Raw genomic sequence first — 55539 nt, 5'->3', positions numbered from 1 at the left:
GCGCAAGCGCGTGGGCGACGACGATGTGAAGGGCGCCGCGAGCACACCGACGGAATCGGACCGCCGCGCCTGGGCCCGCGTGCTCTCCACCGACCTCGACATCCAGCAGGGCGGCACCGTCTCGCCCACCAGCAAGGGCCGCCTCACCGGCTTCCAGGCGGGCACCGACCTGCTCGCCACGCCGAACTGGCGCGCCGGCCTGTACGTCGGCCAGCTCGACGGCGATGCCCGCGTGAGCGGCTTTGCCAGCGGCATCCGCCACCTCGCGGTGGGCCGCAACGACCTGCGCAGCCAGTACGTTGGCGTGTACGGCACCTACACCGCCGACAGCGGCTTCTATGCCGATGCCGTGGTGCAGTCGGGCCGTCACCGCTACACGGTCGAGCCGATGCTCGGTGCGGGCGTGGGCGGCAAGGGGAACAGCCTGCTGGGCTCGATCGAAGTGGGGCAGGCGTTCGCGATCGGCGGCAGTGGCTGGCGCATCGAGCCGCAGCTGCAGCTGATCCACCACCACATGGACCTGGGCAACTCGGCCATCGCCGGAGCCATCGCGCAGCCCCAAGCCGACAGCGGCTGGATCGCCCGCGCGGGCGTGCGGGTCAAGGGCCAGATCGACACCGGCCTGGGCGTGCTGCAGCCCTACGGCCGCGTCAACATCTACAAGACCTCGAGCGGCACCGACATTGCACGCTTCGTGAACGGCGCGACCACGACCGACATCGTGGCACCGACCGGCGGCACCAGCACCGAACTCGCAGGCGGCTTCACGCTGGCGTTGAGCCAGACGACCAGCCTGTACGGCGAAGTCGGCAAGCTGTGGTCGTCGGGTGGCGATGCCAAGGTGAAGAGCTCGATCAACGGCTCGCTCGGCGTGCGGGTCAAGTGGTAGGCGGGTAGCTTCAGGCCTCGGGGTCGGGTCCAGGCCGTCGCCGGTACGACCCCGGCGCCCCACCGGTCCAGGTCTTGAACGCGCGCTGGAATGCCGCGCTGTCCGAAAAGCCCAGCTCCTCGGCCAGCGCCGCCAGCGGCACGGTGCTGGTGTTCAGGCGCACGATGGCCACGTCGCGCCGCAGCTGGTCCTTGAGCGACTGGAACGAGGTGCCCTCGGTGGCCAGGTGGCGCTGCAGCGTGCTCACCGACATGTGCAGGCTGCGCGCGGCCGTGGCCAGGTCGGCCCAGGCCGGGCGGTGCTGTTGCAGCACGGTGCGCACGCGCGCGCTCACGGCCAGTTCGCCCAGCGGCGGCAGGATCACGTGGGCCGGCGCGGCCGCCAGGAAGTCGCGCATGGCCCGCGCGTCGCGGCGGATCGGCGTGGCCAGCGCGCTGGCGTCGAACCACACGGCCGACAGCGGCTGGCCGAACTGCAGCGGCGCGGGAAACACCTTGTTGTAGCGCGCCGCGTAGGGCGGCTGCTCGAAGCCGAAGTCGAAGCGACGCGCCGTCAGCCGGCCGCCGTGCAGCCAGGCAAAGAGCCGCCAGTACACGCGCAGCATCAGCTCATGCAGGAAGTTCAGCGGCGCGCTCGGCATGCCCTGCACCCGCAGGCCGAAGCCCGCGAGCGGCCCTTCGTGCAGCAGCACCATCTCGAGGTCGTCCTGCAGCAGGCTGAAGGTGCGGGCCACGCGCCGCAGCGCCACTTCGAGCGTGGGGGCGCCCATCGTGGCGCGGGTCATGAGCGCGAAGCTGCCGCAGCGCAGGCGGCGCGACAGGAAACACAAGGCTTCGTCGTCCAGCCGCTCCATCAGCAGCGCGAACAGCGCCACGTACTGCTCGGCCGTGACGCGCGCGCCCGGCGCATCGAGCAGGGCGGGGGCGATGCCGGCATCCTGCAGCGCGGTGTCGATGCAGATGGGGGCGTTGTCGCCGCGCGCGCGCACGCCCGAGAGCATGCCCTGGACGAACACGATCGGGATGGTGACGGGCGGTTGCAGCATGCGTGAGCGGATCAGACCCGGTGGCGGCGCGGGTGTCGATTGAGGTTTTCTGCCATGCGGGCGATGCGATGCGCAATCGCCGCGGCACGGCGCGGTTTCTACCATGCGCCTACACAAGAACCGAACGGAGACAACCGCCATGTACCTGACCCAGTCGCTGCACCGCAGCGTGCAGCAGCACCCCGACCGGATCGCCGTGCGCGCCGCCGGCCGCACCCTGAGCTTTCGCGCCTATGCCGAGCGGGTCGCGCGTTTGGCGGGCGCCCTGCAGGGGCTCGGCATGCAGCCGGGTGACCGCGTCGCCATGCTGGCGCTCAACTCGGCGCGCTACCTCGAGTACCAGATGGCCGTGCCCTGGGGCGGCGGCGTGCTCAACCCCTGCAACATCCGCTGGTCGGCCGCTGAAATTTTGTATTCGCTCGAAGACTCGGGCTCCTCGCTGCTGCTGGTGGACGACACCTTCCGCGCGGTGGTCGAGCAGATGCGCGGGCAGGCGAGCAGCCTGCGCGAGGTGATCTACTGCGGCGACGGCCCGACGCCGCCCGGCATGCTCGGCTACGAGGCGCTGCTGGAAGCCGCCGCGCCCGTGCCCGACGCGGGCCGCTGCGACGACGACCTGGCCGGCATCTTCTACACCGGCGGCACCACCGGCTTTCCCAAGGGCGTGATGCTGAGCCACACCAACATGGGCAGCTCGGGCCTGGCCCTGCATGCCGAAGGCCTGGCTGCGCCCGACGGCTGCTACCTGCATGCCGCGCCGATGTTCCACCTGGCCGACATGGGCCTGGCCGCGCCGCACTGGCTGGAGGGCAACACGCACGCGATCATTCCGGCCTTCAGCCCTGAAGCGGTGCTGAACGCCATCGAGCAAGACCGCGTCACGCACGCGCTGCTGGTGCCCACCATGATCCAGATGCTGGTCGACCATCCGGCAATGCGCGAGCCGCGCGACCTGGGCAGCCTGAAGTGCATCACCTACGGCGCCTCGCCGATCTCGGAGGCGGTGCTGACCCGCGCGATGGCGGCTTTCCCGGGCGTGGACTTCGTGCAGGCCTACGGCATGACCGAGCTGTCGCCGCTGGCCACCGTCAACCCCGCGCGCAACCACACGGCCGAGGGCCAGCGCCGGGGCAAGTTGCGCTCGGCCGGCCGCGCCAGCTACTGCACCGAGGTGCGCATCGTCGACGCCGAGGGCCTCGAGGTGCCGCGCGGCACGGTGGGCGAGGTCGCGGTGCGTGGGCCCAACGTGATGCAGGGCTACTGGAACCAGCCCGCGCAGACCGCCGCGGCCGTGCGCGGCGGCTGGATGCACACCGGCGACGGCGCGTACATGGACGACGACGGCTACATCTTCGTGGTCGACCGCCTGAAGGACATGATCATCAGCGGCGGCGAGAACATCTATTCGGCCGAGGTGGAGAACGCCATCAACCAGCATCCGGCCGTGGCGGCCTGCGCGGTCATCGGCATCCCCAGCGAGGAGTGGGGCGAGGCCGTGCATGCGGTGCTCGTGCTCAAGCCGGGCCAGCAGCTGGCGGCCGACGTGCTCATCGCGCACTGCAAGGCGCTGATCGCGAATTACAAATGCCCGCGCAGCGTGGCGGTGGTCGAGGCACTGCCGCTGTCGGGTGCCGGCAAGGTGCTCAAGACCCGGTTGCGCGAACCGTTTTGGCAAGGGCGCCAACGAAGCGTAGCCTGACGGTTTTCGAACTCTCTCTTACTTTCCATTCATTCATTTCAGGAGCCCCCCATGAGCCAGGATGTCCACGTCGTCGGTGTCGGCATGATCCCCTTCACCAAGCCGGGCGCGAACCAGCCCTACCCGCAGATGGCCGCGCACGCGACCAACGCGGCCTTGAAAGACGCCGGCATCGGCTACGAGCTGGTGCAGCAGGCCTACGTCGGCTACGTGTACGGCGATTCGACCGCCGGCCAGCGCGCGCTGTACGAAGTCGGCATGACCGGCATTCCGGTCGTCAACGTCAACAACAACTGCTCCACCGGCTCGACCGCGCTGTTCCTGGCGCGCCAGGCCGTGGCCAGCGGCGCGGCCGACTGCGTGCTGGCACTGGGCTTCGAGCACATGAGCCCCGGCGCGCTGGGTGCGGTGTTCAACGACCGCCCGAGTCCGTTCGATCACTTCGAATCGATCACCGACGAGCTGGTCGGCAACGAGCAGGTGCCGCTGGCGCTGCGCTATTTCGGCGGCGCCGGCCTGGCGCACATGCAGCAGTACGGCACGCAGATGTCGACCTTCGCGAAGATCCGCGCCAAGGCCAGCCGCCATGCGTCGAACAACCCGGTGGCGCTGTTTCGCACCGTCGTCACCGAAGACGAGGTGATGGCCGCGCCCGTGATGTGGCCCGGCGTGATGACGCGACTCATGGCCTGCCCGCCCACCTGCGGCGCCGCAGCCGCCATCGTCTGCTCGCCGCGCTTCGCCGAGCGCCACGGGCTGGACCGCAGCGTGCGCATCAAGGCCCAGGCCATGACGACCGACCGCGCCATCACCTTCGAGGCGCGCGACATGCGCGAGGTGGTGGGCTTCAGCATGGCGCAGGAAGCCGCGCAGAAGGTCTACGACGCGGCCGGTGTCGGCCCGCAGGACATCGACGTGGTCGAGCTGCACGACTGCTTTGCGCACAACGAGCTCATCAGCTACGAAGCGCTCGGCCTGTGCCCGGTGGGCGGCGCGGAGAAGTTCGTGGTCGATGGCGACAACACCTACGGCGGCAAGGTCGTCACCAACCCGTCCGGCGGGCTGCTGTCGAAGGGCCACCCGCTCGGCGCGACGGGGCTCGCGCAATGCACGGAGCTGGTCCAGCAGCTGCGCGGCACGGCCGAGAAGCGCCAGGTCGAAGGCGCGCGGATGGCGCTGCAGCACAACCTCGGGTTGGGCGGCGCCTGCGTGGTCACGCTGTACGAACGCGTCTGAGGGCAGGGCCACCCATGATCGACAAGAAATGGATCGGCCACGAGCTGCCCGCCTCGGTGCTGCCCATCGAGCGCAGCCGGCTGCAGTTCTTCGCCAAGGCCATCGGCGAGACCGACCCGGTCTACACCGACGCCGCTGCGGCGCGCGACGCCGGCTACCCCGACCTGCCCGCACCGCCGACCTTCCTGTTCGCCGCCGAGCTGGACTCGGGCGCTTCGGACCAGTTGCTGACTGACCTGCAGATCCCGTTGTCGAAGCTGCTGCACGGCGAGCAGAGCTTCAGCTACCACCGCCCCGCCTGCGTGGGCGACACGGTGACGGTGCGCTCCACCATCAGCGACATCTACGACAAGAAGAACGGCGCGCTCGAGTTCGTCGTGAAGACCTCGCGCGCCACCAACCAGCGCGACGAACTCGTGGCCGAGCTGCGCACGGTGATCGTCTGCCGCCACTGAAGAAAGAACCTGCGATGACCCTCCGCTACGACACCGTCCAGGTCGGCGACGAACTTCCCGCGCTGCAACTCCCGCCGGTGAACCGCACGACGCTCGCGCTCTTCGCGGGCGCCTCGGGCGACCACAACCCGATCCACATCGACACCGACTTCGCGCGCAAGGCCGGCATGCCCGACGTGTTCGCGCAGGGCATGCTGGGCATGGCCTGGCTCGGCCGGCTGCTCACGCAGTGGGTGCCGCAGGCGCAGCTGCGCCGCTTCGACGTGCGCTTCCAGGGCATCACGCACCTGGGCCATGCCGTGCGCTGCACCGGCCGCGTGGTCGAGAAGCTGGAACACAACGGCGAGCGCTGCGTGCGCGTGGAAGTGCTCAGCGCCAACCAGCACGGCCAGACGCGCATTGCGGGCGAGGCGCTCGTGGCGCTGCGCTGACCCCTTGAACGAACGAAAGAAAGAAGAGAGAAGAGACATGACACCCAAACTCGAAGGCAAGGTCGCCCTCATCACCGGCTCGGGCCGCGGCATCGGGCGCGCGATCGCGCTCAAGCTCGCCAGCGAAGGCGCACGCGTCGTCGTCAACGACCTCGACGCCGAACCGGCCGAGGAGACCGTGCAGGCCATCCGCGCCGCGGGCGGGCAGGCCGTGGCCTGCGTCGGCAGCGTGTCGGCGACGGACTTCGCCGAGCGCTTCGTCGGCACGGCGGTGAACGAGTTCAAGGGCCTGGACATCATCGTCAACAACGCCGGCTACACCTGGGACAGCGTGGTGCAGAAGATGACCGACGAGCAGTGGTACGCCATGATCGACGTGCACCTGACGGCACCGTTTCGCATCCTGCGCGCCGCGCAGCCCGTGATCCGCGCGCTGGCGAAAACCGAGGGCGAAGCGGGCCGGCGCGTGGTGCGCAAAGTGGTCAACATCTCGTCGGTGGCCGGGCTCTTCGGCAATGCGGGGCAGGCCAACTACTCGACCGCCAAGGCCGGCATCGTCGGCATGACGCAGACGCTGGCCAAGGAGTGGGGCCGCATGAACGTCACGGTGAACTGCGTGGCCTTCGGCTTCATCCAGACGCGGCTCACGGCCAGCACGGCCGAGGCCACCACGGCGAACATCGAGGGGCGCGAGATCAAGGTCGGCGTCAACCCCGGCCTGCTGGCGATGATGGAACAGTCGATCCCGCTGGGCCGCGGCGGCACGCCCGAAGAGGCGGCCGGCGCGGTGTACCTGCTGTGCGCGCCCGAGTCGGATTACGTGAGCGGCCAGACGCTCATGTGCACCGGCGGGCTCACGGGGATCTGAGATGCAGTTCGAAGAAGGCATTGCCTGGGGCGTGCAGGACGGCATCGGCCGCATCGTGCTGAAGCGGCCCGAACGCGCGAACTCGGTGTCGCTGGCGAGCAGCCATGCGCTGGCGCGCGCCATCGACGAGGTGCTCGAAGCGGCGCCGCGCGCCATCCTGCTGACCGGCGAGGGGCGCGTGTTCTGCGCGGGCGGCGACATCGAGAGCTTCGTGGCGGCGGGCGACAAGCTGCCCGAGCTGGTCGACGCCATCCTCGACCGGCTGCATCCCGCGCTGCTGCGGCTGGCCCAGAACCCAGCGCCGCTGGTGGTGGCGGTGAACGGCACGGTCGGCGGCGCCGGCGTGGGGCTGGCGCTGTGCGGCGACTTCGTGCTCGCCACCGAGTCGATGAAGCTGCGCACGGGCTACGCGGCCATCGGGCTCTCGCCGGACGCGGGGAGTTCGTATTTCCTGTCGCGCCGCATCGGGCCGGTGCGCGCGCAGCAGTGGCTGATGCTGAGCGACGCGATCGACAGCGCGCGCTGCCTGGCGGCGGGTGCGGTCGATGCGCTGTACCCGGACGCCGAACTGGCGGCGGCCGCCGAAGCGCTGGTGACGCGGCTGGCGAACGGTGCCACCGCATCGTTCGCGGGCATCAAGGCGCTGTGCGGGGGGGCCACCGAGCGCCCGATCGAAGAACACTTCGAGATGGAGCACCGCCTGCTGCGCCGACGCGCGGGCAGCGCGGATGGGCGCGAAGGCGTGAAGGCCTTCACCGAAAAGCGCGCACCGCGCTTCTCGGGCCGCTGAGCGCGGCGGGCTGCTGCAGGCTCAGCTCTTCTTCTTGAAGAGCTTCGTGAGGCCCCACAGCGCCGCGCCGCCCGCCACCACGGCGACCTTCGCGAACTTGGCCAGGAAGGCGAGGGCGACCGCGAACAGGCCCAGCTTCTTCGCGGCCGCGCCGGCCACCAGCGCGGCCAGGCCGTAGGCGGCGACCTTGTCGGTGGACGCATTGAAGTCCGCGTACTTCTTGCCGTCGTCGTACTGCAGCGCGCCGAGCAGCTTGGTGGCGTCGGGCTTGTACTTCTCGAGGTCGTTCGCGTTGGTGATGAGGTTCAGGCTCAGGTAGCCCTCGCGGCCCAGCGCGTAGGTGTTGTAGTTGACGCCGGGGTTGCCGCCGTCGCTGCCCTTCTTCTTCGACAGGGCCGACCACACCAGCCGGTGCGTCGCGGCGTCGTACTGCGGCTTCTGCGCCCAGCCGGTGACCTCGATGCCCGGGATGCCGCGCTTGGCGCGTTCCTCGTTCGCGGCCTCGGTGCCTTCCTTCAGGCTGGTGAGCAACTCGTCGGCGTTCCAGTCCTTGGCGTCGTCGTCCTTGATGTAGCCCTCTTTCACGAACTTCACGACCGCCATCCAGTCGCCGTCGTCGGCGGGGAAGATCGCGCCGATGAAGGTGTCGTCGGTGCGGTTGCCCATACTGCGCATGAGCTGCGCGGCGGCGGGTGTGGGCACCCAGACGTAGCCGGCGGGCAGCTTCAGGTGGGCCTGGTCGCGCAGCGTGATGTCGGCGGGGCCGGCTTTCTGCACGGCCTTGGCGGCCTTGAAGGCGGCTTCCTGCTCGGCTTCGAGCGAGCTCGCGGTCGAGGCGGTGGAAGCGGTGGTGGGGGATGCGGCGTTGCTGATGTGGGTGGCCGTCAGGGCGCACGCGAACAGCAAGCCGGCCGTCAGGCGGGCAGTATGAATACGCAAGTTCTCTCTCCTCGGTTGTTGTCGTTTCTGGTGAGACGCGAGGAGTTTATCGGCGCGCGAAGCCGCGCCGGCCGTGGGTTTCAGGGCCAGGGCGTGGGCGGCGGAATTTCACACACCGGCTCGACGTCGATGCTCTTGAAGTCGGCCGGCGAGACGATCTCCAGGTACTCCATGTCGGGCGAGTAGTCGAAGAGAAAGTGGCGGATGCCGGGGCGCTGGTGCACCACGTCGCCGGCCTCGACGCGCGTCTCCTTGTCCTCGTACATGAAGCGCGCCCAGCCCTTGAGCATGATGACGATCTGGAAGTCCGCCTCGTGGCGGTGCCAGCCGGTGCCCGCTTCCGGTGCCATGTTGGCCTTGACCAGGTGCGCGATCACCTTGCCGTGGGTGGCGGCCGCAATGCCGAGGTCGCGGTACAGGAAGAAGTCTCGCAACCCGCCCGAGACGTAGTCGGTGTCACCGGGCTTGACGTGGGAGAACTGGGTGGCGGTTCGGTCCAGCATGGGCGCTCCTTCGCGGGGGATGATGCTGCGATGCAGCATGCATAAACCGTTCCTGCGCACGGCCCATTGCTTGACGGCCCGCAGGCCGCTCCAGATACTCAACCGCATGGTTCACTCAGATGCCCTGGACGCCGTGTTTGCGGCCCTGTCCGACCCGACCCGCCGCAGCGTGCTCGAAGCGCTGGGTGAGGGTGAGGGCGGCCTCAGCGTGACCGAACTCGCCGAACCGCACGGCATGTCGCTGACCGGCTTCATGAAGCACCTGCGCGTGCTCGAAGGTGCCGGCCTCATCTCGCGCACGAAGGCGGGCCGCGTCGTGCGCTGCGAGCTGTCGCCGGGCCCGATGCAGGAGGCTGCCGTGTGGCTCTCGCGCTACGAGAAGTTCTGGACCGGCCGCCTCGATGCTCTGGCGCGCTTTCTCTACCACCAGGAGGACACCGAATGGCGAAACCTTCCCCCGGCCCCACCGCCGGCCCCGGCACCGATCGCCCCTCGCTCACGCTCCGCCGGCACTTCCGCGTCAACCCCGCCAAAGTCTGGCGCGCGTGGACCGACCCGCAAGCGCTGAAGCACTGGTTCGGCCCCGCGGAAATCGTCGATGTGCCGCTGGCCGAGGTCGACCTGCGCGTGGGCGGGCGCTTTCGCGTGACCATGTTGGCGGCCGACGGTGAGACGCACGACGTGAGCGGCACGTACCTCGAGGTCGTGCCCGAGCGCCGGCTGGTCTTCAGCTGGGCCTGGCGCAGCACGCCCGAGCGCGAGTCACGCGTCACGGTGCAGCTCGAGCCCGACGCGGGCGGTTGCGAGCTCGTGCTCATGCACCAGCAGTTCTTCGACGAAGCGGCGCGCGACGGCCACAACCACGGCTGGACCGGCTCGCTCGTCAAGCTCGAGCGTTGGCTGGCCGGCGGCGACACCGGGTGACGGAACAACCGACGGCGATCGCCGACACGCTCGACGCGATCTACCGCAGCGAGTCGCGCCGCATCTTCGCCACGCTGGTGCGGTTGCTGGGCGATTTCGACTTGGCCGAAGAAGCCCTGCACGACGCCTTTCGCGCCGCGCTCGAACAATGGCCGCGCGAAGGCGTGCCCGCCAACCCGCGCGCCTGGCTGGTGTCGGCGGGGCGCTTCAAGTCCATCGACGGCCTCCGCCGGCAGGCGCGCTTCACCGCGTGGGACGAGGCCACCGCCCACACCGACACGCTGGCCGACCCCGCGCCCGCCTGGCACGAGGCCGACCCCGATGCCGATGCGCTCGAGGACGACCGCCTGCGCCTGGTCTTCACCTGCTGCCACCCCGCGCTCGCGCCCGACGCCCAGGTGGCGCTCACGCTGCGCGAGGTCTGCGGGCTGGCGACCGAGGAGATCGCGCGCGCCTTTCTCGTGCCCGCGCCCACCATCGCGCAGCGCATCGTGCGGGCCAAGGCGCGCATCCGCGATGCGGGCATTCCGTACCAGGTGCCGGGCCTGGCCGAACTGCCCGAACGGCTCGATGCCGTGCTGCGCGTGGTGTACCTCGTGTTCAACGAAGGCTATGCGGCCTCGTCGGGCCAGAGCGTGACGCGCGCCGACCTCTCGGCCGAGGCGATCCGGCTCGGGCGCTTGGTGGCTGAACTGCTGCCCGACCCCGAGGCGCTGGGCCTGCTCGCGCTGATGTTGCTGCACGACGCGCGCCGTGCCGCGCGCACCTCGGCGCAGGGCGAACTCGTGCTGCTCGACGCGCAGGACCGCAGCCTGTGGCACCGCGGGCAGATCGGGGAGGGCGCGGCGCTGGTCGAGCGCGCGCTGCTGTCGCGTCGCTTCGGCCCGTACACCTTGCAGGCCGCCATTGCCGCGGTGCACGCCGAAGCGGCCGAGGCCGCCGCCACCGACTGGCCGCAGATCGTCGGCCTGTACGACGTGCTGCTGCGGCTCGACCCTTCGCCCGTGGCCGAACTCAACCGCGCGGCGGCCGTGGCGATGCGTGACGGGCCGGTGGCCGGGCTGGCACTGATCGACGCGCTGCTCGCGCGCGGCGAGCTGGCCCGCTACCACCTGGCGCATGGCGCGCGTGCCGAACTGTGCCGGCGGCTGGGTCGCACCGACGATGCGAGAGCCGCCTACCTGCAGGCGCTGTCGCTGGTGCGGCAGCAGCCCGAGCGGCAGTTCCTGGAGCGGCAGCTGGCGTCCTTGTCGGACACGAAAAATATTTGATGCCCCTTGTCGATTCCGGCCGTCGCCGTTCGACCAGTGATGTCCTCACTCAAATTTGCAAGGAGATTCCGTATGAAATACCTCTGCCTCGTTCACTGCGACGAAGCGGTGCTTCGCGCGCTGCCGCCCGACGAGCGCCGTGCGCTCAATGCCGATTCGATGGCCTACGACCGCCTGCTCGAAGCCGCCGGCCACTTCATCGCCGCCGAGGCGCTGAGCCCGGTGCGCGCCGCCAAGGTCGTGCAGGTGCGCCAGGGCCAGCGCTCGCACGTCGACGGCCCCTACGCCGAAGCCCGCGAGCAGCTGTGCGGCTTCATCCTGGTCGAGGCGCGTGACCTGAACGCCGCGATCCAGCTGGCGGGCCGCATTCCGATGGCGCGCTACGGCGCCATCGAGGTGCGTCCCATCGAGGTCATGGAAATGATCGAAAACCCCGAGGGGAATGCCGCATGAGATACCTTTGCCTGATCTACGGAACCGACGCGCAGACGAGCCACTTCTCGGCGCAGGACATGGACCACTACATCAACGAACACATCGACTACGACGCCCATCTGCAGGCGCTCGGCAAGCTCGTCGTGGCCGAGGCCTTGCAGCCGGCCGGCACGGCGGTCACGGTGCGCATGCGCAACGACAAACTCTCGGTCACCGACGGGCCGTTCGCCGAAACCAGCGAGCAGCTGGGCGGCTTCTACCTGGTCGAGGCCGACAGCGAGGAGGAGGCGTTGCAGCTCGCGGCCGGCATTCCCTCGGCGCGCTTGAGCAGCATCGAGGTGCGCAAGGCCTGGTCGGCAAGCGACAGCGGAGCCGGCCCATGAGCGGCGCACCCGACCGGGCGGCGCCCGCCCGCGCCACGGCGCGCGAATGGACGGGGCTGGCCGTCATCGCGCTGCCCTGCATGCTCTATTCGATGGACCTCACGGTGCTGAACCTGGCGATCCCGTCGATCAGCGAAGACCTCAAGCCCACCGCCTCGCAGCTGCTGTGGATCGTCGACATCTACGGCTTCTTCGTGGCCGGCCTGCTGGTCACCATGGGCACGCTGGGCGACCGCATCGGGCGGCGCCGGCTGCTGCTGATCGGCGCGGTGGCGTTCGGCGTGGCCTCGGTGCTCGCGGCCTTCTCGACCAGCGCCAACATGCTGATCGCCACGCGCGCGCTGCTGGGCGTGGCGGGGGCGACGCTGGCGCCGTCCACGCTCTCGCTCATCCGCAACATGTTCCTCGACCCGGCGCAGCGCACCGTGGCCATCGGCGTGTGGATTTCGAGCTACTCGGCCGGCGCGGTCATCGGCCCGGTGCTGGGCGGCGTGCTGCTGCAGTTCTTTCCGTGGGGCTCGGTGTTCCTCATCGGCGTGCCGGTGATGGTGCTGCTGCTCGCGCTCGGGCCGTGGCTCTTGCCCGAGTACCGCGACCCCGACGCGGGCGCGCTCGACCTGGCCAGCGTGGCGCTCTCGCTGGGCGCGGTGCTGGCCGCCATCTACGGCATCAAGCAGGTGGCCGAGCACGGGCCCGACGCGGTGTCGCTGCTGGCCATCGCGGCCGGTGCGCTGCTGGGCTGGCTGTTCGCGCGCCGGCAGGGGCGGCTGGCCAACCCGATGATCGACCTGCGCCTGTTCCGGCTGCCGGCCTTCAGCGTCTCGCTGGGGGCCTACATGCTGGCCTGCTTCGTGATGTTCGGGCTCTTTCTGTACAACGCGCAGTACCTGCAGCTGGTGCTCGGCCTGCCGCCGCTGGAAGCGGGCCTGTGGAGCATGCCGGGCGCCGGCGCCTTCATCGTCGGCTCGATGATCGTGCCCGCGCTCACGCGACGCCTGTGCCCGGCCTACGTGATGGGCGGCGGGCTGGTCGTGGCGGCGCTGGGCTTCGGCATGCTGGTGCTGCTGCCGGCGCAGGGCGGGCTGGCCTGGATGGTGACGAGCGCGGTCATCTCTTCGCTCGGCCTGGCGCCGGTGTTCACGCTGGCCACCGACCTGGTCGTGGGCAGCGCGCCGCCCGAGCGCGCGGGCGTGGCCTCGGCCATCTCGGAGACCAGCTCCGAGTTCGGCGGGGCGCTGGGCATCGCCATCCTCGGCAGCGTCGGCGCGGCGATCTACCGCGCGGCCATGGCCGACGCCGTACCGGCCGGGCTGGCCGGTGCGGCCGCGGTCGAAGCCGCCCGCAGCACGCTCGGCGGAGCGGTCGCGCTGGCCGGGGAACTGCCCGGTACCACCGGCGCCGCGCTGCTCGATGTGGGGCGCGACGCGCTGCTGCGCGCCTTGCGGTTGGTGGCCGGCCTGTGCGCCGTGGTGCTGCTGTTCGTCGGCGTGCTGGTGGCGGTGCGCCTGCGCAGCGTGGGCGCGTCGCATGCGCAAGAGGGCGCCGTACCCCCGGGCGGCGCCGCATTGCCGGAGCGTTGACGAGCCTCCATACTGGGGCTTCCACGACGCACCCCACGACCGAACGGAGGCCCCATGAGCAACGAACTGCGCAAGAAGCTGCATGACCTGGCGGAACTGTCCGACAGCACCTCCGACCCGCAGACCAAGGCCATCGTCGAGGCGATCCGGCTGCAGACGGCGGTGCTGAACGAGCGGCTGTTCAGCATCGAGCTGCAGCTCGGCGCGCTCGCCAAGCGCATGGAAAACACCACCGACTGAGTCGGCTGCTGCTTTGTGGGGATAATCCCCGGCATGAGCGGCAACACCTTCGGAACTCTCTTCGCGGTCACCAATTTCGGCGAGTCGCACGGCCCGGCCATCGGCTGCGTGATCGACGGCTGCCCCCCGGGCATGGCCCTGAGCGAGGCCGACATCCAGGGCGACCTCGACCGCCGGCGCCCCGGCACCAGCCGCCACGTCACCCAGCGCAACGAGCCCGACGCGGTGCAGATCCTGTCCGGCGTGTACGAGGGCAAGACCACCGGCACGCCCATTGCGCTGCTGATCCAGAACACCGACCAGCGCAGCAAGGACTACGGGCAGATCGCCCAGCAGTTCCGCCCCGGCCACGCCGACTTCACCTACTGGAAGAAGTACGGCATCCGCGATCCGCGCGGTGGCGGGCGTTCTTCGGCACGGCTCACGGCGCCCATGGTCGCGGCCGGCGCGGTCGCCAAGAAGTGGCTGGCCGAAAAATACGGGATGGTGTTCCGCGGCTGCATGACGCAGATCGGCGAGATCGCCATTCCCTTCGAGAGCTGGGACCACGTCCCGAACAACCCCTTCTTCGCCCCCATCGCCGACGTGAGCGCGCTGGAGGACTACATGGACCGCCTGCGCAAGGCCGGTGATTCGTGCGGCGCGCGCATCCGCGTCACCGCCACCAACGTCCCCGTGGGCCTGGGCGAGCCGCTCTTTGACAAGCTCGACGCCGAGATCGCCTACGCCATGATGGGCATCAACGCGGTGAAGGCCGTGGAAATCGGCGCCGGCTTCGACAGCGTCACGCAGCGCGGCACCACGCACGGCGACTCGATCACGCCGACCGGCTTCCTCAGCAACAACGCGGGCGGCATCCTGGGCGGCATCAGCTCGGGGCAAGACCTCGAGGTGAGCATCGCGATCAAGCCCACCAGCTCGATCATCAGCCCGCGCCAGTCGATCGACATCCACAACAACCCCGTCGAAGTCATCACCAAGGGCCGCCACGACCCGTGCGTGGGCATCCGCGCCACGCCCATTGCCGAAGCCATGCTCGCGCTGGTGGTGATGGAACACGTGCTGCGCAACCGCGCGCAGTGCGGCGACGTGAACCCGCCCGTCGAGAAGAGCGAAGCTGCGTCGCCGCAGTCGTCCTTCCTGTAGTGTCGACGCCGCCACCTGTGGCCGCCGGGCGCGGCCACCTGTTGGCATTCGCTGGCCTGTCGGCCAGCTACTTCGCGCACATCGGTTTCTTCAACCCTTACCTGCCGCTGTGGCTCAAGGACCTGGGCCTGCCGATCTTCACGATCAGCCTGCTGGCCTCGGTGCAATCGATCACGCGCGTCTTCGCGCCCTATGCCTGGGGCGCGCTCAGCGACCACACCGGCCAGCGCGTGAAGCTGCTGCGCTTCAGCGCCGCGGTGGCGCTGGCCAGCTCCTTCGGGCTGTGGTGGCACGGCGGCGCCTGGTGGCTCGCGCTGGTGCTGCTCGTGATGTTCACGCACACCAGCTCGATGATGTCGCTCACCGAAGCGGCCATGGCGCAGATCGTCGCGGGCGACTGGGGCCGCTACGGGCGCATCCGCCTGTGCGGCTCGGCCGGTTTCCTGGTCACCGTGTTCGTCGCGGGCGAGTGGTTCGAGCGCTTCGGCATGAAGCACTTTCCGTACTGGGCCGCCGGCACGCTGGCCGTGGTGTTGCTCGCGACGATGAAGCTGCCCGACCTGCGCGAACCGCCGGCTGCGCACGACGCCGTGAAGGAGCCCATCGGCCCCGTGCTGCGCATCCCTGCCGTGCGATGGTTCTTTGCGTCGCTGTTCTTCCAGGTGATGTCGCACTTCTCGGTGTACGCGTTCTTCTCGCTGTACCTCGATTCGATCGGCTACGGCAAGAGCACCATCGGCCTCTTGTGGGCGCTGTCGGTGGTGGCCGAGATCGTCTGGTTCTTCCTGCAGGGCCGGCTCATCGGCCTGCTGCCGATGCCGCGCTGGATGCTGGTGTGCGGCATTGCCGGCGTGGCACGGCTCGGCCTCACGGCCGGGCTGGGCGGCTTCATCGCGGCGCTGGTCATCGCGCAGTGGCTGCATGCGCTGAGCTTCGCGGCGCACCACACGGCCTGCATCGCCGTGGTGTCGCGCCGCTTCCCCGGCCACCTGCGCGGACGCGGGCAGGCGCTGTTCACGGTGATCGGCTACGGCTTCGGCGGCGTGCTGGGCGTGTTGCTCGGCGGGGCGGTGGCACAGGAGCTGGGCTATCGCACGATGTTCGCGCTGGCGGCGTTGCTGGCGGTGGCGGGCACGTTGTGCGCGTGGCGGATGGTGATGCACGAACCGTCGGGGCGCGCGGCCAAGGCCTGAACCGGATTCAGGGGAGGGCGCTTCGGGGGTGAGGTGTCATGGGCCGTACATGACCGAGTCATGGCCGCGACCTACGCTGGGTGCTTCCCAACGTTTTCTCTTGTCATGTCCGATTCCGTCGATCCGCGCGGCGCACGCGCGCTTGCGCTTTCCCCGTCTTCTTCTTCCCCCTCCGCTCCCGACACCGAACGCGTCCCGCAACGTCGGCAGATGCTCAAGCTCGGCGCCTCCCTGCTCACCGTCGGCGGCAGCAGCGCCCTCATCGCCGCCTGCGGCGGTGGTGGTGGCGGTGGCGCCGGCTTCGGCCCGCTGCCGGCCCCCGCACCGGCGCCCAACCCGCCCGCGCCGGAACCCGTCGTGAGCAAGCGTTCGAGCTTCGCGCTGGCCGTGATGCCCGACACCCAGTTCTACGCGCGCTACGCCACCGCCGCCGAGAGCGACCAGTACGACAAGCGCTTCGGCAGTGCGCCCTTCGCGGCGCAGACGAAGTGGATCGCCGCCAACGCCAAGGCGCTGCACATTCCCTTCACCATCCACCTCGGCGACGTGGTCGACCAGGTCGGCAAGCCTGACCAGTGGAAGGTGGCCGATGCCGCCATGAAGGTGCTCGAGGACGCGAAGCTGCCCTACAGCGTGCTGGCCGGCAACCACGACGTGCTGAACGATGTCGACTACGGCGTCGACCCCGTCAACGGCACCGACGCCGCCCGCAACCTGGCCGCCGAGCCCTACCTGCAGTGGTTCGGCACCGAGCGCGCGAAGAAGCAGGCCACCTTCGGCGCGCGCGACACCAGCGGCTTCCACGAGTACCACGTGTTCGAGGCGCAGGGCCAGAAGTTCATGGTGCTGTCGCTGTCGTGGCGCGTGTCCGATGCGGGCATCGCGTGGGCGCGGCAGGTGATCGCGAAGAACCCGACGCTACCCGTGATTTTGGTCAACCACCAGCTGCTCAACATCGCGCCCGACGGCACCAGCCCGCTGGAAACCGACTACGGCAAGATGCTGTGGGAGAAGCTGATCCGCGACAACGACCAGATCTTCATGACGCTCAACGGCCACCACCACGGCGCCGCGCACCTCACGAAGACCAACGACTTCGGCCACAAGGTCGAGGAGATGGTGGTCGACTACCAGATGGCCTACCAGGGCGGCAACGGCCTGATGCGCCTGTACGAGTTCGACCTGACGAACAAGCAGATCAAGGTGCTGTCGTTCTCGCCCTGGGTGCCGCAAAAGCCCGCTGCCACGCTGAACGCCTTCGACCAGGCCGTGCTCACCACGCCCAACGAGGCTTTCACCATCGAGATGGATTTCGCGCAGCGCTTCGCCGGCTTCAACAAGGGCTTTGCCGCGGGCGAGGCCACGGTCGAGCAGTCGCTGGTCGAGCAGGCGAAGGCGCTGATCCTGGCCAACTACAAGGACCCCGAAGCCACCGTGCAGCGGCCCGCCGCCGATGCGGAGGACTACCCCAAGGTCGCGAACACGTTGGCGCACTGGCGCTTCGTCGGCGGTGCGGTGAACCAGCCGGTGCTGCCGGGCACCGTGATCGCGGACGTGACGGGGGCCAATCCGCTACGTCGGGATGCCCTGAACCAGAGCGTCATCCGCAATGCCGCCGACGGCGACATTATCTGGACCGACGACCGCCACCGCCTCTCGGCCGCGCCGGGCTCGGTGCGCTTCCTCAACACCAACAGGAACGAACCGCCGCGGATGAGCTACTTCCTCACCGATGCGGCAGCGCCGATCAATGCGCACACGCTGGACCAGGGCTACACGGTCGAAGCCTTCGTGAAGATCGACAAGGCCTGGACCAGCGACAACCACAAGTGGATGAACATCATGACGCGCGACGGCCTCAGCGGGAAACTGCCCGGTTTCCTGGGCGAGGCCGAGGCGCCGCCGATGCTGTTCGCCATTTCGAGCCTGCGCGAAGTGCAATGGGAGGTCGTGCCGAGTCCGGCGGGAACGCCCCGGGCCAAGACCAACTGGTCGGGCGAGGTCATTGCCGACCGCTGGGTGCACATCGCGATCGTCAATGACCCGGTGTCGCACGACACCACGATGTACGTCGAGGGCGCGCCGGTGCTGCGCAATGCCGCGGCGGCGCAGGGACTGGCTTCGGTCTCGGCCACCTCGCAATGGGTGGTGGGCGGCGGCTCCTGGAATGGTGCGCGCGCCGACGGCTTCTTCGGGCACATCGGCGAGGTGCGCGTGGTGGCGGCGGCCCTGGCGCCGTCGCAGTGGCTGACGGCGCGCAGGGCGGGCTGAGCGCCCTGCAGGGCCGGGAGGGTGGCTACTTCTTCTTCCCGGCCTTGGCCGTCTTCACGGGCTTGACCACGGCGGTCTTCGCCGTGCTCGCCTTGCCGCCCCCCACCTCCTTCTCGAACATCGCAAAGTACTCCGAAGCCATCTTGCGCAGCGAGCGCCCGATGTTCGCGTAGTCGTATTCGTTGAGGTTGGCCAGCGACACGCGCCCCGACGGGTGCTTGCCGCCGAAGCCGCGACCGGGCAGCAGCACGATGCTGGTTTCGGCGGCGATGCGGAACAGCGCCTCGTTGGGCTGCAGCTTGGTGAGAATCCACTTGCCGAAGCGCTCGCCGTGCATCTGCGTGGCGATGTCCTGCAGGTCGAGCAGGTGGTAGTAGCTCACCGAGTTCGGGTCGGGCTGCAGCGGCAGGCCGAGCTCGCGGTACAGCGCCTCCTTGCGGCGAGAGACGATGTGCTTCATCGACTTCTTGTAGGTCTCGCCCTCGTCCATGAGGCAGAACAGCGAGAACATCACCATCTGCGCCTGCACGGGCGTGGAGAGGCCGGCCGTGTGGTTCAGCGCCACGGTGCGGCTGTCGGCCACGAGGCGGTCGATGAACTTCAGCTTGCGCGGCTCGGTGGTGATGGAGCTGTAGCGCGCGTCGAGCTCTTTGCGCTTGGTCTCGGGCAGGGCGGCGATCTTGCGGTCGAGGATGTTGTCCTCGTGCGTGGCGACCACGCCCATGCGCCAGCCGGTGGCGCCGAAGTACTTCGAGAACGAATACACCAGGATGGTGTTTTGCGGACAGATCGCGAACAGCGACAGGAAGTTGTCGGCGAAGGTGCCGTACACGTCGTCCGTGAGGATGATGAGGTCGGGCCGCTGCTTCACGATGTCGGCGATGTAGCCCAGCACCTCGTCGCTGATCTTCACCGACGGCGGGTTGCTCGGGTTGCACAGGAAGAAGGCCTTGACCTTCGGGTCGAGCAGCTTCTGCAGCTCCTTCTTGGTGAACTGCCAGTTGTTCTCGGGCGGCGCGTCGATCAGCGCCTCGATGAGCTGATAGTCGTTCAGGTGCGGGATCTCGATGTAGGGCGTGAAGATCGGCATGCCCAGCGCGATGGTGTCGCCGGGCGACAGCAGGTGGTTCTCGCGCAGGCTGTTGAACAGGTAGGTCATGGCGGCGGTGCCGCCTTCCACCGCGTACATGTCGAACTTGCCCACGAAGGGGTGGGTGCCGATCATCTCCTTGTGGATGTACTGGCCCACGACGATCTCGGTCAGGCGCAGCATGCGGTCGGGCACCGGGTAGTTGCAGCCCAGGATGGCCTCGCACATCTCGTAGATGAAGTCGCCGGCCGACAGGCCCAGCTGGTCGCGCACGTAGGACACGGCGGCCTCGATGAAGCGCACGCCGGGCTCGCCCTCGTGCGACTTGGCAAAGAGCTCGAAGCGCGCCTCGATGCCCTCGCGCTGCGGAAAGCCGCCCACGTCCGCCATGTAGATGTACGAGCGCTCGGCCTCGGTCATGGCAAAGAGGCCGAACTGGAAGAAGCCGTGGCGCGGGGTGGTGGCCAGGAAGTTCGGGTTGCCGCGGCCGGCGTTGAGCATGAGGCGGTCACTCTGTCGTGCGACCTGGATCAGCGCATCCTTCAGTTCGAACGGGCTCAGGCCGCCCAGCTTTTTCACGTCGCCGAAATCCATGGAGTACTCCTTGGTTGATAAGAAATAAAAGAAGAAAGAAGAAAGAAGAGGGAAGGCGCGGTGCTCAGACCAGCGCCACGATCAGCGGCCCCAGCAGCGTGAGGAACACATTGGCCAGTGCATAGGTGATGGCGAAGGGCACGGTGGGAATGGCGTTCTCGGCCTTGCCCAGCACTTCGCCGAAGGCCGGGTTGGCGCTGCGCGAGCCGCTCAGCGCGCCCGCGAAGACGGCCGTGTTGTCGTAGCGCAGCACGTAGCGCCCGAACAGCATGGTGAGAATCATCGGCACGAGCGTGACGACCACGCCGACGCCGAAGATGGTCAGGCCCAGCTCCTTGATGGTCTGCACGGCCTGCAGGCCCGACGTCAGGCCGACCACGACCACGAAGCCCGCCAGGCCCAGGTCTTTCAGCAGCTGCACCGCACTGGGCGGCAGCGCGCCGAAGGTCTGCTTCTTCGCGCGGTACCAGCCGAACAGCAGGCCCGACAGCAGGGCGCCGCCGCCGGCGCCGAGCGTCAGCGGGATGGCGCCGATCTTCACGCTCAGCAGGCCGACCAGCAGGCCCACCACCAGGCCCGCGCCCAGGTACACGAAGTCGGTCTTGGCACTGGGCACGATCACGTCGCCGACGAGGGACGCGACGCGCTTCACGTCCTGCTCGGCGCCGAAGATCGACACCAGGTCGCCCACCTGCACGACGGTGTCGGGCTTCATCGGCAGCACCTGGCCCATGCGGCTGAGCTGCACGACGAAGATGCCGTGGCGCACGCCGCCGGCGGTGGCCTGGCGGATCTGGTCGACGGTCTTGCCGCCGAAGTCCTTGTTGGTGAGCACGATCTCGCGCTTGTTCAGCGTCAGCTCCATGCCGTCGACCGCGTCGACCTCCTTGCCCAGCAGCGGCGCGCTCGCCACCACGGCATCGCGCCGGCCCACGGTGAGCACGTAGTCGCCCTGGCGCAGCACGAGCGTGGGGCTGACCTCGACGAACTTGCCGTCGCGCTTCACGCGCTCGATGGTGATGGTGGTGGCCGGGTTGGCGTTCTCGATGTCGGCCACCGTGCGCTGCGGATCGCTCGTGAGCTGGTAGATGCGCCCGACCAGCGAGGGCGCGGCTTCTTCCTGGTCGGGGCCGAGCACCTTCACGCCGGCCTGCATCGCGGTCTCGGCCGCGATCGCATCGTCGCGGATGCTGCGGCCCATGAGCTTGGGCAGGATGTTGACGCACACGATGATCGCGCCGAACGAGCCGAACACGTAGGTCACGGCATAGCCGATGGCCACGTTGCCCTGCAGCCGCGCGGTCTCGGCCGCGGCGAGGCCGAGCTTGCCGATGGCGTCGCCCGCCGTGCCGATGATGGCGCTCTGCGTGAGGCCGCCGGCCGCCACGCCCGCCGCCAGGCCCTTGTCGAGCCCGAACAGCTTGGCCATGACCACCACCGTGGCCAGGCCGGTGGCCGCCATCACGGCGGCCAGGATGATCTCCTTGATCGACTGCTTGCCCAGCGAGCTGAAGAACTGCGGCCCGCTCTCGAAGCCGACGGCGTAGATGAACAGCGCGAACAGCACGGCCTTCACGCCGCCGTCGATCTGCACGCCGACCTGGCTCACGATCACCGCCACCAGCAGCGAGCCGGCCACGCCGCCGAGCTGGAACTTGCCGAACTTGATCTTGCCGATCCAGTAGCCGACCGCCAGCGAGAGGAAGAGCGCCATTTCGGGCGACTTCTTGAAGAGTTCATGCAGCCATTCCATAGAGGAAGTCCTTTCAAGGCATCAATGAGAAGAAGAGAGAAGAGAAGGGCGTGGAGCGTCTCGGGTCGTTGTCTTATTTCGCGTGCTGCACCAGGCCGGCCAGGGCCACGATCAGTGGGCCCATCAGCGGCAGCACGACGTTCGAGATGGCGTAGGTGATCGTGTAGCCCAGCAGCGGCGTGGCGTTGCCCGCGGCGTTCTGCACGGCGCTGAGCGCGGGCGTGCTGCACTGCTGGCCGGCGATGGCGCCGAGCAACACGGGCGCCTCGAGCTTGAGCAGGCGGTGGCCGACGAACAGCGAGATGCTGGCTGGCACGACCGCGACGGCGATGCCCACCAGCGGCAGTGCAACGCCGAACTTCTGGACCAGCGCCAGCGCCTGCGGCCCCGAGGCCAGGCCCACGCAGGCGATGAAGGTGGCCAGGCCCAGGTCCTTCATGAGCGCCAGCGCGTCGGCCGGCACGCTCAGGCGGTGCGGGTGCTTCGACTGGTACCAGCCGAAGGCCAGCCCGGTGAGCAGCGCACCGCCGCCGGTGCCGAGCGAAAACGGAATGCCGCCGAGCTTCGCGCTGAAGCTGCCGATGAACACGCCCAGCAGGATGCCCGCGGCGGCGAAGCTGATGTTGCTGCGCGTGGAGGCGATCACGCGGTCGCCGACCTGCGCGATGGCGCTCGCCACCTCGGGCGCGGGGCCGTAGAGCTTGAGCACGTCGCCGCGCTGCAGCGTGAGGTCGTTCACGAGCGGCATGGCGTGGCCGTCGCGCGCCACGCCGATCACCTGCACGGCGGACGGCAACTCGTTTTCCAGCATGCGCAGCCCGCGACCGAACCACTCGCGACGGTTGGCGACGACCTCGGTGGTCTCGACCACGGTGTCGAAGGCGGTGGTGTCGGCGAACTCGCGGCCCAGCAGCTCGCCCACGTTGACGAGCGCGCTGCGCCGGCCGATGGCCAGCACCTGGTCGCCCACGCGCAGGTGCAAGTCGGGCTCGACCGCGAGGCTCTGGCCGTCGCGCACCACGCGCTCGATGCTGGCCTGTCGCCCGAGGATCGACGTGAGCTCGCCGACCGAGCGGCCGCGTCCCACGGTGACGCGGAACACGCGCCCGACCATCTCGGGCATGGCGCTGGCGGCGTCCGGATCGTCGGCGCCGCCGCCCATGGTCTTCCAGAGCTTGTCGGCTTCGGCGCGCAGGTTCACGCGCAGCAGCAGCGGAAACACCTGGCTCGTGACCACCACGATGGCGATCAGCCCGAAGACGTAGGTGATGGAGTAGGCCGTGACCACGTTGGCCTGCAACTGTGCGATCTCGGCGGCGGGGAGCGACAGCTTCGAGATCGCGTCGGTCGCCGTGCCCACCACCGCCGATTCGGTGGCCGCGCCCGCCATCAACCCGGCGGCCGTGCCGCGGTCGAGCGACAGCAGCACGGTGGCGCCGAGCACCAGCGCGAGCACCGCCACCACCTCGACCAGGCACAGCAGGCCCAGCCGCAAGCCTTTGGCGTCGAGGTTGGCAAAGAACTGCGGGCCGCCCGCGTAGCCGAGCGCAAAGATGAAGAGCATGAAGAACACGTTCTTCACGCTGTCGTCGAGCCGGATGCCCAACTGGCCGACCACCAGCGCGGCAATCAGCGTGCCGCAGATGCCGCCCAGCTGGATCGGCCCGAAGCGGATCTGGCCTACCGCGTAGCCAATGCACAGCACCAGAAACAATGCGATCTCCGGACTGTTTCTGAGTATTTCCACAAGGTGGCCGAACATGTGCCGCGATCCCTCCGGGTTATTTGTTCATTCGAGCGGGTCGGCGGATCGCAACGAAAAAAGGAGCACTGCATCCATTGGCATCAACGGCTGGCGAGTGGTGGGGCTCCAGCGAAAACTTTATTTTTCGTTTTGCGAATTGCCGATTCTTTGCATCTTCGATGACGATAAATCAACATCCATGACAATTGTCAAAATCAGAAAAGAATTGAGCGAGCGGCAATAGAAACGAGGCCGTTTGAATTACAAATTACGCGCTGCACGGAATCCTCCGTCGCAGTCAGCTCTGACCGCACGAACCTGTCCGGCCTCGGGTTTTCGATAACTCAAGTTGCTTGATTTAGTCGGTCGACTGCTCGATAGTCCCCCTCGTCCGAATGCCTTTCCGCTCGTTGGCGGATCGTCATCCGGTTCCATAGCAAGCACGGCAGGCGCTGTGCGCCCGCCCCCCTGAAGGAGACAACCTCATGTTCATCAGCCCGCGCTTCGTTCCCGCCCTGGCCGTCCTGGCCCTTGCCGCATCGGCCACGTCCACGGCCCTGGCCGCCGACCCGCCCGTCATCGGCCTGGTCACCAAGACCGAGACCAACCCCTTCTTCGTGAAGATGAAAGAGGGCGCGCAGGAGGAGGCCAAGAAGCTCGGCGCCAAGCTGCTGTCGGGGGCAGGAAAGGCCGACGGCGACAACGCGGGCCAGATCACGGCGATGGAAAACATGATCGCCGCCGGTGCCAAGACCATCCTCATCACGCCCAGCGACGCCAAGGCCATCGTGCCGGCGATCAAGAAGGCGCGCGACAAGGGCGTGCAGGTGATCGCTCTCGACAGCCCGGCCGATCCGCCGGACGCCACCGATGCGCTCTTCGCCACCAACAACTACACGGCCGGCGTGCTCATCGGCGAATACGCCAAGGCCGCGATGGCCGGCAAGACGCCCAAGATCGTCGCGCTCGACCTGTTGCCGGGCCACCCCGTGGGCGCGCAGCGCCACAACGGCTTCATGAAGGGCTTCGGCCTGCCGGCCAACGACGCCAAGTCGAACGAGCTGTCCAAGTCGCCCGAGATCGTCTGCATGGCCGACAGCTTCGGCGACCAGGCCAAGGCGCAGACCGTGATGGAGAACTGCCTGCAGAAGGCGCCCGACGTGAACCTGGTCTACACCATCAACGAGCCCGCCGCGGCCGGTGCCTACAACGCGCTCAAGCGCGCGGGCAAGGAGAAGGGCGTGCTGATCGTCTCGGTCGACGGCGGCTGCCAGGGCATCAAGGACACGGCTGCCGGCATCATTGCCGCAACCTCGCAGCAGTACCCGCTGAAGATGGCCGCCATGGGCGTGGCCGCAGGCGTCGAATTCGCCAAGACCGGCAAGAAGGCCTCGGGCTACGTCGACACCGGCGTGACGCTCATCGCCGGCAAGAGCGTGGCCGGCGTCGACAGCAAGGACACCAAGACCGGCACCGAGCTGTGCTGGGGCAAGAAGTAAACGGCCCCGGTCTATAGGGAGGCACACCGATGGCGAAATCTCCGACGCACCACATCCCGTGGGGCGCCCTCGGGCCGTGGCTGGCCCTGCTCGGCGCCTGCATCTTCTTTGCGACGCAGTCCGAGCGTTTTCTCACGGGCGGCAACCTGTCGCTGATCCTGCAGCAGGTGATGGTGGTGGGCGTGATCGCCATCGGCCAGACGCTGATCATCCTCACGGCCGGCATCGACCTGTCGTGCGGCATGGTGATGGCGCTGGGCGGGATCATCATGACGAAGTTCGCCACCGAACTCGGCATGCCGGTGCCGGTGGCCATCCTGTGCGGCATCGGCGTGACGACGCTGTTCGGCCTGCTCAATGGCCTCCTGGTCACGCGCATCAAGCTGCCGCCCTTCATCGTGACGCTGGGCACGCTGAACATCGCGTTCGCGATCACGCAGCTGTATTCGTCGTCGCAGACCATCACCGACCTGCCCGCCGGCCTCACGGGCCTGGGCACCACCTTCACCATCGGCAGCGCCGAGGTGGCGTGGGGGTCGGTGCTCATGCTCGCGCTCTATGCGCTCGCGTGGTTCGTGCTGCGCGAGACGGCGGCTGGCCGGCATGTCTACGCGATCGGCAACAACGCCGAAGCCACGCGGCTGGTGGGCATTCCCACGCAGCGCGTGCTGCTCGCGGTGTACGTGGCGGCGGGCGTGTTCTACGGCATCGCCTCGCTGCTGTCGGTGGCGCGCACCGGCGTGGGCGACCCGAACGCGGGCCAGACCGAGAACCTGGACGCCATCACGGCCGTGGTGCTCGGCGGCACCAGCCTCTTCGGCGGGCGCGGCATCGTGCTGGGTTCGCTCATCGGCGTGCTGATCGTGGGCGTGTTCCGCAACGGGCTCACGCTGATGGGCGTGTCGTCGATCTACCAGGTGCTGGTGACGGGCGTGCTCGTGATCCTGGCGGTGGCGGCCGATCAACTCTCGCGCAAGGGAGCCCGCTGATGAACACCGTGGCCAACCCCAAGATCGTGATGCAGGCCAAGGGCCTGGTGAAGCGCTACGGCCAGGTCACCGCGCTCGACGGTGTCGACTTCGAGCTGCGCGAGGGCGAAATCCTCGCGGTGATCGGAGACAACGGCGCGGGCAAGTCGTCGCTCATCAAGGCGCTGTCGGGCGCCATCGTGCCCGACGAAGGCCAGATCCTGCTCGACGGCGCGCCGGTGCATTTCCGCAACCCGCTGGACGCGCGCCGCGCGGGCATCGAGACGGTCTACCAGGACCTCGCCGTCGCGCCCGCGATGACCATCTACGAGAACCTCTTTCTGGGCCGCGAACTGCGCCGCCCCGGCTTCCTGGGCAATGTGCTGCGCATGCTCGACAAGAAAAAGATGCTGCTCGAAAGCACGGCGCGCATGGCCGACCTGAAGGTCGGCATCCAATCGATGACGCAGGCCGTCGAAACGCTCTCGGGCGGCCAGCGCCAGTGCGTGGCCGTGGCGCGCAGCGCGGCCTTCGCGCGGCACGTGGTCATCATGGACGAGCCCACCGCCGCGCTCGGCGTGAAGGAAGGCAACATGGTGCTCGAGCTGATCCGCCGCGTGCGCGAGCGCGGCCTGCCCGTGGTGCTCATCAGCCACAACATGCCGCATGTGTTCGAGGTGGCCGACCGCATCCACGTGGCGCGCCTGGGCAAGCGCGCGGCCGTGCTCAATCCGAAGAAGATCAGCATGAGCGACACCGTGGCCGTGATGACCGGTGCCATGACCGCCGACCAGTTGCCTGCGGAGGCGCATGCTTGATACCGATGCCCTCGAGCGCCCGTCGGCCCTGCTGCGTCCGCGCGGCTCCAACCAGGTGGGCATGCGCCAGTTCAACGAGCGCGTGGTGCTCCAGGCGCTGCGCGTGCACACCAGCCTGCCCAAGGCCGACCTCGCGCGGCTCACGGGCCTGAGCGCGCAGACCATCGGCCTCATCACCGCGCGGCTCGAGGACGACGGCCTCATCGTCAAGCAAAGCCGCGTGCGCGGGCGCATCGGCCAGCCCTCGGTGCCGCTGGCGCTCAACCCCGACGGCGCCTTTGCCATCGGCGTCAAGCTCGGGCGGCGCGGCGCTGAGTGGCTCTTGATCGACTTCGCGGCGCGGGTGCGCGAGCACCACGCGATCCGCTACGAATTTCCGGACGCCGGGGCGCTGCTGCCCGTGATCGCCGAGCACATCCACCGGCTGCGCGACGGGCTCGGGCTGCTGGCCGCGCGCAACGTGGGCGCGGGTCTGGCGGCACCGTTCCAGCTCGGCGGCTGGCACCGCACGCTGGGGCTGTCGAAGGCGCAGTCAGACGAGTGGAACCAGATGGACCTGCTGGCCGAGGTGCGCGCGCGCACCGACGTGCCCGTGGGCTTTGCGCGCGATACCGTGGCGGCCTGCGTGGCCGAACTGGTCACCGGGCGCGGCCACGACCTCAAGAGCTTCCTGTACATCTTCGTCGACACCTTCGTGGGCGGCGGACTGGTCATCAACTCGCACCTGCACACCGGTGCACACGGCAATGCGGGCGCGCTCGCGTCGATCCCGATGCGCACCGAGAAGCCTTCCGAAGGCCTGTCGACCCAGGTGGTGGCCGAGGCGTCGCTGTGGGAACTGGAGCAGCGCCTGCGCGCCGAAGGCCTCGACGCCACGGCGGCCTACGACGACCGTGCGCTCGAGGCGCCGTTCGCCACTGCCACGCAGGCCTGGCTCGGCAGCGCGTCACGCGCGCTGGCGCATGCCATCGTCAGCAGCACGGCCGTGCTCGACCTGGCCGACGTGGTGATGGACGGCTCGATGTCGCGCGCGCTGCTCGACGCATTGCTGGTACAGACCCGCGCGGCGCTCGCGCAGTGCAACTGGGAAGGCCTGTGGGCGCCGCAGCTGCATGGGGGCAGGGCGGGGGCGCAGGCCTGCGCGCTCGGCGGCGCGATGCTGCCGCTGCACGCCAACTTTGCGCCGGACCACGATGTGTTCTTGAAGGCGGGGTGAGCCGCTCAAGAACTCAGGGACTCGCCGAGGCGTGCAGGTCGCGCGGCAATCGCAGCGTGCTCGCGCGTGCGCCTGCGGGGCACGGCCCGTCGGAGTAGGCCGCATCGCCCTCGGGCATGACGCACTTGTGCACCTCGACGACGGCAGGAACGGACTTAGCGGCCTGCGTTTCGGGGCCGATCACCGGAGGCTCGAAGTGCGTGTTCGTCAGGGTGACGGGTGCCGAAGAGGATGCGCTTGGCGCCGCATCCGGCAACGTTTGGCGGGCGGTCGATCTGTCGGGCTCGGCCTCGACCGGACCGACTGCCGTGGTCAGGAGCGCAGCGCGCACCGCGCTCTCATGCACCAGGTCTTTCAAGGTCACATAGAAGAGCGACATCGCCACCAGCGCCACGCCCAGGCACGGGGCCCAGTACCGCCGGGGGTCGCCGGCCCGTGAGTTCAACGCCGCGGCCATGCCAGGCCTCCGTTCTGCAACACGCCGGCCAGCTTCGCGATGCCGCCGGTGCCGCTCGCCGCCCGGCCGATCAGCGCGCCGCCGGCGGCGCCCGCGACGACTCGCATCAGGAACGACCGGCTGCGGCCCGCGGCCAGCAACAGCAGCACGCCGGCGCCGAGCACGACGAGGTGTTCGCCGGGGTAGTCGGCGCGCGCCGCATCCACCTGCTTGATCTTGTCGATCGTCTGTTTCAGGTCCATGGCTGAAGCTCCTTGTCGTTTTCAGCCGTTCTTACCGGTGAGCGACGGGCTGCGCTGTAGGCCGGCGCCATGCGCGGTGACGGAATCCGCCGCGAAAACGCCGTGGAGAAAGCCGCGTCGCACGGGAGGCAGGGCGCTCTCGATAATGCAACCCGCTTGTAGAGAACCCCACAGAAGCAGAGAAGTTGAGAACCGCGAAATGAGTGCAGCAGATTTTCTTTTCGCCCCCGAGGTGCAAAAGCTCTTGATGGTCGCCTACGCGGCGCCCCAACAACCCCTGTCTTCCAGCGAGCTGGCCCATCGCTCGAAGCTCGACCCCGCCGATGCGGAGCGCACCCTGGCGCACCTCGTCGGCAGCGGCATCCTGAAGAAGCAAAAGCCGAAGGCCGAGGAGGCCGAGACCTTCTCGATCGACCGCGCGTTCATCTTCCACGACGAACTGCGCAACATCGCCCTCAAGTCGTTCGCCGCGGCCGAGCCGGTTCGCGCGATGTTGCGCGGCAAGTTCAAGGCCTCGGTCGTGCGCGCCTTCGTGCTCGCAGAGGACGAAGACGGCACCCTGGAGCTGCTCGTCGTGCACGGCCAGTCGATGCCCGACGAAGCCACCCTGGCGGCCGCCTGCCGGAAGCTCTCGAAGAACATCCACCGTCACCTGAAGGTGCACGTCATCTCGAACGCGAAGTTCAACGGCCTCACGCCGCGCGATGCGCTCATGCCGAAACCCGCGGCGCTCGAGATCATCAAGCCCGGGGATACGAAGGCGCCGCTGCCCGTCGAGAAGGTCGGCCTCTTGCAGAGCGCGAGGAAGAAGTTGGCGACGCTGTCGCGTTCGTCGGCGTGATCGCCTAGCTTGGGTTCCGTGAGGCCAGCTGCCGATGCAGGCCGCGTCGGACCCCGATGAGTTTCTGAAGGCGGCCTGAGCCGGGGAGGAGGGCGCGCTGGGGGACAATCGAAGCAACCCCCTCGACATCACAGCATTCCACGATCATGTCCCGCCTCGACGACCCCCGCCACGACGCCGAAGTCGGCTCCCGCGACAGCACCCTCGACACCACCCGCATCGACGACGTGCGCATCGGCGCCGTGCGTCCCCTCATGACCCCCGCGCTGCTGCAGGAGCGCGTGCCCGTGCGCGACAACACGCTCGCTCTGGTCGAAGGCAGTCGCGCGGCCATCGCCGACGTGCTGCACGGCCGCGACGACCGGCTGGTCGTGGTGGTCGGCCCGTGCTCCATCCACGACCACGACCAGGCCATCGAGTACGCGCAGCGCCTGAAGAAGGTTGCCGATTCGCTGCAGGACGACCTGCTCATCGTCATGCGCGCCTACTTCGAGAAGCCGCGCACCACCGTCGGCTGGAAGGGCTACATCAACGACCCGCACCTGGACGGCAGCTTCGCCATCAACGAAGGCCTGGAGCGCGCGCGGCGCCTGCTGCTGGAGCTGACCACGCTGGGCCTGCCGACCGGCACCGAGTTCCTCGACCTGCTGAGCCCGCAGTTCATTGCCGACCTGATCGCCTGGGGCGCCATCGGCGCGCGCACCACCGAGAGCCAGAGCCATCGCCAGCTGGCCTCGGGCCTGAGCTGCCCGGTCGGTTTCAAGAACGGCACCGACGGCAGCGTGAAGGTGGCGGCCGACGCCATCCTCGCGGCGCGTGCGCCGCATGCCTTCATGGGCATGACCAAGATGGGCATGGCCGCGATCTTCGAGACGCGCGGCAACGACGACTGCCACGTGATCCTGCGCGGCGGCAAGGCGCCCAACTATTCGGCGGCGGATGTCGCTTCGAGCTGCGAGGCGCTGCTGGCCAACGGCCTGCGCCCCCAGGTGATGATCGACGTCTCGCACGGCAACAGCAGCAAGCAGCACCAGCGCCAGATCGTGGTGGCCGAAGACGTGGCCGCGCAGATCGCGGGCGGCGAGCGGCGCATCACCGGGATCATGATCGAGAGCCACCTCGAGGAAGGCCGGCAGGACCTGAAGCCCGGTGTGCCGCTGAAGCACGGCGTGTCGATCACCGATGCCTGCATCGGCTTTGCGCAGACGGTGCCGGTGCTCGAGGGGCTGGCGTCGGCGGTGAAGGCGCGGCGGCGGCTGGCCAAGGCCTGAGGCTGACGAGGGGGCAGGGCGACTCCCTGCCGCCTGCGCCCGGGCGGGTCCGGGCAACGCTTTGAGCCGGCCCGCATCGACTTCCTGAGGCTGCCCAGCCTCAGGCGCCACCAAGCCCTGCGCTTGTTGCGACCACTTCCCCACCCGCTATCGACCGCACCAAGGCCTCCACTTCGCGGAGGCAGGGGCGTCTTGACTGTGGTGGAAATGTAAACAATGCAAACAGTTTTCCAATTGTTACGAGAACTAGATCACGAAACTTGAGCCGAGGCGCCATGAATCCGAGGGCAAACGGGCCGGTTGTGGGGCATCCTTGCGCCACTTTGTAGTCAAAACGTATTCAAAATGATTACAAAATACCGACCTGTCAGGTCTTATTGATTACATTTGGAGTGCCTTCATGCTCAAGCTCGCAGTCGCCGCGGCGGCCACCGCCACCCTCGTTTTTGCATCCGGTTCGGCCCTGGCTGACACCGCCGGTGCCAGCTTTCAGGTCAAGATGACCATCGTGCGCAGCTGCGCGGTGACGGCCGGCAGCGCCTCCGACATCAGCCTGGGCACCACCGTGCAGCCCACCGCCACCAACCAGACGGGCAACAACACCATCTCGGTCACCTGCTCCAAGACCACGCCCTACACCGTCGGCCTGCTGCCTTCGTCCACCAACGGCGGCACCACCGACGGCACGGGTGCCATGTCGTCCGTCGCCAACTCGGCCACCAACACCGACAAGGTGCCCTACGCGCTGTACTCCAACGCGGGCAACAGCACCGTGTGGGGCAACACCACCGGCACCGGCGCCAATGTGGTCGGCGGCACGGGCACCGGTGCGGCGATCACGCACACGGTCTACGCCAAGAACACCAACGCCAACTTCACGCCGGACAGCTACGCCGACACCGTCACGGTGACGGTCACGTACTGAGCCCGTACCCGTACTGAATCGTGAGACGTGCACTTGCCATCCTCGGACTGTGGGGCGCATGCCTGCTTGGCGGCGGTGCGGTCCAGGCGGCCGGCCTGCAGGTCTCGCCCGTCACCCTGACCCTGGCGCCAACCCGGCAGGGCGACGGGCTCTGGCTGAGCAACACGGGAGCCGCGCCGCTGGACGCGCAGATTCGCGTGTTCCGCTGGACGCAGGTCGACGGGCAGGACCGCATGGAGCCGGCGGACGGACTGGTCGTCAGCCCGCCCATGCTGCAGCTGCCCACCGACGGGCGGCAACTGGTGCGCGTGATCCGCAACGGCCCGCCGCCCGCGGGCCCGGCGGAAGAGGCCTACCGCGTGCTGGTGGATGAGCTGCCCGTGCCCCAGGCGGCGGGTACCGCGACGGACGGCAAAAAGAGCAACCTGAACTTCGTGATGCGGCACTCGCTGCCCATCTTCGTGTCCCCGGCGGGCGCGGAGCCGGCCCCCGCGCAGTTGCGCTGGAGCCTGCGGCGCGAGGACGGCAAGGCCGTGCTGGAAGTCAGCAACAGCGGCGGGGTGCATGCCCAGCTGGCGGACCTCGTGTTCACCGGCGCGGACGGCCGCGCCGTCGCCGCCTACACCGGCTTGCTGGGCTACGTGCTGCCCGGCGCCACCATGCGCTGGCCGCTGAAGACGTCGCCCGCCGCCCTGGCTGGCGCGGGTCGCTGGCAGGTCATGATCGATGGCAGAACGACGGACGCCAACCTCGCGCCGCTGGCGCGCTGAGCGGGCCGGGTTCGCTGCGAGGGCCTTGCTGGCTCCGTTTGCGCTGGCCCTGACCACGCTCCCCGCCCACGCAGCGCCCGCCGCGCAGTCCGTGCCGGGGGCCATGACGCTGTACCTGGAGGTCAGCCTCAACGGCATGGCCCGCGGGCTGCACCCGTTTCGCCTGCAGGCCGGGGCCTTGTCGGCCTCCCGCGCGGTGCTGCGCGAACTGAGTTTCTCCCTGCCCGACAACGGCGCCGAATGGCTGCCCCTGCGCGACCTGCCCGGGCTGGTGGCCGACTACGACGCCGCGCGCCAGCAACTGAGCCTGACCGCGCCGCTGGCGATGCTGCAGCTGCCCACGGCCACGGTGGGGCAGGCGGCCGTCACCGCGCAGCCCCTGAGCACGTCCACCGGCCTGCTGCTGAACTACGACCTCTATGGCACCCAGGGCAAGGGCGGCAGTGCCAGCCTGAGCGCCTTCGGCGAGCTGCGCGCCTTTCGTGGCGCCAGCGTGCTCAGCACCACGTGGCTGATGCAGCGCACGCACGACACCCAGGGCTGGAAGGACCAGTCCGTGCGCATGGACAGCACCTGGAGCATGGCCTTCCCCGACAGGATGCTCACCCTGCGCGTGGGCGACACGCTCACCGGCGCCGTGCCCTGGTCGCGCGCCACGCGCATCGGCGGCATCCAGCTGTCGCGCGACTTCGGCCTGCAGCCCTACCGGCAGACCGCGCCGCTGCCCAGCTTCATCGGCTCGGCCACGATGCCTTCGGACGTGGAACTGTTCATCGACGGCATCCGCCAGTACAGCGGCCAGGTGCCGGCGGGGCCTTTCCAGCTCAACGCGCTGCCGCGCATCAACAGCACGGGCACGGCGCAGGTGGTGGTGACCGACGCGCTGGGGCGCGCCGCCACGCTGAGCTTTTCTCTCTTCGACAGCAGCCGCCTGCTGGCGCCCGGGTTGAGCGACTGGACGGTGGACCTGGGCGTGGTGCGTCGCAACTACGGCCTGCGCTCCTTCGACTACGGCAAGCAGCCGGTGCTGACCGGCACCTGGCGCCGCGGCCTCAGCGACAGCTTCACGGTGGAAGCGCATGGCGAAGTGACACGCGGCCTGGCGCTGGCCGGCGCCGGCGGCGTGTGGCAACTGGGCGCGGCGGGCACGCTGTCGGCGGCGCTTGCAGGCAGCCGGCATGACGCCGACGCCCCCGGCGGCAGCCGCAGCGGCACGCAGACCAGCCTGGGCTACCTGTGGCGGCAGGAGCGCCTGTCGGTGGGCCTGAACGGCACGCGCACCCAGGGCGACTACCGCGACGTGGCCACGGCCTACGGCTCGGCACCGGCCAAGGGCAGCGCCAGCGCGAGCGTGGGCTATGACATGGGCGGCCTGGGCAACGTCAGCGTCAGCTACCTCTACCTGCGGCCGGTGGGGCAGAACGCGTCGCGCTACGCCAGCGTGAACTGGTTCCGTTCGATCGGGCGCACGACCTCGGTCTCGGTGGGCATGAACCAGAACCTGGACAAGCGCAGCGACCGCGGCATCTTCGTCGGCCTGAGCTGGTCGTGGGACGCGCAGACCAGCGTGAGCGCCGGCGTGCAGCGCAGCGGCGACCAGGGCACCGTGGGCACTATCAGTGCGCAGCACTCCCCCCTCGGCGACGGCGGCTGGGGCTGGCGTGCCACCGCGCGCACGGGCGGCGGCACGACCGGCGGGCAGGCCGAAATCAACTACCTGGGCCCCTACGGCCGCGTGCAGGCCGGCGTGAGCGAGATGGGCGGTGGCCGCGCCAGCCGCTACGCCTACGCCGGCGCCAGCGGTGCGCTGGTGCTGATGGGCGGCGGGGTGCTGGCCGCGCGGCGCATCGACGACGCCTTTGCGGTGGTGGACACCGACGGCGTGGCCGGCGTGCCCGTGAAGCTCGAGAATCGACCGGTGGGGCAGACCAATTCGCGCGGGCTGCTGCTGGTCGTGCCGGTGAACGCCTACCAGAACAACAAGCTGGCGATCGACCCGATGGACCTGCCCGCCGACGTGCGCATCGAGCGTGCCGAGAGCCTCATCACCCCGGCCGGCCGGTCGGGCGCACGGGCGCATTTCGGCATCACGCCCGTGCGGGCCGCCCACGTGGCACTGACCGACGCGCAGGGCCAGCCGTTGCCGCTGGGCAGCCGCGTGCAGGTGAACGGCCAGGACGGCGGTGGTGCGGTGGTGGGCTACGACGGCTGGGTGTACCTGGACACGCTCGACGTGCGCAACACGCTGGCCGTGCGCGCGCCCGACGGCGCGGTGTGCCGGGCGCAGTTCGACTGGCGGCGTCCCGAGGGGGGTGGTTTGCAGAAAGAGCGGTTGACATGTGGACGTTGAGATTCGTGAAACTGGCGCTGGCGCTCTCGTGGCTGCTGGGCATGGGCGCGGCGCATGCCGACCCGAGCTGCTGGGTCGCCAGCCAGCCCAGCTTCGCTTTCGGCACCGTCACGGCGTCGGCGGCGACGGACACCACCGCCACGGTCGGCTTCGCCTGCCAGAACGACACCGGCCAGACCATGTACTTGAGCTACTGCGTGTACGTCTCCCAGGGCAACGAGATCGCCGGCTACGCCCCGCGCTACATGACCAACTGGAACGGTTCGCAGATGGCCTACAACATCTACGCCGACGCGGCCCGCAGCGGCATCGTCGGCCCGCCGCCGGGCGGCGGCACCTACGCCAGCGCGGGTGGCACCTTCGTGCTGCCGGCCAGCGGCGGCAACGTCGCGTTGAACATCCCGCTGTATGGCCGCGTGCCGTCCGGGCAATCGCTGGCGGCAGGCAGCTACCAGGCCAACATCTACAACTCCGAGGTCGTCTGGGGCATGAAGAGCGGCAACGCGCCCGACAGCTGCACCGCGAGTTCGGCCAAGTACGTCGGCAGGACGAACTTCTACACGCAGGTCACGGCCCTCTATTCCAACGCCTGCACCGTCAGCGTGGCGGCCACCGATCTGGACTTCGGCAGTGCCAGCTCGCTCAGCGCCGCGGTCAACGGCACGGCCGCCATCACGATGGCCTGCCCGCCCAGCACCGCCTGGAAGGTGGGACTGAGCAATGGCGTGAACGTGGCAGGGACGCAGCGGCGCATGGCGGGCGGCACCGGTGACTACATCCAGTACGAGCTCTACCGCGATGCCGCGCGTTCGCTGCGCTGGGGCAACACCGTCGGCACGGACACGGTCGACGGCAGCGGCAACCCCGGCAGCAGCATTCCGGTCTATGGGCGGGTGCCGGCCCAGACCAATGTGACGCCGGGCAGCTACAGCGACACGATCACGGTCACCGTGACCTACTGAAAAATCGCCATCACCCCGGGAGCCGGGCTGCGCATCAGATCGGCGCGTAAGTCCCCGTGCCGTCCGGCCAGGCCGTCAGCACCTCGTAGCCGCCGGCCGTGACCGCCACCATGTGCTCCCACTGCGCGGACAGCGAGCGGTCCTTGGTCACGACGGTCCAGCCGTCGGCCAGCTGCTTCGTTTCGGCGCGGCCCGCGTTGAGCATCGGCTCGATGGTGAAGACCATGCCCGGCTCGAGCACGAGGCCCGCCCCACGCCGCCCGAAGTGCAGCACCTGCGGTTCGTCGTGGTAGATGCGGCCGATGCCGTGCCCGCAGTATTCGCGCACCACGCTGAAGTGCTCGCGCTGTGCGACCGACTGGATGGCGTGGCCCACGTCGCCCAGCGTCGCGCCGGGCTTCACCTGCCGGATGCCGGCGCACAGGGCTTCGTAGGTCGTCTCCACCAGCCGGCGCGCCAGCACGCTGGGCGCACCGACGAAGAACATGCGGCTGGTGTCGCCGAACCAGCCGTCCTTGTTGACGGCGACGTCGATGTTGACGATGTCGCCCGCCTTCAGGATCTTGTCGGCCGAGGGAATGCCGTGGCACACCACCTGGTTCACCGAGGTGAGGATGGTCTTCGGATAGCCCAGGTAGCCCACGTTGGCGGGAATGGCGCCTTGCACCTTCACGATGTGCGCGTGGCAGAGGCGGTCGAGCGCTTCGGTGCTCACGCCGGGCACGACATGGGGCTCGATCATCGCCAGGACCTCGGCAGCCAACTGGGCGGCCCGCCGCGCCATCACCAGCTCTTCGGCGGACTTGAGTGGAACGTCGTGTGCCATCAGTGCTGCTTGCCGTTCGCGGGGGCGCGGGGCTTGCCGGGTGGCGCCGCAGTGACTGTCGCGGCAATGTCCAGCCCGCCTGAAAGCTCGGCCTGGATCAGCAGCTGACAGACCTCCCGGTAGTCGAGGTCGGGATGCATCTCGGTCAGCATGCCGACCCGCATCCAGTGCTCTGCCTGCGCATTGATCGACCGGCTGAGGGCGTTGCCCGCCACGCGCAGGTTCTCGTGCATCAGGTCTGAAATCTTGACGATGCCCATGGGCCACCTCTGTATGAAACGTATATGAATTGTATGCGTTTCATATGGTCGGGTGTTTGGGGCCGGTCTATGCGCTCTTGTCTCGCGCGATCAGCAGGTTGCGCGCCTCCGTCAGCAGCGGCTTCACGGTCTCGAAGGTCGCGGCGCTCGGGTTGATCACGCTCACCCAATACATCTTGGCGTACACCGGGTGCGGCATCAGCCGGTCGAGCGCGGTGTAGTCGACGTCAATTGGCGGCTGCTCGCCGAACAGCGCGCGAAAGCTTTCCTTGCCCACGCCGACGTTCAGGCGGAACAAGCCGGGGCGGTTCAGTTTCGAGGCGCTGTCGAACTCGTTGTCCTTCGTCACGATCGTGGCGAAGGGGAACTTGTTGTCCGCGCCGTGGAAGAAGAAGGTGTTGTCGTCGGCCACTTCGAAATGGCCGCCGCCGAGCATGTCGATGAGGTGTTGGGTGATGTCGTCTTCGGTCATGGAGATTGGATGAGGTCAAGGCTTCCAGCGCCGCAGGCCGAGCTCGTCGGCCAGTGCCTGGTAGGCCTTGATGCGCGCCTGCACGTAGTCGTCGAGCGCGGCGCCGGTGAGCACGAAAGGATAAAGGCCATGCCGCTCGCGCAGCGCTGCGTAGCCCGGTGCGGCCGTGGCCTCGGCGAAGGCGGCGGTCCAGGCGCGCACGGCGGCGTTGGGCACGTTGGCGCTCAGGTAGACGCCGCGCACGGTCGGCCAGACGATGTCCGCGCCTTGCTCGCGCGCGGTGGGCACGCCGGTGAGCGCGCCGCCCAGCCGCGTTTCGGACAGCACCGCGAGCAGGCGCAGCGGCGCGCCGCCGGCGATGGCCTGCAGCGCCTCGGCGGCGTCGCCGGGGAACGCGTCGACGTGCTTGCCCTGCAGCGCGCCCAGCGCATCGCCGCCGCCTTCGAAGGAGACGAAGCGCATCGCCTTCGGCGCGCCGCCGGCCGCGCGCACCAGCAGTGCGGCCTTCACCCAGTCCTGGCTGCCGACCGTGCCGCCCGCGCCGAAGACCACGCGCGACGGGTCCTGGCGCAGCGCGGCGATCAGGTCCTGCAAACGGCGGTAGGGCGAGTCGCGGTGCACGGCGACCACGCCGTAGTCGGTGCCCAGCGTGGCGATCCAGCGCACGGCCGAGGGCGGGTGCGGCCCGAAGCGGCCCTGCGCGAGGTTGAGCAGCGAGCCGCTGGAGAACGCGACCAGCGTGCCCGGCCCGCCGAGCTGGCCGCTCGCGATGCGGTCGAAGGCCACCGCGCCGATGCCGCCCGGCAGGTAGCGCTGCGCGAGCGGCGTGCGCGCGGGGCGCACGGCCTGCAGCGCATCGCGCGCCAGCGCGCAGGTCAGCGCGAAGCCGCCGCCGGCCTTGGCGGGAATCACGCATTCCGCCGGGCCTTCGGACGCATCGCCCGCGGCCGCCGTCGCCTGCAGCGCGACAGGCGTGAGCCACGCGGACAGCGCGCGCAGCACATGGCGACGGGTGAAGGCGAGGGGGCGTGGCATCGAAGAAGAAGGAGGGCGGCGGTTCACCCCGCCGGCCGGGGCCACCAGATGATGGCATGCAGGCCCGGCCCCGCGCCGCGTGCTTCGAGCCGCAAGTCGCCGCGGTGCCGCTGCGCGATGGAACGCACGATCGCCAGGCCGAGCCCGAAGCCGCCCTGGTCCGCGCGCGTGCCGCGCCGAAAGCGCTGGCCCAAGGTGGCGCGTTCGTCCTCGCTCAGGCCGGGGCCGTCGTCCTCCACGTTGAGGCTCCAGCCCGCGGCGTCGCCGGCCGCGAAGAGCGTGATGGTGCCGGCCGCCGGCGTGTAGGCGATGGCATTGGCCACGAGGTTGCTCAGCGCCTCGCGCAGCAGGCCGCGATCGCCCACCGCGTGCAGGTCGGGTGAGGGCGCATGGATGCCCAGGTCGATGCGCTTGGCGCGCGCCAGCGGCAGCAGGTCGACCGCCACTTCGCGCAGCAGCTCGGCGGTGTCGAATTCGGCGGGTGCCACGGCCACGGTGTCGCTACGGCCCAGCGCCAGCAGCTGCTGCGCGCTGCGCGTGGCACGGCCGATCTCGGCGCCGAGCGCGTCGAGCGCGGCGCGCACCTGCGCGGGGTCGTCCTCGCGGCGCGCGTAGTCGGCCTGCATCTGCAGCGTGGTCAGGTGCGTGCGCAGCTGGTGCGAGGCGTCGTCCAGAAACTGCCGTTGTTGTGCGACCAGTTCCTGCGTGCGCGCCATCTGCTGGTTCACGGCGGCGACCAGCGGGCGCACCTCGGCGGGCAGATCGGTCTCGGCGATGCGCGTGAGGTCGTCGGGCGTGCGTGCCTGCACCTCGCGCGCCAGCCGCGACAGCGGGCGCAGCGCCGCCGCCAGTGCCAGCGCGGTGCCGCACAACAGCATCGCGAGGATCAGCCCGTCGCGCAGCGCGGCGCTGCGCACGAAGCGGCTCGTGAACTCCTGGCGCGAGCGCGTGCTCTCGCCGACCTGGATCAGCACGCTGCGCCCGGTGCTGCCGGCCGGCGCGCGGTCCAGGTCGCGCCGGTAGGCCGCGAGCCGCACGGCCTCGCCGAAGTAGGTGGCGTCGTAGAAGGCCGGCACGCCCATCGGCGGCTCGACGGGCGGCGCGGGCAGGTCGGCGCTGCCCAGTTCCACCAGCCCGTCCGAGGTCGCGACGCGAAAGAACACCTGCCCGCTGGCCGTGAGCTCGAAGAACTCGAACATCGTGTACGGCAGTTCGACCGACAGCCCGCCCGAGGCCGTGGAGATGTTCGCGTCGATCGACTTGAGCGCGCCGAGCAGCGAGCGGTCGTACGCCGCGTTGGCGGCGGCCAGTGCGTCGTGCCGCGTCATCCACAGCTCGATGCCCGTCACCAGCAGCAGGGCGGGGAACAGCAGCAGCGCGAGCCGCTGCCACAGGCTGGTGCGGCGCAGGCGGTCGGTGAAGCGGCGCAGCGCGCTCACTCAGTCCGCTTCCAGCACGTAGCCCAGGCCGCGCAGCGTGACGATGCGCACGCCGCTGCCGTCGAGCCGCTTGCGCAGCCGGTACACCAGCACCTCGATGGCTTCGAGGTGCACCTCGTCGTCGTCGGAGAACACGCGATCGAGGATCTGCTGCTTCGACAGCGGTTCGCCGCTGCGCTGCACCAGCGCGCGCAGCACCGCCTGTTCGCGCGGCGACAGCGCGAGCGCTTCGCCGCCCAGCGTGAACTGCCGGCGTGCGCCGTCGTATACCAGCGGCCCGCAGGCCAGGCGCGGATGCTCCACGCCGCGCGCGCGGCGCACCAGCGCGTGCAGCCGCGCTTCGAGCTCGGCCAAGGCGAAGGGCTTGGCGAGGAAGTCGTCGGCGCCTGCGTTGAGCGACGCGACACGTTCGTCCAGCGAATCGCGCGCCGTGAGGATCAGCGCCGGCAGCCGCTGGTCGCGTTCGCGCAGCCGCTGCAGCACCGTGTGGCCGTCCATGCCGGGCAGGCCCAGGTCGAGCACCAGCGCGTCGTGGTCGCGCTGCTGCAGCGCCCGGTCGGCCAGCCGGCCGTCGTCCACCCATTCGACCTGGATGCCTGCATGCTCCAGCGCCTTGCAGAGCCAGGTGCCCAGGGTGTGTTCGTCTTCGGCCAGCAGGATGCGCATGGCGCCGATGCTAGGGCCTGCCTGCCTCAATCAGGCTTGATGTTTGCCCTTGCGATCACCTTCTGCCAGCGGTTCTGTTCTGCGGTGATGAACTGCGCGAACTGCTCCGGTGTGCCGCCCACGGCCTCCGCCGCATCGGCCGTGAGGCGCTGCATCGAGTCGGGCGACTTCACGGCCTTCATGGTCTCGGCCGAGAGCTTGGCCATCTGCGCGGGCGTGATGCTGGCCGGCGCGAGCATGCCGTACCACTGCGTCATCTCGAAGCCGGGGAAGCCTTGCTCGGCCACGGTCGGCACGTCGGGCAGCTGCGCCAGGCGCTTGGCCGAGCCGGTCGCGATGCAGCGCACCTTGCCGGCCTTGATGAACGGAATGATCGCCGCCGCGCCGATGGCCGAGGCATCGAGCCGGCCCGAGAGCAGGTCGGTCACCATCGGGCCGGTGCCGCGGTAGGGCACGTGCAGCATGAACACGTCGGCCGTCATCTTCAGGTATTCGAAGGCCAGGTGGCCGGCGCTGCCGTTGCCGGCCGAGCCGTAGCTCAGCTTGCCGGGCTTGCTCTTGGCATAGGCGATGAATTCCTTGAGGTTCTTCGCCGGCACGTCGGGGTGCACCACGTACAGGCTGGGCACCTTGGCCAGCAGGCTCACGGGCTTGAAGTCCTTGTTCGCGTCGTACGGCAGCTTGGCGAAGATGTAGGGGTTCACCGCCAGCGTGCCGATGTGGCCGAGGATCAGCGTGTGCTGGTCGGTGGCGCGCGCGACTTCGCTCATGGCGATGTTGCCGGCCGCGCCGGGCTTGTTGTCCACGAACACGCTCTGGCCCAGCGTGCGCGACAGTTCGGCGGCGGTGGAGCGCGCCACGATCTCCGAGCTGCCGCCCGGCGCGAAGGGCACGACGAAGCGGATCGACTTGCTGGGCCAGGCGTCTTGCGCCGAGGCCATCGAAGGCAGCAGGCCGCCGAGGGTGAGGGCGCCGCCGGCTTGCAGCCAGTGGCGGCGGCTCAGGGGAACGGCGGTGGGGAAGCGGTCGGACATGGCTTGTCTCCAGTATTTTTTGGATGGAAGCCCGCATCCTGCCGGGCGGATGCTGTCGGAATGCTGTCAGTGCCTCAGATCAGGTTGCGCATCGCCTGCGCCGTCTCGCGCAGCACCGGCAGCACGCGGGCCACCGCGTCTTCCGAACTCTCGTGGCCCATCGGCATCGTGATGTTGAGCGCGCCCACCAGCGTGCCGTGGCGGTCGCGCAGCGGCACGGCGATGCCGCGCGAGTTCAGGTCGAGCTGCTGCTCCGACAGCGCCCAGCCCTGGGCGCGGATGCGTGCCAGTTCGAGCTTCATGCGCTCCATGCTCGCGATGGTGTGCGAGGTGAACACCGTGAGCTGGCGCGTCGCCAGCCAGTCGTTCAGCTCGGCGTCGCTGCGCAGCGCCAGCATCAGCATGCCCGAGGCCGTGACCTGCGCCGGCACGCGCGCACCGAGCACGTAGCCGGTGCTCATGCTGCGGTTGGGGCCGTTGCGCGCGATGTAGACGACCTCGTCGCCGTCCATCACGCTGAGGTAGGCGATCTCGTTGGTGCCCGCCGCCACGCGCTGCAGAAACGGCTGCACCACGCGCGGCAGCCGCGCCGATTCAAGGTACGACTGCCCCAGGCGCAATACGCGCGGTGTGAGCCAGAACAGCTTGCCGTCGCTGGCCACGTAGCCCATGTGCTGCAGGGTGAGCAGGTAGCGCCGCGCGGCGGTGCGCGTCATGTTCGTGCGCTGGCCGGCCTGGCTGGCCGTGAGGCGCGGGTTGGCGTCGTCGAAGGCCTCGATGATGCTCACGCCGCGCTCCAGCCCGGCGATCCAGTCGCGCTTGTCCAGGCCGGCGGGCGGCGTCGAGTCGTCGGGGCTGGTGCTGTTCATGGGCGGAAGTGTGCCCGCGTCCGGCGCGGCGGCGGGGGCCGAATGGATAAGTAAAAACCCGCAATTTGATCGATTGACAAACTTGAAAGATCGATCATCGAACGTTTAGTGACTCGTGCGCCAGCAGGCCGAGCGCGAAGGGACTATAAAGCCCGCTGTTCCGCCCCGAAACGAGCGATTGACGAACGGAAGCACGCCCATGAGCCCCATCATCACCGGCAGCACCCAGGCCTACCTCATCCCCGGCGACCCGGTCCGCAACGTGCGGCTGCCGCGCATGTTCAACGCGGCCTTTGCGCGCTACGGTATCGACGCGGTGCTGGTGCCCATGCAGGTGCCGGTGCGCGACTTCGCGGTGTTCATGAAGTCGGCCTTCCTGGCGCGCAACGTGCGCGGCATGGTGATCGCGCCGCCGCACAAGCCGCGCGTGGTCGACCTGCTCGACGGCTGCGGCCTGTTCGGCCGCGTGGCCGGTTCGGTCAACGTGGTGCGCCGCACCGAGGGCGACCAGCTCGAGGGCGACCTGTTCGACGGCGAAGGCCTGATCGGCGCGCTCGACCGCTGCAACGTGCCGTTTCGCGGCAAGCGCGTGCTGATCCTCGGCGCGGGCGTCAGCGCCGCGGCCATCGGCGTGGCGCTGGCCGAAGGCGGCACGGTGAACGGCGCCGAGCACATCGCCTTCTTCGACACCGCCTCCGGCAAGGCCGCGGGCGTGGCCGCCAAGCTCGACGCTTTCTTCGATGCGACCGTGGTCGCAGTTGACAGCAACGCACCCGAGGGCTACGACCTCGTCATCAACGCCACGCCGCTGGGCCTGGCCGAGGACGACGCGCTGCCGCTGGATGTGGCGCGCATGGAACCGCACGCCGCGCTGTTCGACATCCTGCTGCGCAACCAGCCCACGCCGCTGGTGCGCGCGGCCCGCGCGCGCGGGCTCAACGCACAGGCCGGCTTCGAGATGCTGGTGCAGCAGATGCCGCACTACTTCCGCTACTTCGGCCACATCGACGCGGCCGATGCGATGCAGGCCGACGCCGACTTTTTGCGCGAGCTCATCTATCCGCCGGCGATGCACGCTGAGATCGCAACGCCATTGCGCTACCAATCCCCGAGCGTGGCCTGACCCCGTACCTTCCTGAACAAGACGACTCCCATGATCTCCGGCAAGACCACGCTCATCGCCCACATCGGCTACCCCACCGAAGCCTTCAAGGCGCCGATGATCTACAACCCCTGGTTCGACAAGCAGGGCATCGACGCGGTCGTCGTGCCCATGGGCGTGAAGCCCGAGGACTACGCGGTGTCGCTCGCGCAGATCTTCAAGTTTTCGAACCTGCGCGGCGCGTTGGTCACGATGCCGCACAAGGTCACGACGATGTCGCTGGTCGACGAGGTCACGCCCACCGCGCGCGTCGCGGGCGCCTGCAACGCCGTGCTCAAGCGGCCCGACGGCAGCCTGCTGGGCGACCAGTTCGACGGCGCGGGCTTCGTGCGCGGCGTGGAGCGCAAGGGGCGTCTGTTCAAGGGAACGCGGGTGCTGGTGTCGGGCACGGGCGGCGTCGGGTCGGCCATTGCGGCATCGATCGCGGCGGCCGGCGCGGCCGAGCTGATGCTGTTCGACATGAGCGACGCCTCCGCGCAGGCCTTGGCCGCGCGGCTGCGCGAACACTATCCGCAGATGAAGGTCGCTACCGGTTCGAAGGACCCGGCGGGCTTCGACGTGGTCGTCAACGCCACGCCGCTGGGCATGAAGGACACCGACCCGCTGCCCTTCGACGTGGACCGCATCGCGCCCGAGACCTTCGTCGGCGAGGTCGTCATGAAGACCGAGTACACGCCGCTGCTGCAGGCCGCCAAAGCCAAGGGCTGCCAGGTGCAGGTCGGCACCGACATGCTGTTCGAGATGATCCCGGCCTACCTCGAGTTCTTCGGCTTCGGCACCGCCTCGCCTGAAGAGCTGCGCGCAGTGGCCCAACTGAAATACTGAAAACACCGGACCCCGCATGAGCATTTTTGAAGGCTTCCTTTCCACCTCCGAGACGCTGGGCGCCTTCAGCGACCGCGCCTTCGTCGACGCCATGCTGCGCTTCGAGGCCGCGCTCGCGCGCGCGCAGGCGGCCGAGGGGCTGATTCCCGAGAGCGCCGCGCATTCGATCGTCGGCAGCTGCAAGGTCGAGCTGTTCGACGTGGCCAAGATCGTGCGCGAGAGCGGACGCGCCGGCAGCGTCGCCATCCCGCTGGTGAAGGCACTGCGCGAAGCGGTGGGCCTGTTCAATGCGGAGGCTGTGCCCTTCGTGCATTTCGGCAGCACCAGCCAGGACGTGATCGACAGCGCGATGGCACTCGTCACGCGCGAAGCCGTCGCACTCGTCGAGACCGACCTCGCCAAGGCCGCCGATGCGCTGCTTCGCCTGGCCGTGCAGCACGCCGACACGCCGATGCTCGCGCGCACGCTGATGCAGCCGGCCTCGGTCACCAGCTTCGGCTTCAAGTGCGCCGGCTGGGCCGCGCCGCTGGTGCGCAGCCGCACCCGCCTGCGCGCCGCCGCGAAGCACGCGCTGCAGCTGCAGCTCGGCGGCGCCGTCGGCACGCTGGCGCAGATGAAGGGGCAGGGCGCCGCGGTGCGCCAGCGCATGGCCAAGGAACTCGGCCTGGGCGACCCCGGCGCGACATGGCACACGCAGCGCGACGAATGGGTCGCGCTCGGCTGCGAACTCGGCCTGCTCACGGGCAGCCTGGGCAAGGTCGCGGTCGACATCTCGCTGCTCGGCCAGTACGAAGTGGCCGAGGTCGCCGAGCCCAGCGAACCCGGGCGCGGCGGCTCGTCGGCGATGCCGCACAAGCGCAACCCCGTGGCCTCGATGGTCGCCATCGCCGCCGCGCACCGCGCGCCGCAGCGCGTGGCCGCCTTGCTCGGTGCCATGCCGCAGCAGCACGAACGCGCGCTCGGCGCCTGGCAGGCCGAGCTGGCCGAATGGCCGCAGCTGTTGATGTCGGCGCACGGCAGCGTGCGCGCCATGGCCGGCGCCTTGCCCGGCCTGCAGGTCGACGCCGCGCGCATGCGCGCCAACATCGACCGGCTGCGCGCCGAGCTGCCGCGCGACGCGGCCGACGAATGGTTCGACCCCGCGCTCGCCGTGAACGCGGGGCAGATCGCTGTGGCAGAGGTGAAAGCCCTGCAAGCCCAACTCTCATCCGACAAGGAACTCTCGCCATGACCGCCCCCGAAACCCCGAGCAACCCTTACGAAGACGGCCTCGTCAACCGCCGCCGCGTGCTCGGCGACGCCTGGGTCGACAAGTCGCTCGCCAACCGCAACGGCTTCAACGCCGAGTTCCAGGAGCTCATCACGCGCCACGCGTGGAACGACATCTGGGGCCGCCCCGCGCTGGGCGACAAGACGCGCCGCTTCATGGTGCTGTCGATGATGCTGGGCATCCATGCCTACGAAGAGTTCGCCATGCACGTGCGCGCCGCGCTCGACGGCCCGCCCGAGTCGCGCCTCACGCCCGACGAGATCAAGGAAGTGATCATGATGGCCGCGATCTATTGCGGCGTGCCGGTGGCCAACCACGCCTTCGGCATCGCGACGAACATCCTGCGCGAGAAGGGCCTGCTGCCGCCAGTGGCGGCGCAGTGAGCGCGACGGAAGGGCGGGGCGGCAAGGGCCGCTTCGACGTCGGCTTCACCTTGTTGCTGCCGCTGCTGCTCGCAGCACAACCGGTCGCTACCGACAGCTACCTGCCGGCGCTGCCCGCCATCGCGGGCGAGCTCGGTTCGGCCAGCACCAGCCTCACGCTGTTCGTGCTGGCCTTCGGCTTTGCGCAGCTGCTGTGCGGCCCGCTGGCCGACCGCTTCGGGCGCCGGCCGGTGCTGCTCGCGGGCCTGGGCTACTACGCCATCGCGGCCTTCGGCGGCGCGTTCGCCGGCAGCGTGGCGGTGCTCGCGGGCTGGCGCACGCTGCAGGGCTTTTCGATGGCGGCGATCCTCGTGTGCGCGCGTGCCGCGGTGCGCGACCTGTATCCGGCGCACGAAGGCCCGCACGTCATGGCGCGCGGCCTCACGGGGCTGGGCGTGGTCGGCCTCATGGCGCCGCTGCTCGGCGCCTGGCTGGTGCAGGGCGCGGGCTGGCGCTGGGTGATGGTGGCGATGGCGCTCTATGCCGTGGTGCTGTTCGCGCTGTGCTGGCGCTCGTTCGGCGAAACCCGCCGGCCGTGGGGCGAGGGCGAATCGTCGGCGCCGCGCGGCAGCACGCGCGCCGTGTTCGCGAGCCGCGCCTTCCGCGCCTGGGCCTCGGTGGCCGCAGCCACCTACGGCGGGCTGTTCTGCTTCCTGCTGCTCTCGCCGATGGTCTACATCGGCTACCTCGGCTGGTCGCCCGCGTGGTACGGCTGGATTCCGGCCGGCGGTTCGCTGGTCTACATCTTCAGCACCACGATGTGCCGCAGCCTGCTGCGCCGCTTCGGGCCGATGCGCACCGTGCGCCTGGGCGCGGTGCTGAGCATCACCGGCGCCGTGATCCAGGCGCTGGGCTGCTGGCTGATGCCGCACAGCGCGGTGCCGCTGCTGGCGGGCCACGCCGTGTACTGCCTCGGCCACGGCATCCACCAGCCCTGCGGGCAGGCCGGCGCCGTGGGCGACCTGCCGCACCTGGCGGGGCGGGCCGTGTCGTGGTCCGGGTTCGGCATGATGATGGTCGCGTTCTGCGTGGGGCAGGTCGCCGCGCTGTTCGTCGACACGAGTTTTTCGTATGGCGCCTGGCCGATGGTCGTGCCGATGCTGATGGCCGGCACCGTGCTGCTGGCCATCGCGTTCCTGTGGCTGCCGCGTCTCGCACAACCTGCTTCTCCATCCTCTCCCCAGAAGGACTCCACACCATGACCACTTCCTCCCCCCGCCTGAATGTCGTGCGCGAAGGCGACGGCCCCTTCGTCGTGCTCAGCCATGCGCTCGGCTGCGACCTGCACATGTGGGACGGCGTGGCCGCGCAGCTCGCGCGCGCCCACACGGTGATCCGCTACGACCACCGCAACCACGGCGGCTCCGAGGTGGTGCCCGGCGTGCTGCGCGTGGAAACGCTGGCGCAGGACGCGTCCGAGCTGATCGCGCGCGAAACGGGCGGCGAGCCCGTGCACTTCGTGGGCCTGTCGATGGGCGGCATGACCGCGCAGGCGCTGGCGGTGCGGCACGCCGCGCAGCTCAAGACCGTGGTGATCGCCAATTCGGCCGCGCACTACCCCGACCAGGCCCCGTGGCGCCTGCGCGCGGAAACCGTGGCCGCCAAGGGCGTGGCCGCCATCGCCCCGGGCGCCGTGGCGCGCTGGCTCACGCCGGCCTACGCCGCCACGCCCGAGGGCGCGGTGGCCGCGCGCACCTTGCACGACACGCTGGTGCGCACCGACGCGCAGGGCTACATCGAGAGCTGCAACGCCGTGGCCGCCATCGACTTCCGCGACAGCAACCGCCGCATCGCCACGCCCACGCTGGTGATCGGCGGGCTGCAGGACGAGGCCACGCCCCTGGCCATGTCCGAGGCCATGGTGGCGCAGATCCCGGGCGCGCGGCTGGCGACCATCGACGCCGCGCACCTGAGCGCGGTGGAGCGCCCGATCGAGTTCGCGCAGATGCTGATCGATTACTGGCGCAGCCTCTGAAAAAACGCCCGGCCCGCACTCCCGCGCGGGCTAGGTGTAACCCCTATTTCGTGCGAATGATGATCGTTGGCGTGCGATCATCGATCAGGCGGGGCTGATTTGCGTTGTGGCGCGCCCGGGCTCTTTCTACAGTCCATCCCCATGCATCGCGCCATTGCCACCGTCTCGCTCAGCGGCACCCTCCGCCAGAAGCTCGAAGCCATTGCGGCCGCGGGCTTCGACGGCATCGAGCTGTTCGAAGCCGATTTCGTCAACTTCCGCGGCACCGCCGCCGAGCTGCGCCGCATCGTGGCCGACCTGGGCCTGTCGATCGACCTGTACCAGCCGTTCCGCGACTTCGAAGGCATGCCCGAGGCGCAGTTCCACCGCAGCCTGGAGCGCGCCGAACGCAAGTTCGACCTCATGGAAGCCATGGGCGCGCCGCTGGTGCTGTGCTGCTCCAACACCTCGCCGCTGTCGGTGAACGACCCGGCGCGCGCCGCCGCCCAGTTGCACGAGTTGGCCGAGCGCGCCGCGCGCCGCAACCTGCGCGTGGGCTTCGAGGCGCTGGCCTGGGGCCGCCACACCTCGCGCTACGCCCAGGCCTGGGACATCGTGCAGCGCGCCGACCACCCGCACCTGGGGCTGATCCTCGACAGCTTCCACACGCTGTCGCTGAAGGACGACCCGGCGGGCATCGCCGCCATTCCGGGCGAAAAAATCTTTTTCGTGCAGATGGCCGATGCGCCGCTGTTGTCGATGGACGTGCTGCAGTGGGCGCGCCACCACCGCTCGTTCCCGGGGCAGGGCGACTTCGACGTGGTCGGCTTCTTCGAGCAGGTGCTCCGCGCGGGCTACACGGGGCCGCTGTCGCTGGAGATCTTCAACGACATCTTCCGCGAGACGCCAAACCGCCGCACCGCCGTCGATGCGATGCGCTCGCTGCTGTACCTCGAAAGCGAAACGCGCGAGCGGCTCGCCAACGGGAATGCGCCCGTGCAGCCGCAGCGCGTGGAGCTGTTCAACCCGCCGCCCGCGCCGGCGCTCTCGGGCCTGTCGTTCATCGAGTTCGCGGCCGACGAGGCCTCGGCCGCCACGCTCGGCGCGCTGCTTGGGCAGCTGGGCTTTCGCCGTGTGGGGCGCCATCGCTCCAAGGCCGTCACGCTGTACCGCCAGGGCGGCATCCACTTCATCGTCAACGCGCAGCCCGATTCGTTCGCGCGCCGCCGTTTCGAGGCGCACGGCACCTCGGTGTGCGCGCTGGGCGTGCGCTGCGCCGACCCGCTCGCGGCCGTGGGCCGCGCCAGCGCCATGCGCTCGCAGCGCCACGACAGCCCGGTCGGGCCGAACGAGTTGCGCGTGCCGGCCATCGTGGCGCCGGGTGGCAACCTGATCCACTTCGTGCCCGAGGCGCTGGGCGCCAACGGGCTGTACGAGACCGACTTCATCCTCGAGGACGCAGGGCCGGGCGACAGCGATGCGGGCCTCACGCGCATCGACCACGTGGCGCTGGGCCTGGCGCTCGACCAGCTCGACACCTGGGTGCTGTTCACGCGCGCCGTGCTCGGCCTGGAGCCTGGCGAGAGCCTGGAGCTGGCCGACCCCTTCGGCCTGATCCGCAGCCGCGGCGTGGCCAATGCCGACCGCAGCCTGCGCCTGGTGCTGAACGTGTCGCTGAGCCAGCGCACGCGCACCGCGCGCACGCTGAGCGTGACCGGCGGCGGCGCGGTGCACCACATCGCGCTCGATTGCGACGACATCTTCGACACCGTGGCCCGGCTGCGCGCCAACGGCACGCGCTTCGTGCCGATCTCGGACAACTACTACGACGACCTGGCCACGCGCATCGACGTGGCGCCCGAGCTGCTGGCGCGCATGCGCGCGGCCGGCGTGCTGTTCGACCGCTCGGCGGCCGGCGACTACCTGCACATCTACACCGAGAGTTTCGACGGCGGCCTCTTCTTCGAGGTCGCGCAGCGCGTGGGCGGCTACGACGCCTACGGCGCGCTCAACGCACCCGCGCGCATGGCGTCGCAGGCGCAGCAGCCCCAACAACAAGACTGATTTTTTCCCCTCGCATCCGACACCTTCGTCACACCACTGGAGACAACCCATGGCCCACCCATCCGCCAAAGAGCCGCAAGGCAAGCACCAGTCGAGGAAAGCCGCCGCCAGCGGCTGGATCGGCTCGGCGCTGGAGTACTACGACTTCTTCATCTACGCCACCGCCGCGGCGCTGATCTTTCCGCAGATCTTCTTTCCCAAGGGCGACCCGACCACGGCCATCATCGCGTCGCTCGCGACCTACGGCGTGGGCTATGTCGCGCGCCCCATCGGCGCCTTCGTGCTCGGCCACTGGGGCGACACGCACGGGCGCAAGCAGGTGCTGGTGCTGTGCATGTTCCTGATGGGCTTCTCGACCGTGGCCGTGGGCCTGCTGCCGACCTACGACCAGGTCGGCCTGCTGGCGCCGGCGCTGCTGGTGTTCCTGCGCCTGGTGCAGGGCTTCGCGGTGGCCGGCGAAATTTCGGGCGCGAGCTCGATGATCCTGGAGCACGCGCCGTTCGGGCGCCGCGGCTTCTTCGCGAGCTTCACCTTGCAGGGCGTGCAGGCCGGCCAGATTTTGGCGGCCGCCGTGTTCCTGCCGCTGGCGCACTACATGCCTGAAGAGTCCTTCAACTCGTGGGGCTGGCGCATTCCGTTCCTGTTGAGCTTCATCGTGATCGTGGCCGGCTACATCATCCGCCGCGAGGTCGACGAGACGCCGGCCTTCGCCGAAGTCGACCAGAAGGGCGAAGTGGCCAAGGCGCCGATCGTCCAGGCGCTGACCGACAGCTGGGGCGACATGCTGCGCGTGATCTGCATGGCGCTGATGAACGTGATTCCCGTGGTCGCCACCGTGTTCGGCGCGGCCTACGCGGTGCAGGCCGCCTACGGCATCGGCTTCCAGAAAGACGTGTACCTGTGGATTCCCGTGCTGGGCAACATCCTGGCCGTGCTGGTGATCCCGTTCGTGGGCAACCTGTCGGACCGCATCGGCCGCAAGCCGCCGATCATCGTGGGCGCCCTGGCGTCGGGCCTGCTGTCGTTCGTGTACCTGTACGCCATCAGCATCAAGAACGTGCCGCTGGCCATCTGCATGTCGCTCTTGATGTGGGGCATCGTGTACCAGGGCTACAACGCGACCTTCCCGAGCTTCTACCCGGAGCTGTTCCGCACCCGCAACCGCGTGTCGGCGATGGCCATCTCGCAGAACATCGGCACCACCTTCACCGCGCTGCTGCCCGCGCTGTTCGCCGCCGTGGCGCCTCCGGGTTCGACCAACATCTGGTTCACCGTGGGTGCCATCACCTTCGCCGTGACCGTGCTGGCCGCGCTGGCCGCCATGAGCGCCCGCGAGACCTACCGCGTCCACATGCACGACCTGGGCAACCCGAACGCGGTGCCGGTCGACAAGGCCGAGTACGACCGGCTGCGCGAAGAAACGCTGGCCAGCGCCCGCACGGAGCGCGAGCGCCGCAAGGCCATGGCCTGAAGACCCCGCGCGCACAAAGGGGTTGTGGCGCCATGAAGAATGGCGCCATGACCGCCCATCTCAAGATCGATTTCGTTTCCGATGTGTCCTGCCCCTGGTGCGCCGTGGGCCTCGGCTCGCTCGAGGCCGCCCTGAAACGGGTGGCGCCGGAGGTCACGGCCGAGCTGCATTTCCAGCCCTTCGAGCTGAACCCGCAGATGCCGCCCGAAGGCCAGGACACCTTCGAGCACCTGAACCAGAAGTACGGCTCCTCGCGCGAGCAGCAGGCCCAGGCCCGCGAGGCGATCCGCCAGCGCGGCGCGGCCGTTGGCTTCGAGTTCAGCGCCGGGGGCCGGCCCCGCGTGTACAACACCTTCAACGCCCACCGCCTGCTGCACTGGGCCGAGCTGGAAGACCCGGCCAAGCAGGTGGCGCTCAAGAAGCTGCTGCTGAAGGCCTACTTCACCGACAGCCAGAACCCTTCGGACATCGATGTGCTGGTGCGCGCGGCGACCGAGGCGGGACTCGACGCGGCGCGGGCCCGCGAGATTTTGACGGGCGACGAGTTCGCGCAGGAAACCCGCGAACGCGAGCGCCTGTACACCGACGCCGGCATCCATTCGGTGCCCGCGATCATCATCAACGACCAGCACCTGATCTCCGGCGGCCAGCCGGTCGAGGTGTTCGAGCGCGCGCTGCGGCAGATCGCGGGCGCGGAGCCCAGTCGCACCGCCACGGCCTGAGCGCGCGGGGTAGCAGCCCCGTTCGTTTCGCCTTGAAACGAAGCTGACCTTCAGCTTTACCTGAGCGCGGGCCGAGGTCGGTCAACCGCCTACATCGCGAAGCGGTTGATCGGTTCATGATCGACCGCATGCCGTTTCCGAAGCTGCACCGCTCGCGCGCGATCGCCGTGACGCTGGCCGCCGTGCTGGCGCTCACCGCCTGTTCCACCGGCCTGCTGCGCCCCGAGGGCCCGCCGCTCACGGCGCTGGGCCATGCCGCCGACACGCCCGCCGCGCAATTGCGCTGGCTCGATCGCGTGAGCTGGGGCGCCAACGCCGGCAGCCAGGCCGAACTGGCGCGCGACGGCCTGCCGCGCTGGATGGGCCGCCAGCTGCGCCCCGCGCCGCGTCCGCTGCCCGCGGCGGCGCAGGCGCAGATCGACGCCATGGCCATCTCGCGCACGCCGCTCGACCAGCTCGTTTTCGCGCTCGACGCCCGGCGCAAGGCCGCCGACGCCTTGCCCGACGAAGAAGCGAAGAAGGCCGCACGCACGGCCTACCAGCAGGAACTCAACACCCTCGCGCGCGAGGCGCAGCAGCGCTTCCTGCTGCGCGCGCTGTACTCGCCCAACCAGCTGCAGGAGCAGATGACCTGGTTCTGGATGAACCACTTCAGCGTCAGCATCCGCAAGGACTTGGTGCGCGCGATGGTCGGCGACTACGAAGAGAACGCCATCCGCCCGCGCGCGCTCGGCAAGTTCCGCGACCTGCTGGGCGCGACCGCGCGGCACCCGGCCATGCTGCGCTACCTCGACAACGCGCAGAACGCCGCCAACCGCATCAACGAGAACTACGCGCGCGAGCTCATGGAGCTGCACACGCTGGGCGTGGGCGGCGGCTACACGCAGGCCGACGTGCAGGAGCTGGCGCGCGTGCTGACCGGCGTGGGCGTCAGCGTGCAGCCGCCCGACGCAGCGCCGCCCGCGGTGCGCCCGGCCGTGCGCGCCGACTACGTGCGCCAGGGCCTGTTCGAGTTCCACCCGAACCGGCACGACTACGGCGCGAAGACCTTCCTGGGCCAGCCCATCCAGGCGCGCGGCCTGGCCGAGACCGACGAGGCGCTCGACCGCCTGGCGCGCGCGCCGGCCACCGCGCGCTTCATCTCGCGCAAGCTCGCCGTGTACTTCGTGGCCGACGAGCCGCCGCCCGCGCTGGTCGAGCGCATGGCCGCCACCTTCACGCGCAGCGACGGCGACATTGCGGCCGTCTTACAGACGCTGTTCGAGTCGCGCGAGTTCGCGGCCTCGCTGGGCCGCAAGTTCCGCGACCCCGTGCACTACGTGGTGGCGGGCGTGCGGCTGGCCTACGACGAGCGCGTGGTGCTCAACACCACGCCGATGATCGGCTGGATCAACCGCATGGGCGAGACCCTGTACGCCCACGAGACGCCCGACGGCTACCCGCTCAACGAGGCCGCCTGGGCCAGCGCGGGCCAGATGAACACGCGCTTCGAAATTGCGCGCGCCATCGGCACGGGCGGCGCCGTGCTGTTCCGCACCGACGACAAGGCGCCGCTCGAGAAGCCGCCGTTTCCGCCGCTGGCCGAGTCACGCGCCGTGCATGCGCTGCAGCCCGGCCTGAGCGCCGACACGCAACAGGCGCTCGCGCAGGCGAAGAACCCGCCGGAGTGGAACACCTTCCTGCTCGCATCGCCCGAGCTGATGCGGCGTTGAAAGGCTCAGTCATGCAACGTCGACACCTGCTGCAACTCCTCGCCGCCACACCCTTCGCCGGCGCCGCCGCGCGTGTGGTCGCCGCGCCCGCTGCCGAGGGCACCAAGCTGCTCGTCGTGTTCCTGCGCGGCGCCTACGACAGCACCAGCCTGCTGGTGCCCACCGCGAACAGCGACTTCTATTACGCCTCGCGGCCCAACATCGCCATCCCCCGGCCCGGCACGCCCGACGGCGCGTTGCCGCTCGAGGGTGGCGACTGGGGCCTGCACCCGGCGCTTGCGCAGAGCGTGCTGCCGCTGTACCAGCGCAAGCAGGCGGCCTTCATCGCCTTCGCCGGCACCGACGACCTCACGCGCAGCCACTTCGAGACGCAGGACGCCATCGAGCTCGGCGTGGCGCCCGACAACGCGCGGCGCGACTACCGCTCGGGCTTTCTCAACCGGCTGGCCGGCGTGCTCGGCGCCGGACCGCTGGCCGACGTGTCGCCCATCGCCTTCACCGACCAGCTGCCCATCGTGCTGCGCGGCGACGACGCCAAGGCCGCCAACATGGCGCTCGCGGGCGTGGCGCGGCAGGCCCTCGATGCGCGGCAGAGCCAGATCATTGCGTCCATGTACCGCAACACCGCGCTCGCGCAGCCCGTGGCCGAGGGCTTCCAGGTGCGCGACGAGGTGGTGCGCGCCATGCAGGCCGAGATGGACGCCGCCAGCCGCAACGCCATGAGCCCCAAGGGCTTCGAGCAGGTCGCGCGCCGCATGGCGCTCTTGATGCGCGAGCGCTTCGACATCGGCTTTGTCGACGTCGGCGGCTGGGACACCCACGTGGGGCAGGGCGCGGCCAAGGGCTACCTGGCCAACCGCTTCGAAGAGCTGGGCCGCGGCGTGGCCGGCTTCGCGCAGGAGATGGGCGAGCCCGCCTGGCGCCAGACCGTGGTGGTCGTCGTCAGCGAGTTCGGCCGCACCTTCCGCGAGAACGGCAACCGCGGCACTGACCACGGGCACGGCACCGTGTACTGGGTGCTCGGCGGCGGCCTGGCCGCGCAGGCGGGCGGGCGCGTCGTGGGCGAGCAGCAGCCGCTGACGCAGGCCACGCTGTTCCAGAACCGCGACCACGCGGTGCTCAACGAGTACCGGGCGGTGCTGGGCGGGTTGTTCCAGCGGATGTACGGGCTGTCGACTGCGCAGGTGGCGCGGGTGTTCGGCGGTGCGGCGGTGAAGGACCTGCGGCTGGTCTGATGGCCCCACGGGGGCGGGCCGCACCGTCTCTTTCACGATCTCCTTTTGGACCTTGTGTCCGCCCCTTCGCCTTGAGGCCGCACAGGCATGCGCCGCTGCGTTTACCCAATTTCGGGGATGGCTTTGGCGCAGGTTAATTACAAAAATAGACATTCAGAAACAATTGGGCGCTCCAGCCGGAGAGCGGGTTTCTCCAAAAAGGCGTCGGATGCTTTCCAAGCGAGTGAGTTCTTACGGGCGCTGCAGCGCCATGGCCGGTGTGATCGTGCTGCTGGCGGCCTGTGGCGGTGGTGGGGGCGGCGG

The 55539-nt window shown here is 69.4% G+C and carries 53 protein-coding genes and 1 pseudogene (1 of these 54 only partly in view); 38 read left to right on the top strand and 16 right to left on the bottom strand.

What is annotated here, in order from left to right; translation table 11 throughout:
• Positions 1–889: the final stretch of an autotransporter-associated beta strand repeat-containing protein gene (locus tag AC07YS_RS23185; protein WP_495269103.1), read on the top strand. It extends 4766 nt beyond the left edge of the window; 889 of the gene's 5655 nt are visible here — the last part of the coding sequence; its start codon lies off the left edge, out of view; it ends in the stop codon at positions 887–889.
• A 10-nt stretch (positions 890–899) separates the two neighbouring features.
• Here AC07YS_RS23185 and AC07YS_RS23180 read toward each other — a convergent pair whose 3' ends face one another.
• Positions 900–1934, bottom strand: coding sequence for an AraC family transcriptional regulator (locus AC07YS_RS23180; RefSeq protein ID WP_159272324.1), 1035 nt, complete (start codon positions 1932–1934; stop codon positions 900–902).
• A 139-nt stretch (positions 1935–2073) separates the two neighbouring features.
• Between AC07YS_RS23180 and AC07YS_RS23175 the strand changes: the two genes are divergently transcribed.
• The 6 genes from AC07YS_RS23175 to AC07YS_RS23150 are packed head-to-tail and all read left to right on the top strand — an operon-like array spanning position 2074 to position 7413.
• On the top strand, positions 2074–3633 hold the full coding sequence (locus AC07YS_RS23175) for a long-chain-fatty-acid--CoA ligase (RefSeq protein ID WP_495269104.1): 1560 nt from the start codon (positions 2074–2076) through the stop codon (positions 3631–3633).
• Between the two features lie 51 nt (positions 3634–3684).
• Positions 3685–4869: a lipid-transfer protein gene (locus AC07YS_RS23170; RefSeq protein WP_159272320.1), complete on the top strand. Its 1185-nt coding sequence runs from the start codon at positions 3685–3687 to the stop codon at positions 4867–4869.
• 14 nt (positions 4870–4883) lie between these two features.
• On the top strand, positions 4884–5324 hold the full coding sequence (locus tag AC07YS_RS23165; protein ID WP_070059441.1) for a MaoC family dehydratase N-terminal domain-containing protein: 441 nt from the start codon (positions 4884–4886) through the stop codon (positions 5322–5324).
• A 14-nt stretch (positions 5325–5338) separates the two neighbouring features.
• On the top strand, positions 5339–5755 hold the full coding sequence (locus AC07YS_RS23160) for a MaoC family dehydratase (RefSeq protein WP_307636904.1): 417 nt from the start codon (positions 5339–5341) through the stop codon (positions 5753–5755).
• A 37-nt stretch (positions 5756–5792) separates the two neighbouring features.
• On the top strand, positions 5793–6623 hold the full coding sequence (locus tag AC07YS_RS23155) for an SDR family NAD(P)-dependent oxidoreductase (RefSeq protein WP_495269105.1): 831 nt from the start codon (positions 5793–5795) through the stop codon (positions 6621–6623).
• A 1-nt stretch (position 6624) separates the two neighbouring features.
• Positions 6625–7413, top strand: coding sequence for an enoyl-CoA hydratase/isomerase family protein (locus AC07YS_RS23150; protein ID WP_495269106.1), 789 nt, complete (start codon positions 6625–6627; stop codon positions 7411–7413).
• Positions 7414–7434: 21 nt separating this feature from the next.
• Here the strand turns inward: AC07YS_RS23150 and AC07YS_RS23145 are convergent, their stop codons facing one another.
• Positions 7435–8352: a DUF2167 domain-containing protein gene (locus AC07YS_RS23145; RefSeq protein ID WP_495269107.1), complete on the bottom strand. Its 918-nt coding sequence runs from the start codon at positions 8350–8352 to the stop codon at positions 7435–7437.
• Between the two features lie 80 nt (positions 8353–8432).
• A complete protein-coding gene (locus tag AC07YS_RS23140) occupies positions 8433–8855 on the bottom strand; it encodes a cupin domain-containing protein (protein WP_095744821.1) in 423 nt (140 codons plus the stop codon).
• Here AC07YS_RS23140 and AC07YS_RS23135 point away from each other — a divergent pair.
• From AC07YS_RS23135 to AC07YS_RS23090, 10 genes and pseudogenes are all read left to right on the top strand, one after another.
• Positions 8854–9147 (top strand): annotated as a pseudogene (locus AC07YS_RS23135) (ArsR/SmtB family transcription factor); the annotation flags it as partial. The gene AC07YS_RS23140 and the pseudogene AC07YS_RS23135 sit on opposite strands and share 2 nt — an antisense overlap.
• A 149-nt stretch (positions 9148–9296) precedes the next feature.
• Complete coding sequence (locus AC07YS_RS23130) at positions 9297–9779, top strand: SRPBCC family protein (RefSeq protein ID WP_495269108.1); 483 nt, start codon at positions 9297–9299, stop codon at positions 9777–9779.
• Entirely contained in the window at positions 9776–11050 is a 1275-nt protein-coding gene (locus AC07YS_RS23125; RefSeq protein WP_495269109.1) for an RNA polymerase sigma factor, read from the top strand. Before AC07YS_RS23130 ends, AC07YS_RS23125 begins: the two co-directional genes overlap by 4 nt.
• Positions 11051–11122: 72 nt before the next feature.
• Positions 11123–11503, top strand: a complete 381-nt coding sequence (locus tag AC07YS_RS23120; protein ID WP_095744822.1) for a YciI family protein — start codon at positions 11123–11125, stop codon at positions 11501–11503.
• The gene (locus AC07YS_RS23115) at positions 11500–11868 is read left to right on the top strand and encodes a YciI family protein (protein WP_095744823.1); all 369 of its coding nucleotides are present in this window, start codon (positions 11500–11502) and stop codon (positions 11866–11868) included. Before AC07YS_RS23120 ends, AC07YS_RS23115 begins: the two co-directional genes overlap by 4 nt.
• A complete protein-coding gene (locus tag AC07YS_RS23110) occupies positions 11865–13448 on the top strand; it encodes an MFS transporter (protein ID WP_495269110.1) in 1584 nt (527 codons plus the stop codon). The genes AC07YS_RS23115 and AC07YS_RS23110 overlap by 4 nt, the downstream gene beginning before the upstream one ends.
• Before the next feature lie 54 nt (positions 13449–13502).
• The gene (locus AC07YS_RS23105; RefSeq protein ID WP_062475744.1) at positions 13503–13688 is read left to right on the top strand and encodes a hypothetical protein; all 186 of its coding nucleotides are present in this window, start codon (positions 13503–13505) and stop codon (positions 13686–13688) included.
• Positions 13689–13721: 33 nt separating this feature from the next.
• Positions 13722–14834: a chorismate synthase gene (aroC, locus tag AC07YS_RS23100; RefSeq protein WP_062475740.1), complete on the top strand. Its 1113-nt coding sequence runs from the start codon at positions 13722–13724 to the stop codon at positions 14832–14834.
• Positions 14834–16027 carry an MFS transporter gene (locus AC07YS_RS23095; protein ID WP_495269111.1) on the top strand — a complete coding sequence of 398 codons (1194 nt, stop codon included), beginning with the start codon at positions 14834–14836 and terminating at the stop codon, positions 16025–16027. The genes aroC and AC07YS_RS23095 overlap by 1 nt, the downstream gene beginning before the upstream one ends.
• A 105-nt stretch (positions 16028–16132) precedes the next feature.
• Entirely contained in the window at positions 16133–18298 is a 2166-nt protein-coding gene (locus tag AC07YS_RS23090; protein WP_495269112.1) for a LamG-like jellyroll fold domain-containing protein, read from the top strand.
• A gap of 25 nt (positions 18299–18323) precedes the next feature.
• Here AC07YS_RS23090 and AC07YS_RS23085 read toward each other — a convergent pair whose 3' ends face one another.
• The 3 genes from AC07YS_RS23085 to aspT (AC07YS_RS23075) form a co-directional block, all read right to left on the bottom strand.
• Positions 18324–19982 carry a bifunctional aspartate transaminase/aspartate 4-decarboxylase gene (locus AC07YS_RS23085; protein WP_495269113.1) on the bottom strand — a complete coding sequence of 553 codons (1659 nt, stop codon included), beginning with the start codon at positions 19980–19982 and terminating at the stop codon, positions 18324–18326.
• A gap of 64 nt (positions 19983–20046) precedes the next feature.
• Positions 20047–21735, bottom strand: a complete 1689-nt coding sequence (gene aspT / locus AC07YS_RS23080) for an aspartate-alanine antiporter (RefSeq protein WP_062475727.1) — start codon at positions 21733–21735, stop codon at positions 20047–20049.
• Between the two features lie 73 nt (positions 21736–21808).
• A complete protein-coding gene (gene aspT / locus AC07YS_RS23075; RefSeq protein WP_495269114.1) occupies positions 21809–23497 on the bottom strand; it encodes an aspartate-alanine antiporter in 1689 nt (562 codons plus the stop codon).
• Positions 23498–23964: 467 nt separating this feature from the next.
• Here aspT (AC07YS_RS23075) and AC07YS_RS23070 point away from each other — a divergent pair, with 467 nt between their 5' ends.
• Genes AC07YS_RS23070 through AC07YS_RS23055 form a run of 4 tightly spaced genes read left to right on the top strand, consistent with a single transcriptional unit; the run spans position 23965 to position 27980 of the window.
• A complete protein-coding gene (locus tag AC07YS_RS23070; RefSeq protein ID WP_495269115.1) occupies positions 23965–24978 on the top strand; it encodes a sugar ABC transporter substrate-binding protein in 1014 nt (337 codons plus the stop codon).
• 29 nt (positions 24979–25007) lie between these two features.
• A complete protein-coding gene (locus AC07YS_RS23065) occupies positions 25008–25967 on the top strand; it encodes an ABC transporter permease (protein WP_062475719.1) in 960 nt (319 codons plus the stop codon).
• The gene (locus tag AC07YS_RS23060) at positions 25967–26764 is read left to right on the top strand and encodes an ATP-binding cassette domain-containing protein (RefSeq protein ID WP_070059425.1); all 798 of its coding nucleotides are present in this window, start codon (positions 25967–25969) and stop codon (positions 26762–26764) included. Before AC07YS_RS23065 ends, AC07YS_RS23060 begins: the two co-directional genes overlap by 1 nt.
• Positions 26757–27980, top strand: a complete 1224-nt coding sequence (locus AC07YS_RS23055) for an ROK family transcriptional regulator (RefSeq protein WP_492695492.1) — start codon at positions 26757–26759, stop codon at positions 27978–27980. Before AC07YS_RS23060 ends, AC07YS_RS23055 begins: the two co-directional genes overlap by 8 nt.
• Before the next feature lie 13 nt (positions 27981–27993).
• Here the strand turns inward: AC07YS_RS23055 and AC07YS_RS23050 are convergent, their stop codons facing one another.
• Together AC07YS_RS23050 and AC07YS_RS23045 are read right to left on the bottom strand one after the other, a co-directional pair.
• Positions 27994–28437 carry a hypothetical protein gene (locus AC07YS_RS23050; RefSeq protein WP_495269116.1) on the bottom strand — a complete coding sequence of 148 codons (444 nt, stop codon included), beginning with the start codon at positions 28435–28437 and terminating at the stop codon, positions 27994–27996.
• A complete protein-coding gene (locus AC07YS_RS23045) occupies positions 28422–28679 on the bottom strand; it encodes a hypothetical protein (RefSeq protein WP_062475704.1) in 258 nt (85 codons plus the stop codon). The genes AC07YS_RS23050 and AC07YS_RS23045 overlap by 16 nt, the downstream gene beginning before the upstream one ends.
• Positions 28680–28878: 199 nt before the next feature.
• On the opposite strand from AC07YS_RS23045, the gene AC07YS_RS23040 reads away from it, so the two are divergent.
• The 6 genes from AC07YS_RS23040 (at position 28879) to AC07YS_RS23015 (ending at position 35798) form a co-directional block, all read left to right on the top strand.
• Entirely contained in the window at positions 28879–29520 is a 642-nt protein-coding gene (locus tag AC07YS_RS23040) for a hypothetical protein (protein ID WP_495269117.1), read from the top strand.
• 146 nt (positions 29521–29666) lie between these two features.
• Positions 29667–30791, top strand: coding sequence for a 3-deoxy-7-phosphoheptulonate synthase (locus AC07YS_RS23035; RefSeq protein WP_139703841.1), 1125 nt, complete (start codon positions 29667–29669; stop codon positions 30789–30791).
• A 400-nt stretch (positions 30792–31191) separates the two neighbouring features.
• Positions 31192–31716, top strand: coding sequence for a Csu type fimbrial protein (locus AC07YS_RS23030; RefSeq protein ID WP_307694065.1), 525 nt, complete (start codon positions 31192–31194; stop codon positions 31714–31716).
• Positions 31717–31736: 20 nt separating this feature from the next.
• Entirely contained in the window at positions 31737–32486 is a 750-nt protein-coding gene (locus AC07YS_RS23025; RefSeq protein WP_495269118.1) for a fimbrial biogenesis chaperone, read from the top strand.
• Between the two features lie 25 nt (positions 32487–32511).
• Positions 32512–34836: a fimbria/pilus outer membrane usher protein gene (locus AC07YS_RS23020; RefSeq protein WP_495269119.1), complete on the top strand. Its 2325-nt coding sequence runs from the start codon at positions 32512–32514 to the stop codon at positions 34834–34836.
• Positions 34824–35798 carry a Csu type fimbrial protein gene (locus AC07YS_RS23015; protein WP_095947403.1) on the top strand — a complete coding sequence of 325 codons (975 nt, stop codon included), beginning with the start codon at positions 34824–34826 and terminating at the stop codon, positions 35796–35798. Before AC07YS_RS23020 ends, AC07YS_RS23015 begins: the two co-directional genes overlap by 13 nt.
• A gap of 34 nt (positions 35799–35832) precedes the next feature.
• Here AC07YS_RS23015 and map read toward each other — a convergent pair whose 3' ends face one another.
• The 8 genes from map to AC07YS_RS22975 form a co-directional block, all read right to left on the bottom strand.
• On the bottom strand, positions 35833–36624 hold the full coding sequence (map, locus tag AC07YS_RS23010) for a type I methionyl aminopeptidase (protein ID WP_495269120.1): 792 nt from the start codon (positions 36622–36624) through the stop codon (positions 35833–35835).
• Positions 36624–36884: a ParD-like family protein gene (locus AC07YS_RS23005; protein WP_062482851.1), complete on the bottom strand. Its 261-nt coding sequence runs from the start codon at positions 36882–36884 to the stop codon at positions 36624–36626. Before AC07YS_RS23005 ends, map begins: the two co-directional genes overlap by 1 nt.
• Before the next feature lie 67 nt (positions 36885–36951).
• On the bottom strand, positions 36952–37356 hold the full coding sequence (locus AC07YS_RS23000; protein ID WP_495269121.1) for a DUF6194 family protein: 405 nt from the start codon (positions 37354–37356) through the stop codon (positions 36952–36954).
• A 15-nt stretch (positions 37357–37371) separates the two neighbouring features.
• The gene (locus AC07YS_RS22995) at positions 37372–38391 is read right to left on the bottom strand and encodes a Bug family tripartite tricarboxylate transporter substrate binding protein (RefSeq protein WP_495269122.1); all 1020 of its coding nucleotides are present in this window, start codon (positions 38389–38391) and stop codon (positions 37372–37374) included.
• Between the two features lie 23 nt (positions 38392–38414).
• Complete coding sequence (locus tag AC07YS_RS22990) at positions 38415–39830, bottom strand: sensor histidine kinase (RefSeq protein WP_495269123.1); 1416 nt, start codon at positions 39828–39830, stop codon at positions 38415–38417.
• Complete coding sequence (locus tag AC07YS_RS22985) at positions 39831–40496, bottom strand: response regulator (RefSeq protein ID WP_062482520.1); 666 nt, start codon at positions 40494–40496, stop codon at positions 39831–39833.
• A gap of 26 nt (positions 40497–40522) precedes the next feature.
• Positions 40523–41530: a Bug family tripartite tricarboxylate transporter substrate binding protein gene (locus AC07YS_RS22980; protein WP_495269124.1), complete on the bottom strand. Its 1008-nt coding sequence runs from the start codon at positions 41528–41530 to the stop codon at positions 40523–40525.
• 74 nt (positions 41531–41604) lie between these two features.
• A complete protein-coding gene (locus AC07YS_RS22975; protein ID WP_056573982.1) occupies positions 41605–42399 on the bottom strand; it encodes an IclR family transcriptional regulator domain-containing protein in 795 nt (264 codons plus the stop codon).
• 199 nt (positions 42400–42598) lie between these two features.
• Between AC07YS_RS22975 and AC07YS_RS22970 the strand changes: the two genes are divergently transcribed.
• The 11 genes from AC07YS_RS22970 to AC07YS_RS22920 all read left to right on the top strand — a co-directional run bounded on the left by AC07YS_RS22970 (position 42599) and on the right by AC07YS_RS22920 (position 55236).
• On the top strand, positions 42599–43522 hold the full coding sequence (locus tag AC07YS_RS22970; RefSeq protein ID WP_095947409.1) for a shikimate dehydrogenase family protein: 924 nt from the start codon (positions 42599–42601) through the stop codon (positions 43520–43522).
• A 30-nt stretch (positions 43523–43552) separates the two neighbouring features.
• A complete protein-coding gene (locus AC07YS_RS22965) occupies positions 43553–44386 on the top strand; it encodes a shikimate dehydrogenase family protein (protein WP_495269125.1) in 834 nt (277 codons plus the stop codon).
• A gap of 16 nt (positions 44387–44402) precedes the next feature.
• Complete coding sequence (pcaB, locus tag AC07YS_RS22960) at positions 44403–45617, top strand: 3-carboxy-cis,cis-muconate cycloisomerase (RefSeq protein WP_495269126.1); 1215 nt, start codon at positions 44403–44405, stop codon at positions 45615–45617.
• Complete coding sequence (locus AC07YS_RS22955) at positions 45614–46039, top strand: carboxymuconolactone decarboxylase family protein (RefSeq protein WP_487847292.1); 426 nt, start codon at positions 45614–45616, stop codon at positions 46037–46039. Before pcaB ends, AC07YS_RS22955 begins: the two co-directional genes overlap by 4 nt.
• Positions 46036–47280, top strand: coding sequence for an MFS transporter (locus tag AC07YS_RS22950; RefSeq protein ID WP_495269127.1), 1245 nt, complete (start codon positions 46036–46038; stop codon positions 47278–47280). Before AC07YS_RS22955 ends, AC07YS_RS22950 begins: the two co-directional genes overlap by 4 nt.
• Entirely contained in the window at positions 47277–48053 is a 777-nt protein-coding gene (locus AC07YS_RS22945) for an alpha/beta fold hydrolase (RefSeq protein WP_495269128.1), read from the top strand. The genes AC07YS_RS22950 and AC07YS_RS22945 overlap by 4 nt, the downstream gene beginning before the upstream one ends.
• Positions 48054–48194: 141 nt before the next feature.
• Positions 48195–50096 (top strand): bifunctional sugar phosphate isomerase/epimerase/4-hydroxyphenylpyruvate dioxygenase family protein, encoded by a 1902-nt coding sequence (locus AC07YS_RS22940; protein ID WP_495269129.1) that lies wholly within the window; start codon positions 48195–48197, stop codon positions 50094–50096.
• Positions 50097–50145: 49 nt separating this feature from the next.
• Positions 50146–51567 (top strand): MFS transporter, encoded by a 1422-nt coding sequence (locus tag AC07YS_RS22935; RefSeq protein WP_095744853.1) that lies wholly within the window; start codon positions 50146–50148, stop codon positions 51565–51567.
• A 47-nt stretch (positions 51568–51614) separates the two neighbouring features.
• The gene (locus AC07YS_RS22930; RefSeq protein ID WP_495269130.1) at positions 51615–52289 is read left to right on the top strand and encodes a DsbA family oxidoreductase; all 675 of its coding nucleotides are present in this window, start codon (positions 51615–51617) and stop codon (positions 52287–52289) included.
• A gap of 116 nt (positions 52290–52405) precedes the next feature.
• Positions 52406–54001 carry a DUF1800 domain-containing protein gene (locus tag AC07YS_RS22925; RefSeq protein ID WP_495269131.1) on the top strand — a complete coding sequence of 532 codons (1596 nt, stop codon included), beginning with the start codon at positions 52406–52408 and terminating at the stop codon, positions 53999–54001.
• Between the two features lie 11 nt (positions 54002–54012).
• Positions 54013–55236 (top strand): DUF1501 domain-containing protein, encoded by a 1224-nt coding sequence (locus AC07YS_RS22920; protein WP_495269132.1) that lies wholly within the window; start codon positions 54013–54015, stop codon positions 55234–55236.
• Positions 55237–55539: the final 303 nt, after the last annotated feature.

Source organism: Variovorax sp. GW458-11-26-14-LB1 (genome assembly GCF_059423965.1).
This window is presented reverse-complemented; position numbering and strand designations above follow the sequence as displayed.

What these genes read in the sequence shown, in the direction of transcription:
- AC07YS_RS23180 (WP_159272324.1), bottom strand. Translation starts at nt 1,934, where the DNA reads ATGCTGCAACCGCCCGTCACCATCCCGATCGTGTTCGTCCAGGGCATG.
- AC07YS_RS23175 (WP_495269104.1), top strand. Translation starts at nt 2,074, where the DNA reads ATGTACCTGACCCAGTCGCTGCACCGCAGCGTGCAGCAGCACCCCGAC.
- AC07YS_RS23170 (WP_159272320.1), top strand. Translation starts at nt 3,685, where the DNA reads ATGAGCCAGGATGTCCACGTCGTCGGTGTCGGCATGATCCCCTTCACC.
- AC07YS_RS23165 (WP_070059441.1), top strand. Translation starts at nt 4,884, where the DNA reads ATGATCGACAAGAAATGGATCGGCCACGAGCTGCCCGCCTCGGTGCTG.
- AC07YS_RS23160 (WP_307636904.1), top strand. Translation starts at nt 5,339, where the DNA reads ATGACCCTCCGCTACGACACCGTCCAGGTCGGCGACGAACTTCCCGCG.
- AC07YS_RS23155 (WP_495269105.1), top strand. Translation starts at nt 5,793, where the DNA reads ATGACACCCAAACTCGAAGGCAAGGTCGCCCTCATCACCGGCTCGGGC.
- AC07YS_RS23150 (WP_495269106.1), top strand. Translation starts at nt 6,625, where the DNA reads ATGCAGTTCGAAGAAGGCATTGCCTGGGGCGTGCAGGACGGCATCGGC.
- AC07YS_RS23140 (WP_095744821.1), bottom strand. Translation starts at nt 8,855, where the DNA reads ATGCTGGACCGAACCGCCACCCAGTTCTCCCACGTCAAGCCCGGTGAC.
- AC07YS_RS23130 (WP_495269108.1), top strand. Translation starts at nt 9,297, where the DNA reads ATGGCGAAACCTTCCCCCGGCCCCACCGCCGGCCCCGGCACCGATCGC.
- AC07YS_RS23120 (WP_095744822.1), top strand. Translation starts at nt 11,123, where the DNA reads ATGAAATACCTCTGCCTCGTTCACTGCGACGAAGCGGTGCTTCGCGCG.
- AC07YS_RS23115 (WP_095744823.1), top strand. Translation starts at nt 11,500, where the DNA reads ATGAGATACCTTTGCCTGATCTACGGAACCGACGCGCAGACGAGCCAC.
- AC07YS_RS23110 (WP_495269110.1), top strand. Translation starts at nt 11,865, where the DNA reads ATGAGCGGCGCACCCGACCGGGCGGCGCCCGCCCGCGCCACGGCGCGC.
- AC07YS_RS23105 (WP_062475744.1), top strand. Translation starts at nt 13,503, where the DNA reads ATGAGCAACGAACTGCGCAAGAAGCTGCATGACCTGGCGGAACTGTCC.
- aroC (WP_062475740.1), top strand. Translation starts at nt 13,722, where the DNA reads ATGAGCGGCAACACCTTCGGAACTCTCTTCGCGGTCACCAATTTCGGC.
- AC07YS_RS23090 (WP_495269112.1), top strand. Translation starts at nt 16,133, where the DNA reads ATGTCCGATTCCGTCGATCCGCGCGGCGCACGCGCGCTTGCGCTTTCC.
- AC07YS_RS23085 (WP_495269113.1), bottom strand. Translation starts at nt 19,982, where the DNA reads ATGGATTTCGGCGACGTGAAAAAGCTGGGCGGCCTGAGCCCGTTCGAA.
- aspT (WP_062475727.1), bottom strand. Translation starts at nt 21,735, where the DNA reads ATGGAATGGCTGCATGAACTCTTCAAGAAGTCGCCCGAAATGGCGCTC.
- aspT (WP_495269114.1), bottom strand. Translation starts at nt 23,497, where the DNA reads ATGTTCGGCCACCTTGTGGAAATACTCAGAAACAGTCCGGAGATCGCA.
- AC07YS_RS23070 (WP_495269115.1), top strand. Translation starts at nt 23,965, where the DNA reads ATGTTCATCAGCCCGCGCTTCGTTCCCGCCCTGGCCGTCCTGGCCCTT.
- AC07YS_RS23065 (WP_062475719.1), top strand. Translation starts at nt 25,008, where the DNA reads ATGGCGAAATCTCCGACGCACCACATCCCGTGGGGCGCCCTCGGGCCG.
- AC07YS_RS23060 (WP_070059425.1), top strand. Translation starts at nt 25,967, where the DNA reads ATGAACACCGTGGCCAACCCCAAGATCGTGATGCAGGCCAAGGGCCTG.
- AC07YS_RS23055 (WP_492695492.1), top strand. Translation starts at nt 26,757, where the DNA reads ATGCTTGATACCGATGCCCTCGAGCGCCCGTCGGCCCTGCTGCGTCCG.
- AC07YS_RS23050 (WP_495269116.1), bottom strand. Translation starts at nt 28,437, where the DNA reads ATGGCCGCGGCGTTGAACTCACGGGCCGGCGACCCCCGGCGGTACTGG.
- AC07YS_RS23045 (WP_062475704.1), bottom strand. Translation starts at nt 28,679, where the DNA reads ATGGACCTGAAACAGACGATCGACAAGATCAAGCAGGTGGATGCGGCG.
- AC07YS_RS23040 (WP_495269117.1), top strand. Translation starts at nt 28,879, where the DNA reads ATGAGTGCAGCAGATTTTCTTTTCGCCCCCGAGGTGCAAAAGCTCTTG.
- AC07YS_RS23035 (WP_139703841.1), top strand. Translation starts at nt 29,667, where the DNA reads ATGTCCCGCCTCGACGACCCCCGCCACGACGCCGAAGTCGGCTCCCGC.
- AC07YS_RS23030 (WP_307694065.1), top strand. Translation starts at nt 31,192, where the DNA reads ATGCTCAAGCTCGCAGTCGCCGCGGCGGCCACCGCCACCCTCGTTTTT.
- AC07YS_RS23015 (WP_095947403.1), top strand. Translation starts at nt 34,824, where the DNA reads ATGTGGACGTTGAGATTCGTGAAACTGGCGCTGGCGCTCTCGTGGCTG.
- map (WP_495269120.1), bottom strand. Translation starts at nt 36,624, where the DNA reads ATGGCACACGACGTTCCACTCAAGTCCGCCGAAGAGCTGGTGATGGCG.
- AC07YS_RS23005 (WP_062482851.1), bottom strand. Translation starts at nt 36,884, where the DNA reads ATGGGCATCGTCAAGATTTCAGACCTGATGCACGAGAACCTGCGCGTG.
- AC07YS_RS23000 (WP_495269121.1), bottom strand. Translation starts at nt 37,356, where the DNA reads ATGACCGAAGACGACATCACCCAACACCTCATCGACATGCTCGGCGGC.
- AC07YS_RS22995 (WP_495269122.1), bottom strand. Translation starts at nt 38,391, where the DNA reads ATGCCACGCCCCCTCGCCTTCACCCGTCGCCATGTGCTGCGCGCGCTG.
- AC07YS_RS22985 (WP_062482520.1), bottom strand. Translation starts at nt 40,496, where the DNA reads ATGCGCATCCTGCTGGCCGAAGACGAACACACCCTGGGCACCTGGCTC.
- AC07YS_RS22980 (WP_495269124.1), bottom strand. Translation starts at nt 41,530, where the DNA reads ATGTCCGACCGCTTCCCCACCGCCGTTCCCCTGAGCCGCCGCCACTGG.
- AC07YS_RS22975 (WP_056573982.1), bottom strand. Translation starts at nt 42,399, where the DNA reads ATGAACAGCACCAGCCCCGACGACTCGACGCCGCCCGCCGGCCTGGAC.
- AC07YS_RS22970 (WP_095947409.1), top strand. Translation starts at nt 42,599, where the DNA reads ATGAGCCCCATCATCACCGGCAGCACCCAGGCCTACCTCATCCCCGGC.
- AC07YS_RS22965 (WP_495269125.1), top strand. Translation starts at nt 43,553, where the DNA reads ATGATCTCCGGCAAGACCACGCTCATCGCCCACATCGGCTACCCCACC.
- pcaB (WP_495269126.1), top strand. Translation starts at nt 44,403, where the DNA reads ATGAGCATTTTTGAAGGCTTCCTTTCCACCTCCGAGACGCTGGGCGCC.
- AC07YS_RS22955 (WP_487847292.1), top strand. Translation starts at nt 45,614, where the DNA reads ATGACCGCCCCCGAAACCCCGAGCAACCCTTACGAAGACGGCCTCGTC.
- AC07YS_RS22945 (WP_495269128.1), top strand. Translation starts at nt 47,277, where the DNA reads ATGACCACTTCCTCCCCCCGCCTGAATGTCGTGCGCGAAGGCGACGGC.
- AC07YS_RS22940 (WP_495269129.1), top strand. Translation starts at nt 48,195, where the DNA reads ATGCATCGCGCCATTGCCACCGTCTCGCTCAGCGGCACCCTCCGCCAG.
- AC07YS_RS22935 (WP_095744853.1), top strand. Translation starts at nt 50,146, where the DNA reads ATGGCCCACCCATCCGCCAAAGAGCCGCAAGGCAAGCACCAGTCGAGG.
- AC07YS_RS22930 (WP_495269130.1), top strand. Translation starts at nt 51,615, where the DNA reads ATGACCGCCCATCTCAAGATCGATTTCGTTTCCGATGTGTCCTGCCCC.
- AC07YS_RS22925 (WP_495269131.1), top strand. Translation starts at nt 52,406, where the DNA reads ATGATCGACCGCATGCCGTTTCCGAAGCTGCACCGCTCGCGCGCGATC.
- AC07YS_RS22920 (WP_495269132.1), top strand. Translation starts at nt 54,013, where the DNA reads ATGCAACGTCGACACCTGCTGCAACTCCTCGCCGCCACACCCTTCGCC.